The following is a 53,304-nucleotide window of genomic DNA, read 5'->3' as shown; positions in this document are numbered from 1 at the left end:
AGTTTCTGGTCGATCAACCGCACACCCTGGCCGGGCGATGCGGCGCAGGAAACCGGGCCGCTGGCCGTGCTGCAACGGGGCAAGAGCTATGTTTTGCGATTGCGCAATGAATCGCCCAATCTGCACCCGATCCACCTGCACGGGCTGGCCTTCGTGCCGCTGCGATCCAACCTGCGCACCCTGCCACCGCTGATGACGGACACGATGCTGCTGTTGAAGGATGAGGTGGCGGATATCGCACTGGTGGCGGACAACCCCGGCGACTGGGCGTTTCATTGCCATGTGATCGAACATCAGAAAACCGGGCTGACCGGGTTCATTCGCGTGGAGTGATCAATGAAAACCGTCGGCCCGACACCGGACCGACGGATAGTACGGGTCAGATCACGGGTGACGGCGCAGGATGGGGTTCAGCACGGCCACAAACACGATACCGTACAAAACGTGTCCGATCAGCGCGACCCATGTGATGCCGACAAAGTTCAGGAACGGTGGCAGACCGGCAAAGGTCGTGACACCTCCGATAGCAAACACCCACAGACCGAAACCATAGATTGCCGAGGCTACAAAGATGTGGGCCGGACCCAGAACCTTGACCCAGATTGGCTGGAAAATAAGGAACCAACCCAAAGGATAGGCAATCAGGCCGACAATGTAGAAATGCACAAAGAAGCCCAGAAAAGCGTTGCTGGGCAGGCCCAGACTGGACAGCAAACTCTGCGCCAGACCTTCGGGTGACAGGTTGGCCCAGCCGATCCCGGGACTGACAACCTGCCCCCAGAAATCGAAGGCCATGGTTGCCACAAACCCGGCAATGAACAGAAAGCCGATATTGACGAGCGAGAGTTTTGCACGTTGCATTAGATTGCCTTTTTTATGTTGTTTTCTGAGTGCTTTGACCTGCCGTAGCCTGACTGGTGCCAAAACGACTGATACCCAGATACAGGTCGTCTGTCGTGGCTTCTATAGTCTTCAAGTTAGATTGAAGTTTGTGACAGGTCGAGCTTAGACAGAGATCAGCCGACCCGCTCCAGCAAGGCCTTGGCGGCCGCCTGTTCGGCCTGGCGCTTGGAACCTGCCGTGGCTTGTGCCTCGGTTCCGTCCTGAAGGCGGGCGGCGATGGTGAAGACGGGGGCGTGGTCGGGGCCGCTGCGTTTGACCTCGACATAGCTGGGTGGTTTTTGGCCGCGCGCCTGCGCCCATTCCTGAAGCGCGGTTTTGGCGTCGCGGGCGTCGGCCTCGACCTTGTGGATGCGGTCCCCCCAGAGGGCGAGGATGACATCGCGGGCGGCCTCAAACCCCGTATCCCGATAGATGGCAGCGATCACGGCCTCCATCGCGTCGCCCAGCAGCGCTTGCTTGCGACGGCCACCGGACAGCATCTCGGACCGGCCTAGTTTCAACACCGCGCCCAGGTCAATCTGGCGGGCCACATCAGCGCAGGCTTCTTTGCGGACCAGTGCGTTGAACCGTGGGGCCAACTGACCCTCGGACGCCTTCTTGTCAGCTTCAAGCAGCGCAGTGGCCATAACAAGGCCCAGCACCCGGTCTCCCAGAAACTCCAGCCGCTGATTGTCGGGGCGGGTGGACGAAGACACCGAGCCATGGGTCAGCGCGCGCACCAGCAGTTCGGGGTTTTTGAACTCATACCCCAATCGCCGCTGGAACGCCTTTATTTCAGCCGAGAGCTTCAATTGACCGCCTTGAAGAACCGATCACCGCGCCATGTCCAGAAGAACAGCATCGAACGGCCCGCGGACGAGAACATGATCCGGTCGGCACGACCGATCAGGTTTTCGTAAGGCACGTATCCGACACCACCGGCAGATTGCGGCAGACGGCTGTCGCTGGAATTGTCACGGTTGTCACCCATGAAGAAATAATGACCCTCGGGCACGGTATAGATGCCGGTATTGTCCGATGCCTGGTTGCCGATATTCAGCACGTCATAGGACACACCGTTGGGCAGGGTTTCGATCAGGCGCGACTTTTCACAGGTACCACCGATTCCAACAGGGCCGTTTTCACAGCGGGGGCGCAGGCGCTGCGGGCCTTGCGGTTCGGCAATTTCAGTAAACACGCCGTCGGGCTGCTGAGGAACCGGAGTGCCATTGAGGATGATCTGGCCATTGCGGACCTGGATCCGGTCGCCCGGCAACCCAATCAGGCGTTTGATATAATCACGCCCGGTGACCGGATGGCGAAAGACGATGACATCGCCACGTTCGGGATCACCGCCCCAGATACGGGTATTGTCTTCGCCCTGCATCCAGCCACAGATATCTTCGGCATCCACGTTCAGGCCGACGCTGGGGATGATCAGGCTGGGGCAGGATGCGTAGGAATAGCCATAGGCCATCTTGTTGACGAAGAGGAAATCGCCGATCAGCAGCGTCTGCTTCATCGAGCCCGAGGGGATCCAGAACGGTTGAAAGAAGAGGGTGCGGAACACGCCGGCAATCAACAGCGCGTAGACGATGGTCTTGATCGTCTCCCAGACGGGATTTCCGGTTTTGGCGTCCTCGGCCATTCTGCTCGCTCCAGTTCTTTGCTTGGCTTCGCTGCTACATGCGGGGGGGATGGGGGCAAGTCAAGGCTGCGCGGGCTGATCTTGAACCGGACGCGCCTCGATCACCACAAAAGCCTGCGCCCAAGGGTGATCATCGGTCAGGGTGACGTGGATGATCGCCTCGTGCCCGTCGGGGGTCATTTCCTTGAGGCGCTCGGCGGCCCAGCCGGTCACGTGCATCACCGGTTGGCCGGTGCGCAGATTGGTGACGGCCATGTCCTTCCACGAAATGCCCATGCGCAGGCCGGTGCCGAGCGCTTTGGAACAGGCCTCTTTCGCGGCCCAGCGTTTGGCATAGGTTCCGGCCGTATCGGCGCGGCGTTCGGCCTTGCGCTGTTCGGTGTCGGTGAAGACCCGGTTGCGGAAGCGGTCGCCGAACCGGTCGAGCGTGCCCTGGATGCGGTCGATGTTTGCGAGGTCTGTGCCGATTCCGAGGATCATGACAACCGCACCGTGAGGATCATGTAACTCGCCACCCCGAAGAACCCGGCAAAGGCGAAATCGAACCAGCGGCGGGCGCGGCGGTAGGTTCGAACCAGGCGTTCGGAGGAAAACAGAAACGCATAGCCGATAAAAATCATCAACGATCCAGCATAGAGCATGGTGAAATAGCCCAGCAGCATCGAAAGGCTGGCATCGCTGGGGGCGACGATGGCATAGATCGAGCCCCAGCTGAGGATCGCCTTGGGGTTCGTCAGGTGGATGGCGGCACCTTTGGCGAAGATCGTCGGCAGCGCGCCCGTAACCGGTCTGCCCAAAGCGACCTCATCCGCGGTCATCGCGCGGCGCAGGGCCTTGAGGGCCAGCCAACCCAGATAGGCCACGCCGACATAGCGGATCACTTCGAACACCCAGACATTGGCCAGCATGATCGCCGACAGGCCAAGCGCTGCAGCAATGCCCCAGGCGGCGGACCCGGCACAGATGCCCAGCGCGAAGACCAGACCAGCGCGGCGGCCTTCGTTCATGGCGGTTCCGGCAATGCCCATCGTGGCGGGGCCCGGAGAGCCCCCGGCCATCAGCCAGGCGAACCAGATGGCGACAAAGCCGGGGGTGATCACGCGCGCGCCTCGTCCATCAGGCGACGCATTGCCTGAATGGCCGGGGTCATGCCCAGAAAAATCGCCTCGCCAATCAGGAAATGACCGATATTCAGCTCTTTTACTTCTGGGAAAGCGGCAACCGGTTTTACGGTGTCATAGGTCAGGCCATGGCCCGCATGAACCTCGAGCCCAAGCGAATGGGCGAAGGTGGACATCTGGCGCAGCGACTCAAGCTCGCGTTCGGCATCTTCCATGCGACCTTCGGCATGGGCGTCGCAATAGGCGCCGGTGTGCAGCTCGATCACTTCGGCACCAATGCGATGCGCGGCTTCGATCTGACGCTGATCGGCGGCAATGAAGATCGACACGCGGCAGCCGGCCTCACGCAGGGGCGCGATGAAATGCGCCAGCTTGTTTTCCTCGCGCGCGACTTCAAGCCCGCCTTCGGTCGTGCGCTCTTCGCGCTTTTCAGGCACGATGCAGACCGCGTGAGGCTTGTGGCGCAGGGCGATTTTCTGCATCTCGGGCGTCGCGGCCATCTCAAAATTCAGCGGCACCGACAGAACCTCCATCAACCCGTCGATATCGGCGTCCGAGATATGGCGTCGATCTTCGCGCAGATGCGCGGTGATGCCATCCGCCCCCGCTTCTTCCGCCAGTTTGGCAGCGCGCAGCGGATCTGGATAATCCCCACCCCGCGCATTGCGCACGGTGGCCACGTGATCGATGTTCACACCCAGACGCAGATGGTTCTCAGACATCACTCGATTCCTTTTGCATGTTTCTGCCCGAGCCTAGAGGCTCTGCCGAAGAAACGGCAGCCGAATCTTCGGCCAAACGCTTGATTTCCTCGAACTTCGCCTTGATCCTGGCGCGGCGGCGCTGCTGATACGTCAGGATCAGCGGCAGGCTGAGGTAATAGCAGATCACCCCCGCAACGACGCCCGGAATGATCCCACCGATCATATAGGGATAGAAGACGTCATCGTAGAACTGCGACAGCCCGTGCCAGTCGGCCACGCGATCCGTAAACAACGCCAGAAAATTGTTCTTGAGGTCCCCTATGGCGCTGGCGAATTTGCCCATCAGCCCTTGTGTGTCGCCTTCTTCGTATTCTGTCCCCAGCAGGAAATGCCCAGTCTGAAGACAGATCACCCCGATCGGAACATAGGTGAGCGGGTTGCCAAAAAACGTGCCGCTGAGCGCGGCCAGAATATTTCCCTTGATCAGCCGGGCACCGATGGCGGCGACAAGAAAATGCAACCCGTAAAACGGCGTAAAGGCCGCGAAAACACCCGCCCCTATACCGCGCGCGATCCGGTCAGGGGTATCCGGCAAGCGCCGGACGCGGTGTTTCACGTAATGGAAGGCGCGGGTCCATCCGCCACGCGGATAGACGAAATCCGATGCAATCTGGACTGGAGAGCGTCGGTCTCGGCGCTTGAATACCACCCGTGATCACCCCTTCTCAGCCAGCCGCGGTCGCGGTTTTGGTCCGGTCCCGATAACGTTCGACCGCTGCAACGTCGCTTTCCGCCTCCAGCATCAGCATGAGTGAATGAAGCTGTTCAAGGTCGCGCAGTTCGACATTGATCAGAAGGCGGTAAAAATCCGGTTTGCGGTCAACAAATTCCAGGTTCGAGATATTGGCCTTTTTCTCGCCGATCAATGTGCAAATACGCCCCAGAACCCCGGCATCGTTGCCAATGGTCAGATCCAGCGTCGCGCCATAGACGGCCGGGTGCGTGCCCGAATGCCAGTGCAGATCGACCCACCGGTCAGGTTCGCCTTCGAACTCGCTGAGCCGATCGCAATCGATGGCATGCACGACCACGCCCTTGCCCCGATAGGTGATACCGACGATACGTTCCCCCGGCAGCGGCTGACAGCAGGGGGCCCGGTCGAACTTCTGCCCCGGCTCCAGGCCAATCACCGCACGGCGCAGCGGAATGGCGTCGCCGTCGTCCTTGGCAAGTTCGGGATAGACGGCCTGAACCACCTCATGTGCGGTCAGTTCGGCGCTGCCAAGGCGGGCCAGCAGCTCGTGCCGGTCTTTCAGGCGCAGGTGTTTTGCTGCGGTATCGAGCGCCTTGTCGGTCGCCTTGCGGCCCACGTGCTCGAACCCGGAACGGGCAAGTTCCTTGCCCAGCTTGATGAATCGTTCCCGATCCACTTCGCGCAGGGCGCGGCGAATGGCGGTACGCGCCTTGCCGGTGACTGCAATCTCCAGCCACGTGACCTGTGGCGTCTGACCATCGGCGGTAATGATGTCCACGGACTGACCATTCTTGAGCCGTGTCCAGAGCGGAACGCGGATACCATCAACCTTGGCCCCGACACAGGCATGACCGATCCGGGTGTGAATGGCATAGGCAAAATCGATCGGCGTCGCGCCACGCGGCAGCTTCACCACGTCGCCCTTGGGGGTGAAACAGAACACCTGGTCCGAATACATCTCGAGCTTGACGGCCTCGAGGAAGTCTTCGTGATCTTCCTCGTTGTCGAACTGCTCTGTCAGATTGGAAATCCATTTGGCCGGGTCGACGGCGAACGGGTTCTCGGTGCGCACACCGTCGCGATAGGACCAATGCGCCGCGACCCCGGTTTCGGCCACGTCGTGCATCTGGCGGGTGCGGATCTGGACCTCGACCCGTTTGCCGTCCCGGCCGGAAACCGTGGTGTGGATCGAGCGGTAACCGTTCGATTTGGGCTGGCTGATGTAGTCCTTGAAGCGCCCCGGCACCGCGCGCCAGCGCTGGTGGATGGCCCCCAGGGTTCGATAGCAGTCTTCCTCGGTCTGGGTGATGATGCGGAACCCATAGATGTCGGACAGGCGCGAAAAGCCCTGATCCTTTTCCTGCATCTTGCGCCAGATCGAATAGGGTTTCTTGGCGCGGCCGAACACCTCGGCCTCGATCCCGGCCTTTTCCAACTCGTGCCGCATGTCGCCGGTGATGCGATGGATCACGTCGCCGGTCTCGCGTTGCAGGGTAATAAAGCGACGGATGATCGACTGGCGGCCTTCGGGATTGAGAACACGGAAAGCCAGGTCTTCCAGTTCCTCGCGCATCCACTGCATACCCATCCGGCCCGCAAGCGGTGCGTAGATGTCCATCGTCTCGCGGGCCTTGACGATCTGTTTTTCGGGACGCATCGCCTTGATCGTCCGCATGTTGTGCAAACGGTCGGCCAGCTTGACCAGAATCACGCGCAAGTCCTTGGACATGGCCATGAACAGCTTGCGGAAGTTCTCGGCCTGCTTGGTCTCGCGACTGGACAGTTGCAGATTGGTCAGCTTGGTGACGCCGTCAACCAGTTTGGCGACTTCATCCCCGAAAAGTTCAGCCACCTTGCCATAGTTGGCCTTGGTGTCTTCGATCGTGTCGTGAAGCAGCGCCGTGATTATGGTCGCATCATCCAGACGCTGTTCGGTCAGGATGGCGGCAACGGCAACGGGATGAGTGAAATAGGGCTCGCCGGAATGGCGGAACTGCCCTTCGTGCATCTGCTGGCCAAATTCATAGGCCAGCGCAATGCGGTCAGCATTCGTCTTGGGATTGTAGTTGCGGACCAGCGCAATCAGATCGTCAGCAGAAATCATCCGGTCCGCACCTTCGTCTTCAGGGCTTACCCCTGCCCTTGAGCCTCCATCAGAGCGCGCAGGAGCTTCTCTTCCGACATGTCGTCCATGGCGGGTTTGTCCGTTTCGGCACCCATCAGCAGCGCCATCTGATCTTCTTCGGGCTCATCAACCTCGATCTGGGTCTGGTTGGCCTCGATCAGGCGCTCGCGCAGTTCGTCCGCGCTTTGGGTTTCATCGGCGATCTCACGCAGAGACACGACAGGGTTCTTGTCGTTGTCGCGGTCAACGGTAATCGCTGCACCGGCGGAAATCTCACGCGCCCGATGGGCGGCGAGCATCACCAGCTCGAACCGGTTTGGAACCTTGTCTACGCAATCTTCAACCGTCACGCGGGCCATTGGGCGCTCTCCGTTTCTGAATCCATGTCAGGAAGGGGTTTATCTAAGCGCGAATCCGCGCCTTGACAAGCAGGAAATGCTGCATTTGCACGGATCACAGCGCCGTGACCGCCGCAACCTCTACCGCGGGAAGGGTCTGGATCATCTCGCAGACGGTGCGACCCATAACCGGATGACGCCAGTCGGGCACGATATCGGCCATCGGCACCAGGACAAAGGCGCGATCCTGAAGGCGCGGATGCGGCAAGATCAACTGATCCGGTGCCTCTTGCCTTTGCGCGTCGGTCGGCAGGGTCCGCCAGCGATCAAACGTGACGCGATCCGGCAGGACCTGATCTTCGAAACAGACCAGATCCAGATCCAGCGTCCGCATCCCCCAGCGCTGCACCCGTTCACGCCCGAATTCCTGTTCCACCTCGTGCAGCACCTGCAACAGCTGCGACGGAGATTTCTCCGTCGCAATCAGCGCCGCAGCATTCACATAATCCGGGCCGGCCCCGGCGGGAAAGCACGGGGTGGCAAAAAAACGACTGACGGAGCGAATCACCACATCGTGACGCGATAACGCGTCAAGCGCGTTCTGAAGTGTTACAGCGGGACCATTTCCTCTCAAATCGAGATTTGCGCCCAGCGCAACAACGGCATTTGGCATGGATTTGCTCATGTGATACCCTACATTCGACCCATTGCATACTTGCGATAATCGACAGAAGTTCTAATTATAGGCGTACCAGAGCGCGTCATTTTATCACTCACTCACTCACGTAACGCGGCACGCACTGGATTATACCGGAAGGGAACATTTATGTTTTATAAAGACGAACGGCTAGCGCTGTTCATCGACGGCTCGAATCTTTATGCTGCGGCAAAAGCACTCGGTTTCGACATTGACTACAAACTTCTGCGGCAGGAATTCATGCGCCGCGGCAAGCTTCTTCGGGCCTTCTATTATACAGCGCTGCTGGAAAACGACGAGTATTCGCCGATCCGCCCATTGGTTGACTGGCTGCATTACAACGGCTTCACCATGGTCACGAAACCGGCCAAGGAATACACCGACAGCATGGGGCGTCGGAAAGTCAAAGGAAATATGGATATCGAGCTTACCGTCGATGCCATGGAACTGGCGCCGCGCGTCGATCATATCGTGCTGTTCTCGGGTGATGGGGATTTCCGCCCGCTGATCGCCAGCCTGCAACGGCAGGGCGTGCGCGTATCGGTGGTTTCGACAATCCGCAGCCAACCGCCGATGATCTCGGACGAACTGCGCCGCCAGGCCGACAATTTCATCGAACTGGAAGATCTGCGCGATGTCATCGGTCGCCCGCCGCGTGAAATGCCGACGGAGCATCGCAGCGTCGCTGTTGCCAGCAACAGCTGACAAGGCGACAAGCCTGTCATGATGGGGAAAAAAATTGCGCGGTCAGGACATCAGTCCTGGCCGCGCTTCTTTAACAAGGTACAGGTGCTTAAACATCACCCTAGTAGCAACGATTCGTGTCAGATGAATGACGATGTCCTGTCTGGACCAAGGCCGGGAAAAGACTTACCTGTGCCACAAGGAGACAGCCTGATGAAAAAGCCGCCACTGACACTTTACCTTGCCGCCCCACGCGGGTTCTGCGCCGGTGTGGACCGTGCCATCAAAATCGTTGAGATGGCTTTGCAGAAATGGGGACCACCGGTCTATGTGCGCCACGAGATCGTGCACAACAAATTCGTGGTCGATGGCCTTCGCGCCAAAGGGGCTGTGTTTGTCGAAGAATTGCAGGAATGCCCCGATGACCGCCCGGTGATCTTTTCCGCCCACGGGGTGCCGAAATCCGTTCCCGCCGAGGCTGCCCAGCGCGAGATGATCTATGTGGACGCCACCTGTCCTCTGGTTTCCAAGGTGCATGTCGAGGCGCAGCGCCACGCGGACGCGGGGTTGCAGATGATCATGATCGGCCATAAAGGCCATCCCGAAACCGTGGGCACCATGGGGCAGCTGCCCGAGGGCGATGTGCTGCTGGTCGAGACCGTGGACGACGTTGCCACGGTGCAGGTGCGTGACCCGGATAAGCTGGCCTTTGTCACCCAAACCACCCTTTCGGTCGATGACACCAAGGATATCATCGCCGCCCTTCAGGCCCGGTTCCCGGCCATTGTCGGACCGCACAAGGAAGATATCTGTTACGCCACCACCAACCGGCAGGAAGCGGTGAAAGCCGTGGCCCCCAAGGCGGATGCCTTGCTGGTAGTGGGCGCGCCGAACTCATCGAACTCGCGCCGTCTGGTCGAGGTTGCCTCGCGCGAGGGGTGTCAGTACGCGCAGCTGGTCCAGCGCGCCACCGAGATTGACTGGCGCGCGCTCGAGGGTATCTCGACCGTGGCTGTCACCGCAGGCGCGTCGGCCCCGGAGGTTCTGGTAAACGAGGTGATCGAAGCGTTCAGCGCGCATTATGATGTCACCGTCGAGCCGGTCGAAACCGCCGTTGAAAACGTCGAGTTCAAAGTCCCCCGCGTGTTGAGGCAACCGGCGTGAACGGAGTGCCGAAAGCGCCGCTCTGTCTGGGGCTGGCGGGACTGATTCCGTTTGTCTGGGGCGCCCTGACCTATCTGAATGGCGATCTGAATGCCTGGGGCGCGCAAACCTTTGGCCCGCGTTTCGTGGGCCCTTATGTGCAACTGTTCTATGGATCAGTCATCCTCAGCTTCATGTCCGGTGTACTCTGGGGTTTTGCCACCAAGACATCGGGCAGCAAGGCGGCCCTGTGTTATCTGTTGTCGGTTCTGCCCGCGCTTTGGGCCTTTGCCATGACAGGTGGTGGGCCGGTGAATGCGGGCACCAATCTGATGTATGGGTTCGCTGGCCTGTTGTTGCTGGATGCCCTGTTTTCCTACTGGCGCCTGACACCGGTCTGGTGGATGCGGTTGCGCATCCTGCTGACCGCGGTCGTATTGGCCAGTCTTGCAGTCGGAGTCTATCTGTGACCGATGAACGTACGATCACCGCTTATACCAACAGGGTGGCGGAATATCTGAAGATCCCTCTGCCGCCCGAGCAGCTTGAGGCCCGACAGGCTTTTGCTGATGCAGTCGGCGCAGGCGGCTATGTGCTGGATTTGGGGTCCGGGCCGGGATCGGACAGCGGGTTCCTGATGCGTCAGGGGCTGAAGGTTCGCGCGCTGGATGCCACGCCGGCCTTTGTCGAACATGCGCGGGAAAACGGTGTGGATGCTCATCTGGGTACGTTCGATGACGTCACCGAGACGGCCGAATATGACGGTGTTTACGCCAGCTTTTCCCTGCTGCACGCGCCGCGCGCTGATTTCCAGCGGCATCTGAATGCGATCCACAGGGCTCTGAAACCCGGTGGACAGCTGTTTCTGGGGATGAAGCTGGGCACTGGTGAACATCGGGATGATCTGGATCGTTATTATTCCTATTACACGGAGTCCGAGATCGAGGGCGCCTTGAACAAGGTCGGTTTCACGATTGACCGCGCAGTCCATGGCATGGGCAAAGGCCTGGCCGGATCGTATGACGGATATATCCTGGTGTTCGCCCATGCCTGAATTGTTTGCCTATACAGACGGTGCCTGTTCCGGAAACCCCGGCCCCGGAGGCTGGGGCGTGCTGTTGCGCGCGATGGACGGGGACAGCGTTCTGAAAGAGCGTGAGCTGAACGGGGGTGAGGCCGAGACGACCAACAACCGGATGGAGTTGCTGGCCGCCATCAGCGCGCTTGAAGCGCTGGAGCGACCGTCGAAGATAACCGTCGTCACCGACAGTGCCTATGTGAAGAACGGCGTCACTGGCTGGATTTTCGGTTGGAAACGCAACGGCTGGAAAACCTCGAACAAGAAACCGGTCAAGAATGTCGATCTTTGGCAGCGTCTGGACGAGGCGCAGGAACGGCATGATGTGACATGGGAATGGGTCAAGGGCCACGCAGGCCACCCCGAGAATGAAAAAGCTGATGAGCTGGCCCGGGCCGGAATGGCGCCGTTCAAACCGAAAAAGGCACAGGCGTGACCGCGCTGACGCTGCTGGACTATGCCTCGGTTCTGATCTTCGCGTTGACGGGGGCACTGGTGGCCAGCCGTGCCCAGCTGGATCTGGTGGGATTTGCCTTCATGGCCTGCCTGACTGCCGTCGGGGGCGGCACTGTACGAGACCTTTTGCTGGACCGTCACCCGATCTTTTGGGTCGGGCAGCCGGATTACATCCTGATCGCAGTCGCGGCGTCGGTCCTGGTGTTCTTTACCGCACATCTGGTGGAAAGCCGCTATAACTGGCTGGTCTGGCTGGACAGTTTTGCACTGTCAGTGGCTGTTGCGGCCGGAACCGGCGCGGCATTGTCGCTGGATCAGTCCGGGGTCATTGTCGTTTTGATGGGTGTGACGACCGGATGCCTGGGCGGGCTGATGCGCGATGTGGTCTGCAACGAAGTACCGCTGGTGCTGAAACAGGGCGAGCTTTATGTGTCCTGCGCCTTTACAGGTGCCCTGACGACGGTTCTGGCTTCCCGATTGGGGACTGAGCCCGCGTTTTCTCTGGCTCTCTGCGCCTTGGTGTGCTGGGCGTTGCGTGCCGGGTCGTTGATGTTTGGCTGGCAATTGCCGGTCTACAAAAGCCGTCCGCCGCGCAACTGAGCCCGATAGTGGACGCCAAAGCGGCTGGCTGATACCCCTTTTGAAAGCACAGCCCGGAGGCCAACGTGACATTCAGACTTGCATCCATCACAGCCTGCCTGGCCCTGCTCGCCTCATGCGGCGCGTATTACACCCCTGTCAGTTTTGTTGCGCAGGGCGACCAGATCATCGCCTCGGGCACGATTGACGAGACAACGCTGTCTGCCTTTGAGGAAGTGACAGCCCAAAACCCCGAAGCCCGCACTTTGGTTCTGCAATACATTGAAGGATCGGTTGATGATGACGCCAATGTCATCTTCGCCCGCGAAGTGCACAGGGCCGGGTTCGATACCGTTGTTCCATCGAACGGTCTGGTTGCCAGCGGCGGCACCGATCTGTTCCTGGCCGGAAACCGCCGCGTGCTGCAACCGGGGGCCTGTGTCGGTGTCCACAGCTGGGCCGGGTCGGGTCTGGTGGCGACCGACTTGCCCGAGGACGATCCCGAACATGACCGATACCTGGATTACTTCAAGGATATCGGCGTGGACGAGGAGTTTTACTGGTACACTCTGTTCGCAGCCCCGGCCGACAGCATCCACTGGATGACCGCCGCCGAGGCGAACCGGTTCGATTTGACCACCAGGGGTGCTCCGGCACTTGGGTCTGCGACGGTGTGCGACGAACGGTAAGTCAACCGTTCAGCAAGCGCGCGCCGATTTCCTTGACGAATTTCGCGGCCACCATCGCCGTCATGCCATAGGGGTCGCGATGCGGGTTGAGCTCGACGATATCCGCCCCGACCAGCTGACCTTTGAACCGGTGGATCAGGTCGATAACCTCGCGCGTGCTCAGCCCACCGGGTTCATAGTGCGAGACGCCCGGGGCAAAGGCCGGGTCCAGCGCGTCCAGATCAAGGGACAGATAGACCGGGCCATCGAATGAAATCTGCAAGTCGGGGCGCCAGTTGCGCATGTCGATCACCTCGACGCCGAACTTGTTGGCCTGTTCGCGCTGATGGGCGTTCATGGTGCGGATGCCGACCTGCACCAGACGCTTGACCGGGCAGGTCTCCATCACCCGCGCAAAGGGGCAGCCATGGCCGAGCGGGCCGATATCCTGCGTGTCGTACAGATCCGGGTGGCTGTCGATATGCAGGATGTTCAGGCCTTCGTACCGATCTGCATGGGCCTTGATCAGCGGATAGGCCACGGAATGGTCGCCGCCCAGCGACAACAGGCGTGCGCCGGTTGCGATCCGCTTCGCCGCTTCGGCCTCGATCCGGTCAATCGGTTCCTGCCCGCGCATTTCGAACACATCCAGATCGCCGGTATCCCTGAATTTGGCGCTTTCACCCAGATCGGTACCATCTTCGGCGGTCAGGTTGGCGGCGCCGGAATGCAGCGCCTCGCGGATGCGTCCGGGTGCGAAGGCCGGCCCTTGCAGGAACGAGGAATGCAGATCCAAAGGAACACCCATCAGAGCGACATCACCCGGCTTCAAATCATACGGCATCATCATTCCCCTTTTTCGTTGAATGTGATCTGGACGGAGGAAGGGCGCCGGGTCAAGGGGTTAGCGGCGCAGGTAGGTCTGCCAGATCCAAATCACAAGCAAGGCGCCCAGAACCGCCCCGACAAAACCAGACAGCCACCCCATAACGGTAACAAGAAACCGCAGCAGCGCCCCTCCGATCAGGGCCCCCACGATACCGATCAACATGGTCGTCGGGATATCCGCCTCGATCCGCATCAGGCGGGTGGCCAGAAACCCTGCCGCTGCACCGATGATGATCAGGGCGACGATTGGCATGTCACTTCCTCCAGTGGGTCGGCACGATGATCAGGGCACCAACAGAGGAAATCACCGCATCCAGCCCCGGAGGACCAAAGCTGATACCGAACATGATACGGACGAAATAGAACAGGAACGCCCCGCCCACACAGATGATGATGGATTGCAAATAGCCGTTATGGGTGAAACCGGTCTGTTCGGACAGATACCCGACGATCCCGGCAATCACGACAGTGCCCATCATCACCATGAACATATGGCTTTACTCCGAAGACATCCGGGTGCCGATCGTGATTGGCCAGCCCCGCAGGAACGTTTCCTTATCCTGCGCGCCTTTGCCCGCCCTTTGCAAGCGCAGCAGTTCTATGGCGCCCTGCCCGCAAGCCACATACAGATCGTCATTCAGAACTTCGCCCGGCGCGCCCTGCCCTTCGGCCAGACGCGAAGCGAGGAGTTTTACCCGGTTGCCGTCGATCTCGGTCCAGGCCCCGGGAAAGGGCGACAGCCCGCGGACCTGCCGATCGACCTCAACCGCCGGGCGCGACCAGTCCACGCGGGCCTCGGACTTGTCGATCTTGGCGGCATAGGTGACACCAATCTCGGGCTGCGGATCAGGGGTCAGGCCGGGCAGCTTTGCCAACGCCTCAACGATCAAGGCCGCGCCCATCGCCGAGAGCCGGTCATGCAGTTTCGCAGTGGTTTCCTCGGGCCCGATATCGGTGGCCTGCCGCAACAGAACGGGGCCGGTATCAAGGCCCGCCTCCATTTGCATGATACAGACGCCAGTTTGCGCATCGCCCGCCATGATCGCGCGGTGGATCGGAGCCGCCCCGCGCCAGCGCGGCAGCAGGCTGGCATGAATGTTCAGGCAGCCATGAGCCGGCGCATCGAGGATGGGCTGGGGCAGGATCAGCCCATAAGCCACAACCACCGCCACATCCGCGTTCAGTGCCGCAAAACTGTCCTGCTCCTCGGCCGGTTTCAGCGAGGTTGGGTGACGCACGTCCAGACCCAGCGCTTGGGCACGCGCGTGGACCGGTGTCGGGCGATCCTTCTTGCCCCGCCCCGCCGGGCGCGGGGGCTGGCAATAGACGGCGGCGATCTCATGCCCGGCCTCGACCAGCGCATCCAGAACCGGCACCGAGAAGTCCGGGGTTCCCATGAAAACAACGCGCATCTTTACCCCTGTTTCTTGGCTTTGCGCAGCAGCATGTCGCGTTTGACCTTGCTGAGCCGGTCAAAATACATCCGGCCATACAGATGGTCGATCTGGTGCTGGACACTGGTGGCCTCGATGCCGACAAAATCGCGACGGTCCACCACGCCCTGCTCGTTCAGGAATTTGACAGTCACCGCGCGCGGGCGTTTTACCTTGGCCGACACGCCCGGCAGGTTCGGACTGGCTTCTTCATGTTCACGCAGTTCGATCGAGCTGTGCAGGATTTCCGGGTTCGCCAGACGCACGGCCTTGCCCCGCTCGGCCGACCCATCGACCACGGCCAGACGCAACATCACTCCGATCTGCGGCGCGGCCAGACCGACACCGGGCATGGCCTCCATCGTGTCGATCATGTCCTGCCAAATCCGGCGAATGTCATCGGTGATTTCAGTCACCTCATCCGCCTTTGTGCGCAAGCGTTTGTCAGGCCAGGGCAGACAGGTGCGGACGGTCATGCGCGCGCCCGTTCACGTTTGAGCTTTTGCATCTTGCGGGTAATCATCTGCCGTTTCAGCGGTTTGAGGTAATCGATGAACAGCTTGCCGTTCAGATGGTCGATTTCATGCTGCACGCAAGTGGCCCAAAGACCGTCGAACGTCTCCTGTCGCAGGTTTCCCTTCTCGTCCATCCAGGTGACATCGACCACCTTGGGGCGGGTCACTTCGGCATATTGATCCGGGATCGACAGGCATCCTTCTTCGTATACATTGGTTTCCTCGGAAGAGGCGATGACCTCGGGGTTGAACATGATCAGCGGGCGCGGGGTCTCGCCTTCTTCCTTGATGCAATCCAGCACGATCAACCGTTCCAGCACACCGATCTGCGGGGCGGCAAGGCCAATCCCGGGCGCGTCATACATGGTTTCCAGCATGTCGTCAGCCAGCGTGCGCAGCTCGTCCGTCAGGTCGGATACGGGCGCGCAGACCTTTTTCAGGCGGGGATCGGGATGGATCAGGATAGTGCGTTTCATGAGGCTGATTTAGGCCATCCCGCCCCGCGCCGCAACGCCCCCCTTGCACCTGCCCGATTTGCGGTTAGCTTTCGGTCGAGAAAATGGAGCAGACATGACTTTCAACGACCTGATCGACCGCCGGGGCACCAACAGTTCTAAATGGGACAAGATGGAGATGCTGTATGGCGTCTCGCCCGAGGGCGGTCTGGCCATGTGGACGGCCGATTCCGATTACCAAACGGCACCCTGCGTGATCGAGGCCGTGCGCAAGGCCGCAGATCACGGCGTGTTCGGCTATTCATGGATGCACCCGGACTATCTGGCCTCGGTTCAATGGTGGATGAAAACCCGCCACGATTGGGAAATCGACACGGATTGGATTCTGACCACCCAGGGCTTGGGCAATGCAATCGCCCTGTCGCTGGATGTCTGGACCGATCCCGGTGATGGCATCGTGATCTTTACCCCCGTTTACCATGAGTTTGCCCACAAGGTGAACAAATCCGGCCGCCGGGTCGTGGAATGCCCTTTGGTGCGGGACGGGGAAAGTTACGGCCTGGATCTGGACGACGCCCAGTCCCGGTTGGACGGGTCCGAGAAGATGCTGCTGTGGTGTTCGCCGCAAAACCCGTCGGGTCGTGTCTGGACGCCCGACGAGTTGCAGGCCGTTGCTGCGTTTGCCGAACGGAACGGTTTGATCCTGGTATCGGACGAGATTCACCACGATCTGGTCTATCCCGGCGCCAAATTTGTACCGATGGACGTGGCGGCCCCGGATGCACGCCCGTGGACCGTGACGCTGACTGCGGCGTCGAAGACCTTCAACATCGCCGGGCAGCGGACCGGCAACATGATCATTCCCGATCCCAAACTGCGCGCGGCCATGAAGCAACGGCTGCAAACATTGGATTACGATCCCGGCGCGTTGGGCGTGGCGATGATCACCGCCGCCTACAGCCCCGAAGGGGCCGAATGGGTAGATGCCCAGATCGCGCATCTGGAGGGAAACAGGCGTCTGTTCGATCAGACCATCACCGAGATTCCGGGGCTCTGGTCGATGCCCTTGCAGGCGACCTATCTGGCCTGGGTCGATTTCTCGGGCACCGGCATGGATCACGCCGAATTTGTCCGCCGATTGCGCGAGGACGCGCGGATCGCGACATCGTCAGGTCCGGGTTTCGGCACTGGAGGAGAAACGTTTGAACGGTTCAACCTCGCCACTCAACGGGCGCGGGTCGAGGAAGCTTGCCTGCGGCTGAAACGTGCTTTCGGGGATCTGCAATAAGTACGTGCCGGCCAGAGCTTGAAAGCCCTGCCCTGTTTTCACAGGTGCCGGTTGACTTGGTTGAGGCCGCTTTGGCCCGCGCGTGCCTGTCTTTAGGCTGGCACCGCTGGCTTTTGGCATCGACCAAACCCGGGCCAAATCGGAATACCGGTTGAAATTCGCCCCTAGTCGTCACGCCCCAGCAGGGCGATCGGCGCATCGGGCGCGCGGTAAAAGTCAAGCGGCGCGCTGTCATGGGCGGCCGTGCTGCGTTTGAATTCATACCGCATCTCACCGCCTTCATCCTCATCCGCGACGATGAGGCATTGATAGAGGTGGTTGGCCCCGTCAAAGATATCGACAAGCCCGCGCAGGCGCGGCGTGGTTTCCGCCTCAACCGTAAAACCGTCTTTCCACAATTTGAGTATTTTGTAGGTATTGTCGCCCATCTCCACCCGTAAACGGCTGGCTTTTTTCAATGTGGCGATTCGGGCCGCGTCCAACTCGGCGCGTATTTCCTTTGAAACATAGGTACTCATTAATCCGTTCCCCCGTGAATGACTTCTATTGTGCGGGATAAGTTGTAAAAATCCAGTGAACCACGTCACAGAAACACGATCCAGCCGAGGTTTGTTGCACAGAAATCCCGAACTCGACTGTGCGCGGATGCAGAGCATTTGCGCGGGCGCTCGCATAGGAAGATGCAAGCCCTGGCCCTATGTTTTTCGAAACGCACATGCGGAGGAAAAGACATGGGCCTGCTGGTCGACGGAAAATGGCACGATACCTGGTATGATACCAAATCCACGGGCGGTGCATTCAAGCGCAGCGCAGCGCGGTTTCGCAATTGGTTGACAGCTGACGGCGAGGCGGGGCCATCAGGCAAAGGCGGGTTCAAAGCAGAACCCGGGCGCTATCACCTTTACGTCAGCTATGCCTGCCCCTGGGCCCATCGCACGCTGATTTTTCGCGAGTTGAAAGGGCTGAGCGATCTGATCTCGGTGTCGGTCGTGCATCCGGACATGCTGAATCAGGGTTGGACCTTTGAAACAGACGCTCACGGCGCGACGGGAGATGACCTTTACGGGCTGGGTTTTGCGCACCAGATCTATACCAAAGCCGATCCAGCCTATTCGGGGCGCGTGACCGTGCCGATCCTGTGGGACAAGCGGCAGGAAACCATTGTGTCGAACGAAAGCTCGGAAATCATCCGCATGTTCAATACGGCCTTCGACGGGGTCACCGGCAATACCGATGACTATTGGCCCGAAGCGATGCGCGATGAAATCGAAGAGGTCAACGCGCGCATCTATACAGACGTCAACAACGGCGTCTACAAGTCCGGCTTTGCCACTTCGCAAGCGGCCTATGACGCCGCCGTGGGCCCGTTGTTCGACACGCTGGACTGGCTGGAAGATCGTCTGGCCCGGAACCGTTACCTGATGGGGGATCGGATTACCGAGGCTGACTGGCGGCTGTTTACGACGCTGATCCGCTTTGATCCGGTCTATCATCTGCACTTCAAATGCAACAAGCGGCGCCTGATCGATTACCCGAACCTATGGGCCTATACGCGTGAACTGCACCAATGGCCCGGCGTGGCGCCCACGGTGAACATGAACCATATCGTGCGCCACTATCACTACAGCCATGACACCATCAATCCGCACCGGATCATTCCGGTAAACCCGGTGCTGGATTACACAGAACCGCACCGCCGCGATCAGCGCCCTGCTGCGTAATGCTCGACCATCGCCGCCAGATCCTCTGGCGGTGTTTCGCTTTGCACATAAGCACAGGCGTTCGGGCTGTGGGCAAATATCGATCCATCCGAGAAGAAGGTGGTGTTGGTGACAAAGATCACCCGCGCCTGGGGGCGGCGATAGCTTGCGAAATCGGCCACAGCCAGTGCGCTGCCGGTTTCCAGAACCAGATCCAGCACGATAATTTCGAAATCCGTGCCGTACAGCGCCAGAATGGCGGCTTCCTGCGTCTCGACCAGCGTGACCTCGGCGCCCTGCCGTTCCAGATGCCTTTTCCAGACCCGACCAAGGTCGGGATTACTCTCAACAATCAGAACTTTCATTTGCAACAACCTCGGCACTTGGTATGGTGAGTGGTGCCGACCCCCATGGTCCGTGATCTCGTTATTTCCTTAACAAAGTGTTAACAGCAGCCCCACAGGCCCGTGAACAGGCGGATTTGCTTGTGTAAGAGGCGAAAATCCGCTTGAAGCGGTCAAAAAGCGGTAATTTCTCGCAGAGAGAGCAGATGAGCACATTCGATGAAAGTCTGAATCCACGCGCGGTTCGTGACCACGGCGGCGGGTTGGACAAGGCGATTGTCAAATATGGTGGGCAACGCACCGACTGGATCGACCTGTCCACCGGCATCAATCCCCATGCCTATCCTGTGTCTGGCCTGTCGGCCGGGGATTGGGCCGAATTGCCGGATCACGGGGCGTTCGAACGGCTCAGCGATGCCGCGCGCCGGTTCTGGAACGTGCCGCAGCGTGCCGCGATCCTGCCCGCGCCCGGAGCGTCGGCGATCATCGCGCGTCTGCCGGCTCTGGCCGCGACGGGTACGGTACAGATCACGCCGCCCACCTATAACGAACACGCCGCCGCCTTTTCGGCGCAGGGGTGGAAGGTACGGCAAGACGGGCCCAGCGACGCCCGCGTGATCGTACATCCAAACAACCCGGACGGGCGTATCTGGCAGGAAAGCGACGCATCGGCACCACTTACCGTGATTGACGAAAGCTTTTGCGACGTCATGCCTGACAAGTCCCTGATCCATCTGGCAGACCGCCCCGGCGTGATCGTGCTGAAGAGTTTTGGCAAATTCTGGGGGCTGGCCGGGGTAAGGCTGGGGTTTGCCATCGGACGGCCGGATATGATCAGCCGGTTGAACGATCTGACCGGCCCTTGGTCGGTATCCGGTCCGGCCTTGCGGATCGGCACACAGGCTTTGATGGACAACCGTTGGGCGGAAGCCACGCATGCGCGTCTGGCTGACGAGGCCTCAAGGCTGGATGCGCTGGTCACGAGAAAAGGGGCCAAAGTGATCGGCGGCACCAGCCTGTTCCGACTTTATCAGGTCGACAACGCCGCCCATTGGCAAGGTCGTCTGGCACGGTCCCACATCTGGAGCCGCATCTTCCCCTATTCTGAAACCTATCTGCGCCTTGGGCTCCCGCCCGAGGATGGATGGAACAGGTTGGAGGCAGCCCTGTGAGCCCTGGCCTGATGCTGGTCTGTGCCATGTGTCTGGACGCAGCACTGGGGGAACCCGACTGGCTCTGGTCGCGCATCAGGCATCCGGCGGTGATGATCGGCAACCTGATCGGCTGGCTGGATACACGCTTGAACCACGGGGCCCTGCGCCGTTCAAAAGGGGTGGGTGTGCTTGTCCTGCTGGTTGGCGGCGCAGGGGCGCTTGGCTGGGGTTTGTCTCTGCTAGGGCCGGTGGTTGAAATCCTGGTCTGCGCGATCCTGTTGGCGCAAAAATCGTTGGTCACCCATGTGCGCGCCGTGGGCGAAGGGCTGATGGCCTCGCTGTCAGAGGGGCGGGCACGGGTGGCCATGATCGTCTCACGCGATACACGGGACATGACCGAGGCACAGGTGGCACGCTCGGCCATCGAAAGCGCCGCTGAAAACCTCAGCGACGGCGTCATCGCGCCTGCTTTCTGGTTTCTGATTGCCGGGTTGCCGGGGCTGCTGGTCTACAAGGCGGTGAACACGGCCGACAGCATGATCGGGTATCGCAATGAAACGTACCGCGCGTTTGGCTGGGCTTCGGCCCGGTTCGACGACCTGATGAACCTGATCCCGGCCCGCCTGACCTGCCTGATGATCGTGGCGCTGTCGGGCCAGTGGTCGCGCTGGCGCGAAATCGTGGCAGATGCGCACCGTCACATCTCGCCCAATGCGGGCTGGCCCGAGGCCGCCATGGCCCGCGCCTTGAACGTCGCCCTGGCCGGGCCGCGCAGCTATGACGGCAAGGTGCGGGATCTGGCATGGGTCAATGGCAATGCTCAGCGCGAAATCGGAGCCTTGGACATTTTCCGCGCATGTCGCATGTTGTGGCGTGTTTGGGGGCTTGCGCTTGGGCTCGTGTCGGTGTCGGTTGGGATCGACCTGATTTACTGACGGACATTTGTCATGCGTTTTCTTTCCGGCCTGATCGCCGCCACCCTGTTTGCCCAACCTGCCCTGGCCCAATGTGGTGGCGGCTTCAATTCCTTTGTCAAAGGGCTAAAGGCCGAGGCCACGCAGCAAGGCTTTGACAAATCCACCGTGAACGCGTTTTTCAAAGGCGTGCAGCAGGACAGCGCCGTGCTGAAGGCCGATCGGGCGCAAGGGGTGTTTCAGAAACCCTTTATCGAGTTTTCCCGTCGTCTGATTTCGCAAAACCGGATCGAACGCGGGCAGGCGATGTCGCGCAAATACGACGCGGTGTTTGACCGGATCGAAAAGCAGTACGGAATCTCACGCGGGGTGTTGCTGGCCTTCTGGGCGTTCGAGACCGATTACGGATCATTTCAGGGCGACTTCAACACCCGCAATGCGCTGGTGACGTTGGCCCATGACTGCCGTCGCCCCGACCTGTTCCGCCCTCAAATCTTCGCCGCCATCGAACTTTATCAGAATGGTGATTTCGACCCGGCCCGCACAACGGGCGCATGGGCCGGCGAAATCGGTATGGTCCAGATGCTGCCGCAGGACATTCTTGAAAACGGTGTCGATGGTGACGGCGACGGGCATGTCCGCCTGAAAACCTCGGCCCCCGATGCACTGATGTCTGGCGCCAAGATGCTGTCGCATCTGGGCTGGCGCGCAGGCGAACCGTGGCTGCAAGAGGTCACGGTGCCCGCGCAGATGGACTGGTCGCTGTCCGGCCCCGGCAAGCCCCGGTCGGTGGCCGATTGGCAGGCCATGGGCGTTCAGGCACGCAGCGGGTCGCTGGCAAACCTGCCTGCCTCGCTGATCCTGCCCCAGGGGCACCAGGGCCCGGCCTTTCTGGCCTATCCGAATTTCGACGTCTATTTCGAATGGAACCAGAGCTTTGTTTATGTATTGACCGCCGCCTATTTCGGGACACGTCTGGAAGGGGCACAGATCTATGATGCCGGCAATCCCGCACAGGGTCTGAACGGTGCACAGATGAAGCAGCTGCAAAGCAAGCTTCAGGCCAAGGGGTATGACGTTGGCAAGGTCGACGGGATCCTGGGCGCTGGCACGCGGGCGGCCGTGCAGGCGGAACAGAAGCGGCTTGGCCTGCCGGCCGATGCATGGCCGACAGTGGATCTGTTAAACCGGCTTTAGGCGGCAACCACGCTTACGCGACCCATTCCCGTTGCTGCGGAACACAGGGCGCAAAGGCGTGCGTCGTCACCGTGGCACCCTCGGTTTCGATTGCCGTGTTGGGCTGTATCTCGAGCCATCCCTCGTTGTTGGCATCCAATGGCTCGGACGAAATGATGATACCGTCTTTGCAGGCCTTGTAGTGCAAGCTGGGGGCAAACCGATCCGAGGCATAACGGGCCGCAAAAACCCGTTTGCCGTCCGACCAGCAGGCGGCAAACCGAAGATAGGGTGATGCTCCGCGGCGCCTGGAAAGGGCTTCGACCCGACCGACCGCACGGGCCATTGCACCCACAGGATCGGTGTCCAGCCCTTCGCCATGAGCGATGAGAAAGATCGCCTCGCTCTCGGTTGCGCCCATACGATGCTGGTACAGATGCGCCGGGATCATGGCATCAAGCTCTTGCCGGATTCCTTCATGACCCCCGGCCTGACCGTTATGCATGAAACTCCACCTGCCGACGCCAAAGGGGTGACAGTTGTTGCGCGAGGTCGCCGTACCGGTCGAGGCCCGTACATGGGCCAGAAACAGCCGGGATTTCGTGTGATGCGCCAATTGCTTCAGATTAGCATCGGACCACGCCGGATGGGTGTCCTTGTAAAAACACGGCGTATCACGATCAGAATACCATGCCAGACCGAACCCATCCGCGTTTATCGGCGTTTTTCCGATCAGTGCATTTCGGCTTTGAATGACAAGCGATTGTTCTTGCTCAAGGACCAGTTCGTCCAGGTATCGCTGCCGCCCAACCCAAGCCAAGAATCGGCACATTGCCTGTCTCCGTCCGTCAGTGAAAATTTTCGGGACAATACCACCTTGGTTATCAGATTTTCTCCCATACATTATCTGATTTTTCGGATTTCCCCTATCAAATGCGCAGAAACTGCAAGAATCTCAGATCAATTTCACTTACTACGCACCGGATACCGATCGCCTTTTTCGTCAATCAGGATCAACCTGTCCCCGTTGCGTACGTACAAATCGCATCGGCTGAACCCATTGCGGTAAGCGATGCACACGCTGCCATCATCGGCAATCGCGTAAGTTCCAAAGGCAGAATCTCCGCTTGCATATGTATAGGAATAGGCGCCCCCGGCCGAGAATTTGGCCTGTCCGTCGTCGAAAAAGGTCAGCGTCTGCCCCGCCAAAGCATCAAGCTCTGCGGCTGTAAGGGGCGTATCCCCGGTTTTGACGGGCCAGTCGGCTGCAAAGACAGGGCCGGCGGCGATGAGGGCGGGGATCAGAAAGCGCGTCATGCGCTCAGGTTAGCGCGATAAAGCCGCAATCGTCATAAATTTGCAGTGAGCGGTCAGGCGACCATCTGTTCGGCCTTCTTCAGATCGACCGAAACCAGCTGGCTGACGCCCTGTTCCTGCATGGTGACACCGAACAGGCGATCCATGCGCGCCATCGTCACCGCATGGTGAGTGATGATCAGGAACCGCGTGTCAGTTTGGCGGCACATCTCGTCCAGCAGATCACAGAAACGCGTCACGTTTGCATCATCTAGAGGCGCATCAACCTCGTCCAGCACGCAGATCGGAGCTGGATTGGCAAGGAAGACGCCGAAAATCAGCGCGGTCGCCGTCAGGGTCTGTTCTCCGCCCGACAGCAGGCTGAGAGTCGACAGTTTCTTGCCAGGCGGCTGGCACATGATCTCAAGGCCCGCATCCAGCGGGTCGTCACTTTCGACCATCACAAGATTGGCCTCGCCACCCCCAAATAGATGCTTGAACAGCATCGCAAAGTTTGAATTCACCTGTTCAAACGCAGTCAGCAACCGCTCGCGCCCTTCGCGGTTGAGGCTAGCGATCCCGCTGCGCAGCGCCTTGATTGCCTCTTCCAGATCGGCTTTTTCGCTGCTGAGCGTATCGAATTCTTCCTGAACTTCCTTGCTGTCTTCCTCGGCCCTCAGGTTCACGGCCCCCATCGCGTCGCGCTGACGTTTGTGACGGTTCACTTCGGATTCCAGAACGTCCGCAGCTGGCATCTGGTCGGGGTTCACGTCCAGCTGGTTCAGCAATTGGTTTGGGGTCAGTTGCTGATCCTCGGCAATCCGTTCGGCCGCCGCGACAACACTTTCCTTGGCCGCGTCACAACGCGCCTCGGCCGCGGCACGGCTTTCGCGCGCTTCTGATGCCAGACGCTCGGCCTCCCGTTCGGCCAGAACGATTTCACGGTGCATAGCCTCGGCTTCGGCCAATTTGTCGGCGGCTTCGGCGCGCCGTGCTTCGGCAGCTTCGATCTGTTCGTTCAGCTCCTCACGCGCCTCGGCGATTTCGCCGGGCATGGCCATGGCCTCCGTCAGCTCTTCTTCCGAACTTTCCTTGCGCTCGGCAAGTTCGGAAATCCGCTTTTCAGCCGTTTCCAAACGGTGGCGCCACCCGCTGAGATCTTTCGCGACCTCCTGGGTGCGACGCGTGCGGGCGTCCCCCTCACGGCGCAGCTCGTCATGGGTCGAGCGGTGGGTCAGCATGGTGATCCGCGCCGCCTCGACCGTCTGCTTGATGTCTTCGACCTGCGCGCGGGCACTGTCCAGATCACCCAGACCGGCCAAAGCCGCTTCGGCCTCGCGCAGTTGCGCGCGGGCGGCCATGGCGTCGTCCTTGTGGCGGTCAACGGCGAGGGTCAGGGTTTCCAGCTTGCCCTGGGCCAGATTGCGGTCGGCCTCGGCCCGCGACAGTGCGCGCGCGGTTTCGGCCATGCGCTGATCAGCAGCACGGCGGGCCTCACGCGCGCGCCGGTCTGCTTCGGTCACGTCCGCCAATTGCTGAGACAGCGCCTCATGCGCGGCCCGGGCACCGTCAGCCTGTGCTTCGGCACGGGCAAGGTCCTGTTTCAGTGCTTCCAGCCTGTTGAGCTGCTCCAACCGCAAAGCAGCAGCACTTGGCGCGTCTTCGGCCCAGGCACGGAACCCGTCCCAGCGCCAAAGGTCGCCCGAGCGGGACACGAGCCGCTGGCCCGGCTTCAGCGATGCCTGCAACCGTCCGCCCTGATCCGCATCTACCAACCCGATCTGCGCAATGCGTCGGCTGAGACGATCGGGGCCCGATACATGAAGCGCCAGAGGCTCGGCCCCTTCAGGCAATGGCTGGTCGCTGTCATATCCAGCCACCTGCACCCAGCCGGATGGCCCGTCACCCTCGACCAGCGGCGCGCGAAGATCGTCGGCCAGAGCAGCACCCAAAGCCTTTTCATAGCCGGGTTCGACGCGCAGCAGGTCCAGCACCTGACCGCCTTCCGCCGTGTCGCGCTCCACCAGCTTGGCCAGCGCCGTGGTTTCGGCCCGGATCGCGCCCAGCTCGCCTTCTGCCTCGGACCGTCTTGCCCGGGCCTCGGCTTCGCGCGCTTGCGTTTCGTTGCGCAGTTCATCCGCCGCGGCAAGCGCCTCTTCGGCGGCTTCCACCGCTTCACGGGCTTCTTCTTCGCCCGATTGGGCGTCTTCAAACGCCTCGCTGGCGCGGATCAGGGCCGTCTTGGCCTCGTCCACGGCTTTCCGGGCTTCTTCTTCTTCACTCTCGGATCGAGCCAGTGTCTTGCGACTGTCTTCGACCAGACGCTGGGCGGACTGGTGCCGGGCGACAAGACGGGCCATATCCTCGGTTTGCTGCGACAGGTGGTCTTCGCGTTCCTGTAAGATCGAGGCTGCCTCGCGGGCGATTTCCGCCGCTTCGGCCACTTTCTCATCGTGACCTTCTGCTGCCTTGGCCAATTCGCGCGCTTCCCATTCCAGCCGTTCAATCATTTGTCCCGCATCGCGGTTCAGACCGGCTTCGCGTTCGATATCGTTGGCCAGCTGCTGAATCCGGTTGGTCAGCGTCTCGATCGTTTGACGGGCGCGGGTTTCCTGATCGGACAATTGATCGCGCTGCACCTGCTGGCGTTGCAGCACGGCGGCGGCAATGGCCTCCTCCTCGCGCAGCGGCGGCAGGGTTTCCTCGATCTCGGCACGTTTTGCGGCGGCGGCGCGGGCTTCAGCCTCGGCACGGGAGGCTTCGGTGATCCGCTCACGGAGTTTTTCTTCGGCCTGCTGGCGGGCCATGTCGGCCTCTTTCCAACGTCGATAAAGCAGCATCCCCTCGGCCTGACGCAGCTGTTCGCCAATTTCACGATAGCGGGCCGCCTGACGGGCCTGACGCGCAAGCTGGGCCAGTTGTCCGCCCAACTGCTCCAGCACGTCATCGACGCGGGTCAGGTTGGCTTCGGTGCCTTTCAGCTTGAGCTCGGCCTCATGGCGACGCTGATACAGGCCCGAGATCCCGGCGGCCTCTTCCAGAATGCGCCGACGGGCACGCGGCTTGGCGTTGATCAGTTCGGCAATGCGGTTCTGCCCGACCAAAGCGGGCGAATGCGCACCGGTCGAAGCATCCGCAAACAACATCTGCACATCGCGCGCGCGCACATCCTTGCCGTTGGTCTTGTAGGCGCTGCCCACATCGCGGGTGATGCGGCGAACGATTTCGAGTTGATCGCTGTCGTTGAACCCTGACGGTGCCAGACGTTCCGAGTTGTCCATCGTCAGGACAACTTCGGCAAAGTTGCGCGCGGGTCGCGTGGCGGCCCCGGCAAAGATCACGTCTTCCATCGCGCCACCGCGCATGGATTTGGGGCGGTTTTCGCCCATCACCCAACGCAAAGCTTCCAGAAGGTTGGATTTGCCGCAACCATTCGGGCCCACCACACCGGTCAACCCGTCCGCGATGATCAAATCGGTCGGATCAACAAAGCTTTTGAAGCCGGTCAGTTTGAGCTTGCTGAAACGCAATGGCTGCGTGTCCCATGATTCCTGTGCATTGGAAGTCTGCGCAAGGGATGGGGTCCGAGTCAACGGAGTTGCGCAGGATATGGGATATCACGCCAAGTTATCCACAACATCTTGCCGAAATACGCAAGAACGCGCGCATCTCAATATGGGGTGCATTCAAAGACCTGATACCCGTTTTCCCCACCGACGTTTTCATAAAGACCAAAGTCGATGCATTCGTAATTAGGGGTCGAGACGGCCGTCAGCAAAAGCCGCTCACCCGCATCGCGGTCACACCCCAAAACCCCAACGGTCACGGCTGCGTCCCCCAGCACGTCCAGGATCGGACATCCCGAAACCTGCGCCATCGCCAAAGCGGCGCGATCCCGGACCGGGCCCAGCCGAGGGGCGTATTGCGCGTTGATCCGCACAGCCTCGGCCAGGTCGCCGCGCACACGCACGTCGAACACACTGCCATTCACAGCCACGCGCGTGGCGGGAACGTCGCGGAAATGCGGGGTCCCGGCGGCGCAGGCGGCCAGCAGGAGCGGAGCGAGAAACCGGATCATGCCGCAGAGTTGCAGCATTTTGGTTAACAGAACCTTTCCGAACATCAGGCCCGCAGCACCTCTCCCAGCCGGCGAATACCTTCGCGGATTGTCGCCTCGTCAGAATTCGAAAAACTGAGACGGATCGTGTTTGCCCCGCTGCCATCCGGGAAGAACGCCTGCCCCGGAACAAATGCTACTTTGACGGTGTCCAGCGCACGCGCCAGCAGGTCAGAGCCAACCATCCCCTCGGGCAACGTGACCCAGATGAACATCCCCCCTTCGGGACGTGTCCAATTCACCCCGTCAGGCATATGCTGTTCCATCGCGTTCAGCATCACATCACGACGGGCGCGATAGACGTTTCGTACTTTCGGAATATGGGTGTCGAAACAGGCCTGCGCCACCTGATGCACGGCCATCTGGTTGATGGTCGCGGAATGAAGGTCCGCTGCCTGTTTCAGCAGCACCATCTGGGAAATGACTGGCTTGGACGCAACGACCCATCCCATACGCAAACCCGGCGACAGCGTTTTCGAGAAACTGCCGCAATAGATCGTCCGACAGTCCTCGATTGACCCTTTGCGGGCCTGCTCCAATGACAGTATGGGTGGGATCGGGTCCCCGTCATAGCGCAGAGCCTGATAGGCTCCGTCCTCTATCAACGCGCAATCCAGTTCCTCGGCCAGATCCAGCAAAGCCTCTCTGCCCTGCAAGTCCACGGTTTCTCCTGTCGGGTTCGCAAAATCCGCCGACAGATAGGCAAATTTCACTGCGCCTTCGCCCGCTGCGGCCTTGTATTCCTTGGCCCCCTGATTGCCATTGAGCCGGTCAAAGCGCGGCTCGTAGGCGTTGAATGCCGCCAGCGCACCCAGATAAGTGGGCCACCCGACCAGGGCCGTGTCGCCGGGGGACAGGAACAGCTTGCCCAGATAGTCCAGCGCCTGCTGCGACCCCGAGGTGATCAGGATGTTGTCGATGTCACAGGACACCCCGATTTCGCGCATGTGATGCGCCAGCCACTGCCGCAATGGGACATAGCCTTCGCTGACCGAATATTGCAGCGCCTGCGCTTGAAAATCCGGCCCCATAGCCTGCTGAAACGCCTGTGCAAACGCATCGGCGGGAAACAATGCGGGATCAGGAATCCCACCGGCAAAGGAAATGATGCCGGGTTGGTCGAGCAGCTTCAGCAATTCGCGGATCTCTGACGCTTTCATTCGCGAGGCCCGGGTGGCAAACAAAGGGTGTTGGGACATGAGGCTCCTCCGATCTCAATTCGGTGCAGCCTAAGCTCTCCCCCATTAAGGTCAATATTGCTGATCTAATTAATCAGCGGATGCGACCGGGGATTCTTGAACAGTACCGGCGTCCATGGTCAAATGAGTTGACCACTTTCGGAAGATGAGATGCCATTTCACAAAGTTCAGACGGAAAAGCTGTCGCTCGCAGTTGTTCGCCAGATCGAGCTTTTGATCCTGCGAGGCATCCTGCGCCCCGGCGAGCGCCTGCCATCCGAGCGGGAGTTGGCAGAACGCATGGGCGTTTCGCGCCCGTCCCTGCGAGATGCAATTTCTGACCTTCAGGAACAGGGGCTTTTGACTGCGAAAGCCGGATCCGGGATCTATGTGGCCGAGGTTCTGGGCTCTGCCTTTTCACCGGCACTGATCCGTCTGTTCGGCAGCCATGAAGAAGCTGTATTCGATTACCTGTCCTTTCGCCGTGACATGGAAGGGCTGGCGGCGGAACGAGCCGCGCGCCTGGGATCAGACAGCGACCTGAAGGTCGTTCAGGCGATCTTTGACAAGATGCAGGCGGCCCACAACCGAAACGCTGCGAATGACGAGGCGCAGCTGGACGCCGAATTCCACATGGCCATCATCGAAGCCAGCCACAATGTGGTGATGCTGCACATGATGCGGTCGATGTATGACCTTCTGGTGCAGGGGGTGTTCTACAACCGTCAGACCATGTTCCGTCAGCGCGCCACCCGCGAGGCTATCCTGGACCAGCACCGCGCCATCAATGCGGCGCTGCAAGAGCGTGATCCCCTGGCCGCCCGAAATGCAATCGAACGCCATTTGGATTTTGTGGAACGCTGTATGGCGGACCAGCAAAAGGCCGATCGAAACGAAGCTATTGCGCAACAAAGGCTGCAACACGAAACCGGGCGGGGCTGAGCGCGGCCCCGATTTTGCAGACTAGGCAGGGCAAGGCCGGGACTAGGCAGCGCCCGACGCGGCTGGCAGCAGATGTCGGGGGAACGGCGCGCCGCTGCCTTCCCCCAAACGGTCCTCAGCGGCCAGTGTCGTCAGCGCCGGGTCGATGAACAGCCTTGCGCCGCGATCTCTCAGATGTTTGTGCAGCATTACATGTTCGCACACCTGTTGGCCTTTTTCGTCCCGGCAAGAATAGCGCAACCCTCGCAGCGCGCGGGATTTGTACAACCCGGCACCGCCGAATGCGCTGTCGACCGGGATTAGGGGCGTATCGGCAGGAATGTGGAACTGGCGGTCAAAAACAGCGGACTTCATGACAGACCGGCGCCATTTGCGACGCCCGAACAGCGGCCTGCGCGTGCTTTGAATGCGTTGCCATACGTCCTCATCACACCAACCCGAACAACGCAGGGCGTGGATATCATCATATGCTGGTTTGGGGTTGGCGAAAACGCCCTCCCACAACGGGGCGACCCGCTGTGCTGCTGTCAGAACCGCCTGAGCATCCAGGCAGGTATTCGGACCATCCAGATCCAACACCAGCGTCAACTCCAGATCCCTGTCCTGATCCTCGAGTTTTTTGAGAACTGCATTTCTGGCCGCCGTGATACGCTCGACCCGGTTTGGCAATTTTGACGCAAGACCATCCAGTCGCAGGATATCGACATGCCTGTTTTGCACCGCATAGTCGGACAACACCTGATCCGTACCGTCCGTGTTGTCGTTCGTGGCAATGGTGACGGTGAACCGGTGCAACTGCGCAGACAGGTTTTCGATCCTGTTGATCGTGTCGATCAGAGCCGACCCGCCATTTCGGACGACGCCGACAATATTCATCGAAACTGCGTTGCCTGACACCGCTTGTCTTTCCCTGTTGTTTTCACGCCCCCATCAGGGCGCTCCTATCAACCTGATCCCCGGCAGGTCGTAGGATTCGGAGTGTTCCAAACAACAGAAACAGAAGCACGGTAAAAACAAAAGACCCGACAGCCAAAAGCTCTCGGGTCGTCTGTATCACGTGTCTGTCGGGGTCACCCGTCAGTGCAGCTTGGCATCCACATCTGCAATCGATGCATCGATCAGCTTGTTGGCCTGCGCTGCGGTCATTTGCTTTGCCAGAACCGAGCTGGCCGCCGAAACCGCAACCGAAACGGCCTGATCACGCACTTCCTTCAGTGCAGACGCTTCGGCCGAAGCGATCTGGTCCTGAGCTGCGGCCAGACGACGTTCGATCGACTTTTCCAAGTCAGCTTTCGCCTGTTCTGCTGCCAAGGCCGCGTCTTCCTTCGCTGCCGCGACAATCGCATCGGCCTGCCCCTGAACTTCACGCTGCTTGCGCTCGTACGAGGCCAGCAAACTGCGGGCTTCTTCATGCAGAGCACGGGCTTCGTCCAGTTCGGATTTGATGCCTTCGGCACGTTTGTCCAGCGCACCGCCGATCATACCGGGTACCTTGAAATAGAACAGGACCGCGATGAAGACGATGAAGCCCAGAAGGACGACAAAGTCGGTATTGCCAAGCGAGAAGAACGGGCCGCTTGCAGCCAGCGCGGGGCTGGCGGCACCAACGGTCAGGATAAGGGCAAGAGTGTTCCGCATGTCACTTATCCTTTCGTCTGTGCGTCTACTGCACTGTTGATGGCTTTGGCATCTGCCTCGCCGCCCAGTGCGGTGACCAGTTCAGCCGCCGTATCCTTGGCAACCACTTGAATGCTTTCCAGCGCACCGGCACGGATTTCGGCGATTGCCTTTTCCGATTCAGCCGCCTTGGCAGCGATTTCCGCATCCGCCTTGGCAATCGCATCATCCAGACCTGCCTGGATTTCCGCACGTGCTTCGGCAGCGATACGCTGCGCTTCGGCACGGGCATCGGCCAGCGCCTTGTTATAGGCCTCTTCGGCCTCGACCGCCTTGGCCTTCAGATCTTCGGCCGCAGCCAGGTCATTTGTAATGGTCCCCTGACGTTCAGCCAGGATTGCCGCGATGCGGGGCAGAGCCACGCGGGACAGGACCAGAAAGATGACGACCAGCGTAATGACCAGCCAGAAAATCTGGTTGGGGAACCAATCGAAGCAGAGCTGTGGCATCCCGATGGCAGAGCCATAGGAGTCGACGCACGAGCCAGCTACCTCTTTTGTAAGGGGTTCAGTCGCCATGATATCCTCCGTCGGAAACGTGTCTTTACAACAGGTGGGCCGCTATGGCTTGGACCCACCTGCGCGTAAGGATCAGGTTCCGCAGATTATACGGCGAACATCAGCAGCAGCGAGACCAGGAATGCGAAGATCCCCAGGGCTTCTGCGAACGCGATACCGATGAAGAGGGTTGCGGTCTGCGAAGCAGCCGCCGAAGGGTTGCGCAGGGCGCCGGCCAGGAAGTTGCCTGCAACGTTGCCCACCCCGATTGCGGCTGCGCCGGAACCGATTGCTGCCAGGCCTGCGCCGATGTGTGCGAGATCGCCTTCCATGATGTGTCTCCTTACGAATTGGAAGTTTCGATGTTGGGGTATCGGACCTTAGTGCGAAGGATGCAGCGCATCTTTCAGATAAACACAGGTCAGAATGGTGAATACGTAGGCCTGAATGAAGGCCACCAGGACCTCAAGACCATACATTGCAGTGATCGCCAGAACCGACACGGGCGAGATCACGGCAATCGCGGCGAAGCCTGCGAAAACCTTGATAACCGCGTGACCTGCCATGACGTTACCGGCAAGACGGATGGAGTGGCTGACAGGGCGTACGAAGTACGAGATCAGCTCGATGAGCGCCAGGATCGGGCGCAGCGCCAGAGGCGCGCTGGAGACCCAAAACAGGCCCAGGAATGCGGCGCCGTTCTTCACGAAACCCAGCACGGTCACGGTCAGGAACACAGCCAGCGCCAGCGGGATGGTCACGGCGAAATGCGACGTGGTGGTGAACGAGGTCGGGATCAGCCCCAGGAAGTTTGCGCAGACGATGAACATGAACAAAGTCATGACATAGGGGAAGTATTTCACGCCCTCCTTGCCGCAGATGTCTTCCAGCATCTTGTAGATGAAGCCATAGGCCAGCTCGGCCACCGACTGCATACGGGTCGGAACGATGGCGCGTTTCGAAGTGGGCAGCACCAGCAGAGCGATTATGGCCAGCACCGCAAAGAACAACCACAGGGTCACGTTGGTGACCGTGAACATGCCTACTGCACCGTCGCCGAACAGCGGCTTGACGATGAACTGATCCATCGGGTGGAATACCAGGCTGCTGCCTTCTGCTGCGGTGGTCTCGGTTGCCACGTTCAGTCCCTCTCGTCCTTCTCGGCAGCCGTTGCCGCCGTTTGTTTCTCTTGAGCCTCTTTCGCGCTGCGGAGCATAACCTTCACGCCCGCGACAAGGCCCAGCAATGTAAACAGCACCAGAAAGATCGGGATCGTCCCGAGCAGGCTGTCCAGCCCGTATCCGATGCCAAATCCGATCCCCAGACCGGATACCATTTCGATGACCATCCGCCAGGCAAGCTCGCCCCCGGACACGTCAGCATCCGCACGAGGTTTTGGCGCTTTGGCCTTTTTCGCCGCTTCGATCTTGGCCTCAAGCTGCGCCATACGCTGCTTTTGGTCATCATCGGTCACGGGCGTTTCCCTCGTACAATCTTGGGCATGGTGCTAAGGCGCGAAGCGCCCAGAGTCAACGACCTTGAATGCCCTCATTGACGCAGCCTAAAGCATTGAAAGTATTATGATTTTAGGAAGTCACAAGGCGTGTCATTGGTTTCGAGGGCCACCGTTGCGCCGCCAAGGCCCTGAATCCACATATTCAACCAAATGGTTGACCAATCCCGGCAGCTATGGTTGAGCGGACGCATGTCCAACGATCTCGACACTGTCTTTGCAGCCCTCGCCGACCCCACCCGCCGCGCCATTCTGGCGATGCTGCTGGAGGATGACATGGCGGTGACGGATGTGGCCGAACCGTTCGAGATGTCGCTGGCGGCGATTTCCAAACACCTGGTCATACTGACCAAGGCCGGTCTGATCAGTCAGGAAAAACGCGGGCGGGTAAAATGGTGCAAGCTGGAACCCGACGCCTTGCGCACCGCTTCGGTCTGGATGCAGGGGTTCGGACAATTCGAGCCCGTCAATCTGGACGCGTTCGAACGGTTTCTGGAAGCTGAACTGCCAAAGTCGGGCGAGGCCTAGCGCACCACAAAAACAGACATGCTGGCGTGTTTCGCCAGATAACCGGCGTGGCTGGAAAAAATATAGTCGGTGATCCGGGGCGCGTGGGTGCCGACAATGACCAGATCTGCGCCGATCTTCTCGGCCGCGCGGGTCAGATCGCTGTCCACCTCTGCGGCAACGTCGACCGAGTGGATTTTGCGCATGGAAACGTCTGATCCACTTTCTGCGGCCAACTGTTCGGTGAACTCCGCCAACTCCTTGTCGATCTCGGCCTCGGTTTCCGAGGATTCACCCATATGAGCCCCGGTAACGCTGACCAGAGTGATTTTGGCGCCCTGCCATTTTGCAACCTGCGCGGCAACATCGGCTGCTTTGCGAACTTCGGGCGGTAGATGCCGGTCAACCGGCAACATGATATGTTTGAACATGATCTCCTCCATTTGCCTGCCAAAGAGGTTATGGAAAGGCCCACAGGGGCGCCTTGATCTGGCTCAACAAATTCCACCTCTGGAATGCATCTAGGATCTGTCGGGTTTTTCCAGCGAAGACATGGCTTATTCCACGGCGCGGCGAACAGGCACCGAGGGCGGGACTTCCTCTTTCAACAACATCAGCAGGGCGATGATTGTCAGCGCCACACCACCCAGGATCAAACCGGTTGGCACGCCTTTGCCCAGCGCAATCTCCCACAGAATGACCCAGCTGGGAACCAGGTAGGTATAGGCCATGACCTTGGCCGACGGCAGCCGCAAAGAAGAAAACTGCACCAGCACGAAGCTGGCTGCCGTTGCAAATAACGAAATATAGAACAGACCGATCCAGACAATAGCCGGAAGCCCGGCCCAATCGGTTGCCATCAGGTCCGACCAGCCGAAGACGACCAACAACAGACACCCGGCGACCAGCGTACCGAAGGTGAATACCACGGCGGGCTCTCCTCGGTTCAGCTTGCGTATCATGGGCGTATAGATCGCATGGGCGACGCAGCCCCAGAAATAGATGATTTCGCCGCCACCGATTTCAAAGGCGCGGAACATTTGCCAATCGGCCCGAAAAATCACCCAAAGCGCCCCCACAGCGCCAATGGTCAGGGCCAGCGCCATGCGCGGAGTCGTGATCTGGCGCAACAAGACCCAACCGGCCATGGCAGAGACAACTGGTGTCAGGGTGAACACCGCCGCCGCACTGACAGGTGGGGCGGTTTGCAACCCATAGAACATCAGGACGAAATAGGTGGCGAACAAAGCCCCGAGCACCAGATAGCGCCAAGGGGCCTGCGCGGCGCTGCGCGGCAGGCCGGTTGTCGCCAGTGCGGCCAAACCAATCACGGCAGCCGCAATCGCAAAGCGAACCGCATTCAGGGCGGCTGGCGCGATTTCGTTGGCGATCATGGACCCCAACGAAAAGCTGCCTGCCACAAGGGCTGAAAAGGCAAGCATGGCCAGATGGCCACGCATCTGCGGGCTCATGGCTGCCAGCCTTTGGCTTCTTCCTTCAGAAAGCTCAGGAACGCCTGTACCTTGGTGGTGCGGTGCAAATCCACGTGGGTCACCAGCCACAGATTGCCGAACCATTCCGGCAGCGGATCAATCACCTCGACCAGATTGTCGTGGCGGGCAGCCTCCCAACGGGCCATGAAGCCGATGCCGGCACCGGCCAGGACGGCCTCGCGCATGCAGAAGTTGTTGGTACAGCGGAAGGTGATGCGATCGGCGGGTACCGTCGCGCGCAGCCAGCGTGTGAACGGCGCGCGGCTGGTCTCATCATCGGAACTGACGAAGTGATGGCGTGCAAAATCTTCGATTCCGGATGGCTTGCCGAACCGTTCGATGTACGAGGCGCTGGCATAAAGACCAACTTCCTCTTGTCGGAAAGGCTGGACGACATTGTCGGGTTGATCAGGGGCCGATCCGGCGCGGATCGCCACATGCGCCTCACCGTATTCCAACCGGAACAGCCGGTCGCCCGTCAGGTATCGCACGATCAGGTCCGGATGCATCTTTTGAAACGCGGTGAGCGTCGGCACCACCAACGGGGCAAGAGACCCCAGGGATGTCACGACCAATTCACCCGAGACATCGTCTCCGCGTCCCTTCATCCGGCCGACAAGCTGGTTGAACTGATCTTCGGTCGCCTGGGCCACACGCAACAGATCGTCGCCTGCTTCGGTCGGCGTATACCCACGGGCATGGCGCTGGAACAGTTTGACACCCAATCGCGCCTCGATCGCATCAATGTGACGGATCACGGTGGCGTGGTGAACACCCAGAACCTCTGCCGCGCCGCTGACCGTCCCCATGCGTGCCACCTGATAGGCGGTTCTCACTTCATCCCAATTATCCATGGCAATGTCGTCACTGTGCAATTTCCAACAATAACTGTTGATGTATCCGAGTTTTGTTCATCAACGCAACAATCATATTGGGCGCAGGACAAGATTCCCCTGACCAAAAGGACCAAAACAATGACCAAAACGATCCTTCACATCGACTCATCCGCCCGCCGCGTGAACTCGACCACGCGCGATCTGTCTGACCGTGTGGTCAAGCAACTGGGCGCAGACCGTATCATCCGCCGCGATCTGGCCACCCCCCTGCCCCTGCTGACAGAAGACTGGATCGCCGCCAATTTCACCCCCGCCGAGCAGCGCGACGATCTACAGCGCGACCGGCTGGCCCTGTCGGACGAACTCGTTTCCGAACTGCAAGAGGCCGACACCATCGTCATCGGCCTGCCGATCTACAACTTTTCGGTGCCTGCCGCATTCAAGGCCTGGGTCGACCTCGTGGCGCGCGCGGGCCTGACCTTTTCCTACACGGAAAACGGCCCCAAAGGCCTGCTGGAAGGGAAACGTGCCATTCTGGCCATCGCATCGGGCGGTGTTCCCGTCGGATCCGAAGCTGATTTCGCCACCAATTACGCGCGCCACGTTCTGGGTTTCATCGGCATTCATGACATCGACGTCATCGCCGCTGATCAGATGGCCGTGAACCCGGATGCGGCGCTGGAAAATGCCCACAAGGCGGTTGCGGAGCTTGCAGCCTGATCGCCTCTGGCCAACGAGCGTGGAAACGTCCAGTCTGCATGCGAGCAAACAGGCAGACTGGATGGGCCACATGAAGAAAATCGGCATTCTGGGCGGTGTGGGCTGGGCCTCGACCGTCGATTATTACCGGGCGATTGCCGAAGGGGCCGGGCGTTATCACGCGGAACGCGGCCATGGTTCGCCTTTGCCAATCCCACCGATGACCATCGAATCCGTTACGCAGGCCAGAACGCGCGCCCTGCGCGGTGTCGCCGGTGATGAGGCAAGCTGGGCGGATTTTGACGCGGTGTTCCGCGACGCCCTGCTGACTCTCGAACGCGCCGGGTGCGATTTTGGCATTATCGCGTCCAACACCCCCCATGCGCGGCTTCACGCGATACGGCAGGGTGTCTCGATGCCGATCCTCAACATCTTTGACGCAACCGCCGAGGCGACGGCAGGTACCGGCGCATCACGGGCTCTGGTCCTGGGAACAACCGTGACGATGCAGGCCACCAACTATGCGGATCGACTGGCCGCCGAAGGCATTACCGCGAATGAACGGTTGCCCGAACCCGAGATTTCCCAGATGCAGGCCATGATCGACAGTGATTTCTATGGTGGTGCAACCGACACGGCCCGCGCTCGTCTGCTGGCGTTTTGCGACAAGCACGCCAGCCCCGGAACCGCGATCCTGCTGGCCTGTACCGAGCTTCCACTGGCTTTTCCGAACCACCTGGACGATCCGGTGTTCGAAGCTGACGGGCATCTGTTCGTCAACCCGTCAGCCGCGCATGTTGCCGCCGCATTGAAAGAGGCGCTGATGTAATCAGGGCAACCACGTGACCGCGCAGCCGATGCGCTCGAAAAAGGCCATCATGTCGGCCCGCTTCAGGGCCACGGTGCGGTCGTTGACAAGGGGGTGCATGTAAATCACCTCGGCCTGCTGTGCCGCCGCATCCATGAAGAACCTGACATCATTCTGAACACCGTTGATCATCGCCAGCGGACTGACCGCGCCGGGGCGTATGCCGAGATTCTGAAACAGCCGGTCCGCCGAGCCGAAGGACAGGTTGCCTATGCCCAACTCGGCCCCCAAAGCCTTGAGATCAATCTCGCGACTTTGTTCCAAGGTCACCAGATAGTTGCGCTTTTTCTTGTCGCGCAGGTACAGGTTCTTGACCCTCAGCGCGTTCTCTCCCGGTGTCATGAACTGGTCTTCGACCGCCTTTGCATCCTCGACCGTACGCAATGGCACATGGGTATGCAGGCGATAGGTCAGCCCCCAATCTTCCATCTGCGCCAGCAATGCGTCCGAACTCAGCGGCAACGTGTCCTGATAGGTGGATGAAGCGTCCATGAAGCCCTCGCTTTTTGGGGATTGCTCATCGCGCAACAAAGCTTGGAATTCAAGCGCGGGACATACAATTGCCAGGGTGACACCCGCCCGAATGAAAATCGCGCGCATCACTGGCGCAGTCAGTGTCTGGCGTGCCGAACCTGGCCTTGACCCCGCCAACCACACTGCCCGAGATCAAGGACGGTGCTGTCCTTGCCCCGCGCGATTCAGCCTGATTTCACGCAAGACGGTGATGAAACAAACTGGAACAGGGTGTTGGAACGGTGCTAGCGTACCGCCATGAAAGTGACCCGAGACACCCCGAACCAACTGATCATCGCCAATACGCCCTGGTTCATCGGTATCACGCTGGTCATTTTCATTCTGGCCTTTGTCGGCCCCGGTATTTTTCTGATGAGCACGGGCGGCGAAGGCATCTGGTTCGGCCTGATCTTCGCCCTTGGCGGAGGAGGTCTTGGGTTTGGTACGTTTTGCGTTTTCGTAAGACGGGTTCAGATCATTCTGGATCGGAACAAGGACAGTATCCTGATCCGCCGCCAATCGGTTTTTGGTTACGAAGCGGTTGAACACAAACTGTCCAACCTGTCCCACGCAGAAATCGAAAGCACGACATCCCGAAGCAAAAACGGCACCTCGACGCTGTATCGCCCGGTCCTTGTTCTTGAGAAAGGCATGAGCGCGGGCCGCCATCCCATTGTCGAAGCGTTTTCCAGCGGCTCCGGCTCTCGCCGGTTGGCCGAGGCGGTGAATGACTGGCTTCCATCTAAGCCCGGCCAAGACCGTCGCGCAGTCGGGACGAATTAAGAGGTCAGGCCGCGTTCCAGCCACAATCGTTCTTCGGCTGAGACCAGCCGGGACATGCAGGAGTCATATCGCGCCATGTCCTGCTCGGTCAGCTTGCCTTCCCACTTGTTGCTTGTGCCCGAAGAGAAGAACTGCGCAAAGTCGTGAAAACCGCTGGTGAATCCGGGGGTTTGCTCCAGACGTATGGCATTGTTTTTCATCGATCCGAAACTGCCGGCCCCGGCTATGTCCTTGACCAGAACCGGGTTAATTTCGATGTCCATGATCCGTGCAAGGCGCGCGACCTGTCCCGGAAGATCCCGGCTGAGCTCGGCATAGTGCAGAAAATGGATGTTTGGCAGGTCGCGATACATCCAAAAGGAATGGAAGTGATGAATGATCGATCTGAGGGTCAGGTCATCTGTGCCCTTGGACGACGCGGGCCGGTTCAAAAACATGTCGAAAGCTTCCGACAGATCGTCGGGGAACAGGTAATCAAGCCAGTCATGCTTCATATTCTCGACATGGCGGCGCATTGAAAAATGAACGTCAACCGGGTGGCGGTGAACAACCAGATATTGCGCATTTGGCGAGAACAAGATGCCATCAAGCGGGGTATGTGTCTTGATACAGCGCCGATGGCTTTGCGCGCTCAGTTCATCCGCCTGCGCCACCCGGTCGCGAAAGCTGCAATCAAGCCACGGTGAAACCCTGTTGTCGTACACACTGGGGTCGGCCGTTTCGGTGATGAGCATGCGCACCAGTGTTTGCGTCCAAGTGGTGCCGCATTTGGGCGGTGTGCACACAAAGACGTCGCTGGGCCGGATCTCGAATCCGGACCATATATCGGTGTTGGTCACTTCGCCGACATAGTCGGTCGTCTTTCGCGGCAGACCATTCTTCATCGCCCCCTCCCTCAGCTTCAATCACGCAGAATAGCCCGCAATGTGACACTCACATAGCTTATCTTGACTCACACGGCCCAGAGGCGTAGATGATCGCCAAACATCCGGAAGCCTTTCGATCTTCCGGTCCCTTGAGTCGTTCAGGGATCGCCCCCCACCAGCGAGTTTCGCCCGTGGGGGCGTTTGTGCATTGACCCGTCTGCCCTTATCTAAGGGGCGCCAAATCAGAACCGGCTAAGGAGGCCGCAGGCATGTTTGAAAATCTATCCGAACGCCTCTCTGGCGTCTTCGACCGGTTGACCAAACAGGGCGCCCTGTCCGAGGAAGACGTCAAAACCGCCCTGCGTGAGGTCCGCGTTGCCCTACTTGAGGCCGACGTCTCGCTGCCGGTTGCAAGGGAATTCGTCAAGAAAGTTCAAAGCCAGGCCACCGGTCAGGCAGTCACCAAGTCGATCACCCCCGGTCAGCAGGTCGTCAAGATCGTGCATGACGCTTTGGTTGACACCCTGCGTGGCGAGGAAGACCCCGGCGCGCTGAAGATCGACAACCCGCCCGCACCGATCCTGATGGTCGGCTTGCAGGGTTCGGGTAAGACGACGACCACCGGCAAGCTGGCGAAACGTCTGAAAGAGAAAGAGGGCAAAAAGGTCCTGATGGCCTCGCTGGACGTCTACCGCCCGGCGGCGATGGATCAGCTGGCGGTTCTGGGCACCCAGATCGGAGTGGACACCCTGCCGATCGTTCCCGGCCAGAAACCTGTCGATATTGCCAAGCGCGCCAAACAGCAGGCGACGCTGGGTGGCTACGACGTGTACATGCTCGACACCGCGGGTCGTCTGCACATCGACGAAGTCCTGATGGATGAGGTCGAACAGGTCCGCAACGCCGTTGACCCGCGCGAGACGCTGCTGGTGGTTGACGGCCTGACCGGGCAGGTCGCCGTCGAGGTCGCTGAAGAGTTCGACGCCAAGGTCGGCATCTCGGGCGTGGTTCTGACGCGGATGGACGGCGACGGGCGCGGTGGTGCGGCGCTGTCGATGCGCGCAGTCACCGGCAAGCCGATCCGCTTTGTCGGTCTGGGCGAGAAGATGGACGCGCTCGAAACCTTCGAGCCGGACCGGATCGCCGGTCGGATTCTGGGCATGGGTGACATCGTTGCCCTGGTCGAAAAGGCCCAGGAAACGATGGAGATGGAACAGACTGAGCGCATGATGAAGCGCATGGTCAAGGGTCAGTTCAACATGAACGACCTGAAAATGCAGCTGGAGCAGATGATCCAGATGGGCGGCATGCAGGGCATGATGGGCATGATGCCGGGCATGGGCAAGATGGCCAAGCAGATGGATCAGGCCGGTCTGGACGACAGGATTCTGCGTCAGCAAATCGCCATGATCCAGTCGATGACCAAGCGCGAACGCGCCAACCCGCAGATCCTTCAAGCCAGCCGCAAGAAACGCATCGCGGCGGGGTCCGGGATGGAGGTCAGCGACCTCAACAAGCTGCTCAAGATGCACCGGCAGATGTCGGACATGATGAAGAAGATGGGCAAGATGGGCAAAGGCAAGATGCTGAAACAGGCCATGAAAGGCATGTTCGGCAAAGGCGGCCCCAGCCCCGAGGAGATGGCCGCAGGCATGGACCCCAAGGCGCTGGAGCAGGCGGCCAAGGCCATGGGTGGCAAAATGCCCGGTCTGGGCGGCGGCATGGGTCTGCCTCCGGGCCTGAGCGGGTTCGGAAAGAAAAAGTGACCCCCGCACGCTGTACCCAGCCCCCGTCCGGAAAGGCGGCGATGGCAGCAGCGCAATATCGCGCAGCCCTGCCGGTCATTCAGACCCGGCGGCTGGTACTGCGCGTGCCCACACTGGACGACCTGCCGGTGTGGACGTCGATCTGCAAAGGCAGCTTTGGTGACACCGCGCAAGCCGCGTGGACCGAGTTTTCCTATTATACCGCGGGCTGGCTTCTGCATGGTCACGGCCTGTTCACGGTCACGCTCAAAGGAAATGATCAGGCCATTGGCTTCGTCGTTCTGGGCTTGGAATGGGACGATCACGAACCGGAACTTGGCTATATGTTCGGCGCTGAACACCGGATGCAGGGCTATGCCACCGAAGCTTGCGCCGCCGTGCGTGATTTCGGATTTGACCTGCTGGGATCGGGGCAGTTCGTAAGCTATGTTTCGCAATCCAACGCCCGTTCGAACGCGCTTGCCCAACGACTGGGCGCAGCGCGTGATGCCGATGCAGAAAGCGCCTTTGGGCCAACCCAGCATGTCTGGCGCTACCGCGAGGTGCAGGCATGACATTCGCGTTGCCGATCCCGACGCTGGAAACCGAACGCCTGATCCTGCGCGCGCCGTCCGAGGCCGATGTCGATGCGGACACTGCCTTCTTTGCAAGCGATGCGGCCAAGTTCGTCGGCGGCCCTCTGCGGAAGGATGAGGTTTGGCGGGTGGTCGCCTCGCTGCTGGGGCACTGGGCTTTGCGCGGCTATGGGTATTGGAGCGTCGATGAAAAAGACACCGGCACCTATGTCGGGCGGATCGGGCTTTGGTTTCCCGAAGGCTGGCCGGAACCCGAAGTTGGCTGGACCCTGTTGAACCACGCCACCGGCAAGGGCTATGCGACCGAGGCCGCGCTGACCGCACGCGCCTACGCCTATGATGTATTGGGCTGGGAAACCGCGATCTCACTGATCGACCTGGACAATCACGCCAGCAAGGCCGTGGCCAAGCGTCTGGGCGCGCAGTTCGAGTATCACTATGACCACCCCAAGTACGGAAAATCCGAAATCTGGCGGCACCCGGCGCCCTCGGATCTGGTGAATGGCGGAATGGAGGCATACGCATGACCTCTTTCACCATTCCCACCATTGAAACCGAACGCCTGATCCTGCGCGCGCCGCATCTGGATGACCTGCCCGCAATGACCGCATTCTTCGCGACCGAGCGCAGCCATATGGTGGGCGGCCCGAAGGATTCGTTCGAATGCTGGAACTCTCTGTCGAACCGGCTGGGTCATTGGGCGTTGCGGGGTTATGGCCTGTGGCACCTGACCGAAAAGGCCGGCGGCACATTCGTCGGCTGGGCCGGAATGATCTACGTACCGGGCTGGGCCGAACCGGAACTGGGTTGGACCCTGATGGAAGAAGCCGAAGGCAAGGGGCTGGCCTTTGAAGCTGCATCGGCTGCGCGTGATCATGCCGCCCGGCATCAGGGCCTGAACGGTGTGATCTCTTACATCGCCCATGCAAATGATCGTTCGCGCGCTTTGGCTGAACGGCTTGGTGCAACGCTGGAGCTTGAGAATGCCGAACTTCTGGGCAAGCACGCTCAGATCTGGCGCCATCCGCAGATTGACTTGACCACCGAAAGGACCGGCCAATGACCAACCCCGTGACACAGGCTGCCACGCTGTTGAAAGAGCATCGCGAAAGCATCGACAGGCTGGATGCGATCCTCGTCTACACGCTTGGCGAGCGGTTCAAGCACACGCAGGCCGTTGGCAAGCTCAAGGCCGAACACGACCTTCCCCCGTCCGATCCCTCGCGCGAAGCTGCGCAGATCGCACGGTTAGAAGACCTGGCGAATGAGGCCGATCTGGACCCCGATTTCGCCAAGGCTTTCCTGAATTTCATCATTCAGGAAGTCATCCGACACCACCGGAAGCATCAAGAGTGAACCTCCGGTTCAACAAACACCAGAACTAACCGGCACCCACGCCGGCTCAAACAAAGACACGCCTCTGGCGTGATGCCATTCAAAGGAGATACCACCATGGCAATGAAAATTCGTCTCGCCCGCGGCGGCTCGAAAAAACGTCCTTTCTATCGCATCGTTGCGGCTGACAGCCGTATGCCGCGCGATGGCCGTTTCATCGAGAAACTGGGCACCTACAACCCGCTGCTGCCGAAAGACAGTGAAGAGCGCGTGAAAATGAACATGGAGCGCATCCAGTACTGGCTGGATCAGGGCGCACAGCCCACCGACCGTATCGCACGCATGCTGGAAGCGGCCGGTGCCCGTGACAAGGCCGAGCGCAACAACCCCAACAAGGGAACTCCGGGCAAGAAAGCCCAGGAGCGCGCCGAAGAGAAAGCCGCCAAGGCCGCTGAAGCAGCCGAAGCCGCTGCTGCTCCGGCAGAAGAAGCCACAGCAGAAGAATAAGCAGGCGCACGCGTGCGGGATCACTCCTTTACAGACGATTTTCGCACGCAGTTCGACCTGTTGTTGCGGCTCCGGCGGGATGTGCGCCGGTTCCGCACCGATGCGATTGACGAGGCAGTGCTGGCGCGCTGCCTCGACGCATTTCGACTGGCCCCTTCAGTGGGGCTCAGCGAACCCTGGCGCGTGATCCGCGTCGAAAGCGAAGCGGCAAAGGCCGCAGCGCTGAAGAATTTTCGCACCGCCAATGACCACGCTTTGGCGGGCTACTCGGGGGACAAGGCGCAGCTATACAGCAGTCTGAAGCTTTCCGGGATGCAGGAAGCGCCTGTGCAACTGGCCGTCTTCTGCGACGACAGCACCGAAAAAGGGCTGGGACTTGGCGCCGGCACGATGCCCGAGATGCGGCGCTACTCTGTCGTGTCGGCGATCACTTTGTTCTGGCTTGCACTTCGGGTCGAAGGGCTGGGGCTGGGCTGGGTTTCCATTCTGGATCCCGACCAGATGAAGCGCGATCTGAATGCTCCTGAAACCTGGCGCCTGATCGGCTATTTCTGTGTCGGTCGGCCGGAACAGATGTCGGATACACCTGAACTGGAACAGGTCGGCTGGGAAACCCGGGCGCAGGGCCTGACGATCGAAACAAGGTAGGGCCTCATGTTCGGATTGATACGACTTCCCATTCTGCTGTTGATCGCCTTTATTGTGGGCGTGTTCTTCGAGCGCAACAACCAGCGTGAAGCCTGCAACGGGCTTGGCGAATGGAGAAACGGGATATGTTTGACGACTGGGGCAGGCAATGAGTGATCTGATCTGCGTCGGCAGCATTGCGGGGGCTTACGGTGTGCGAGGCGAGGTGAGGCTGAAAAGCTATTGCGCCGTTCCCGAAGATATCGAGACCTATTCGCCGCTGACCGATGAAGCGGGCAAAGAGCGTTATCCGGTGGTACTGACGCGCACCATCAAGAACGGATTCGCGGCCCGCCTTGGTGGCGTTGAAACCAAGGAACAGGCGGATGCCCTGAATGGGTTGCGCCTTTATGCAAGGCGCGATCAGCTGCCGTCGCTGCCCGATGATGAATTCTACCACAACGATCTGATCGGGCTGGATGTCTATGACACCGGAGGCACCTTGCTGGGCAAGGTCAAATCGGTGCAGAACCACGGCGCCGCGGACTTGTTGGAATTGCACGGGCCGGGCCTGAAAACCACGGTTTTGCTGCCTTTCACGATGCAAGTTGTACCCACGGTGGATCTGGAACAAGGCCGTATCGTGGCCGACCCGCCCGAAGGCCTGATCTGATGCGTCGGGTCCTGCTGCATCTGGGCCTGCACAAGACAGGCATGACCGCAGCACAGTCCTTCCTCCATGAAAACCGGAAACTGATCTGGCCGCGCTTCGCGTTGGTACTGCCCTACAAAACGCGCAACAGCGGCTTGAGCGAGAGCGCCACGCGTCACTCGCTTTACCGGCTGGATTCCACATTGGCGGGTTTTGGAAGCCACCTGCACGCGTTTCTGGACGATCTGGATTTCGGCGCACGCCGGGGGTTGATCCTGAGCGAAGAGAATTTCGCAGGCTTGCGCCCCAGCAGAAACAAGCGAGAAGGATACGGTGCTGCACCGGAACTGGCGGAAACTCTGGTCAGCGTCGTGCGGCGTCGGTTTCTGGGTCATGAAACCGACATCACGATCTACATATCCTTGCGCGCCCGCGATCAATGGCTGCGGAGCCTGTGGGCACACGACTTGCAGAAATCACGCATGGTGCAGGATTTGGACGCCTTTTCCTCCGAACTTGCCCATTTGCCATCCCTTAAGGAAACTGCTGATGCGGTCCGGAATCGGCTGCCATCCGTTACGGTCAGAACAGAGTGGATGGAAGCGTTGCAGAACCACCGCCTTGGTGCAGGTGCGCCGTTGGCCGAATTTTTGAACCTGCCACCCGAGCTTTCGTCACAGCTTGTCGGGCCTGCACATGGCACGCCAACATTTTCAGACGATGTGCTACAGGAAATCCTGGCGCTGAACCGATCCTCGCTGGACGACGCCGCCATGATCACCCAGAAGAAAGCTCTGATTCAATCCGCACAGAACGAACTGGCCCGCCAGACATGACAGAGAAACCCAGCAGATCCCACGGCCGCAAGGCGATCCGTCCTTCCCTGAAACCACGCGAGCTGATGACGCCGAGCCCTGATCTGCACGGGGTCTGGAAAGCCAAGATCATCACTTTGTTCCCGTCCGCCTTCCCCGGTGTTCTGGGCGAAAGCCTGACAGGTAAGGCCTTGCAGGAAGGGCTTTGGCAACTGGAAACAGTGGATCTGCGACAGTTCGGAATAGGCAAACATCGCAATGTTGATGACACCCCGGCCGGGGGTGGCGCGGGCATGGTTCTGCGGGCCGATGTTCTGGGTGACGCGATCGAACATGCGATGGCAGGCATTCAAGGAAACTGGCCGCTGATCTACCTCAGCCCGCGCGGGCGTCGCATGGACCAGCGCATGATGCAGAATCTTGCCCGTTGTGACGGCATGACCCTTCTGTGCGGTCGTTTTGAAGGCGTGGACGAGCGCGTTTTGGAACATTACGGCGTTCAAGAGGTGTCGTTGGGTGATTTCGTCATGACCGGCGGCGAAATCGCGGCACAAGCCCTGATCGATGCCACGGTACGGCTGATTCCCGGAGTGCTTGGAAATCAGGCTTCGACAGAAGAGGAAAGTTTTGCCTCGGGTTTGCTGGAACACCCCCAGTATACCCGCCCCGCAGATTGGAAAGGGCGCCCGATCCCCGAGGTTCTGATGTCGGGCCATCATGGCCGGATCGCGGAATGGCGGCATAAAATGGCAGAAGACATCACGCGCGAACGGCGTCCTGATATCTGGGCGGAATATGTCAAAGCCACATCGGAAACCCAGGACTAGACCCGCTCGTTGTGGCCGGGATGCCTCAGTTTCGATGTTTGTCAGAATGCCATTTGAAGTTGAACACACCTAAATTTATTCACTTCCATGCCCCATTGGTTTTTGGGTAATAAGAAGTGAAATAGAAGGCATTATGAAAAAGCTATTGCTTGGCACGTTACTGGTTGTCTCCGCCTGTACCACCAAACCGCTTGGGATGTCCGTTCCGACGCAAGCCGGTCACAATCTGCACTCTGCGAAGGTTGCCGTTGATTCCTGCTCTCAGGAAGCTGACGAGGGCGGCAACAGCGCCGTAATTGGCGGTTATGCAACCAATATCCTGCTTTGGGGCATCATCATCGGGCCTGCGGTCACCGCGCCATTTCAGGACGAGCTGCGCCAACAGGGCGAAATCGATCAGGTTGATCGCTGCCTGCGCGCACGCGGTTTCGAGCGGCGCGAACTGACCGCGGGTGAATCGTTCTGGGTGCGCAACGCCTTTGGTGATGAACGCGAACGGCGGCTGGACCACCTGGTCGGGGGCGGCACTATCGAAACCTACGGAACAGCCAAAAACTAGCGGCGCGCTTTCCAGCTGGCCCAAGTTTCTGGGGTGCCGTTGAACGTGTTGATGTCCACCCTGCCCTGAACCCCCGGCACCAGCCCGGTGCCGGTGTATTGCCAAAACCGCCAGACTGTGCGGGGATAGACCTGACGCGGATGGCCTGCGACGGATCGCAACCAGAACTCGGTTTTGGGCAAACGCCCGATATCCGTATCTGCAAAGAAATCCACTGTCGTATAGACGATGGGACGCCGGCCATAATGCCGTTCGAGAATGTCCAGAAAGCGCTGCGCTTCGGCGCGGACGGTTCTGCCATCGGGCCGCAACGTGCAGGTCTTGGAATGCGGCGTCCACTCCATGTCAAGAACATGCGGCAGATCTGCCCCTTTCGGGACGTTCTGAATGAACCAACGCGCCTGTTCCTGGGCCGATCGGCAGAAATAATAGTAATGATAAGCCCCCCACGGCACGCCCGCTGCCTGAGCACCGCGCCTGTGGTCGTCGAACAATGGATCCGCCACATCGCCGCCTTCGGTTGCTTTCAGAAATGCAAAGCTTACGCCCGAAGCTTTGGCCGTACGCCAGTCTATCGGTCCCTGCCAGCGCGAGACGTCAAGCCCGTGGATCGGATACAAGCCAGGGTGACGGCCTTCCCACTCATGCGGATCGGCGTCCCCAAAATCAGGATAGATTACGGACGGTGCCGTCCTGTCCACGCCCGGCGTGGGCTCCACGACCTGCGGTTTCGGGCCGCCGCGTCCGCACGACACAAGCAAAGCGGCTGCAATCGTCAGCGTAAGTGCAATTCGCATCATTGGGTCCTGTCTGAAATTTCCGCTCTTTCAATTTTCTTCAGAATGCCTGATCTGACCGCTGTGGCAACGGTGTGATTTTCGAAAGGCGGATTCCCACTGCCTGCCACACGATTTGTCCTTGATCCCGGCACACAATACCCTTAAACGACCGCAATCCGGTGCCGCATTCTGCGACTCCGGTGTTTTGGTTTGATTGGTGGCTTGAAGCCCGGCTTTCTTCGGCGGGGATGTGTCAGATCAGACCAGACCAAAGGAACATTCGATCTGACCTCTGGCGGGCTGCGTGCAGGACCCGGTGAAGACCAAGAGCTCTCAGGCCGTGCCCAAACTTCGTGGACCAACCACGAGCAGATAGGAGAACCTGCGATGGACCTGATCGCACAGCTTGAGGCGGAACAGATTGCCGCCCTGGGGAAAGACATCCCCGACTTCAAAGCCGGTGACACCATCCGTGTCGGCTATAAGGTGACCGAAGGGTCGCGCACCCGTGTGCAGAACTACGAAGGCGTCTGCATCGCGCGCAACAACGGCAATGGCATTGCCGGGTCGTTCACCGTTCGCAAGATTTCGTTTGGCGAAGGCGTGGAGCGTGTGTTCCCGCTGTATTCGACCAACATCGACAGCATCACCGTTGTCCGCCGTGGCCGCGTTCGTCGCGCCAAACTGTACTATCTGCGCACCCGCCGCGGTAAATCCGCGCGTATCGCAGAAGTCACCAACTACAAGCCCAAGGCTGGCGCCGAAGCGTAAGGAACGGAAAGATGAAAAAAGACATCCATCCCGATTATCACGTCATCGACGTCAAAATGACCGATGGCACCGTGGTTCAGATGAAATCCACCTGGGGCGCCGAAGGCGACCAGCTGGCTCTGGAAATCGACCCCTCCGTGCACCCTGCATGGACTGGTGGTTCGTCGCGCCTGATGGACGCCGGCGGCCGCGTGTCGAAATTCAAAAAGAAATACGAAGGTCTGGGTTTCTAAGTCTGACCGGTTTCGATTTCGAAAGGCCGTCCCTTGGGGGCGGCCTTTTTGTTGGAAGCTTCCATGTGTCTTATGGACGCGAAACCGGACTAACCGAACAAGATGCGTTTTGGCAAAGGCCCAGGGATGCTACACTCCAGTTGACCAACGCTCAGCTTCCACGGAGATCCGGACATGCCCCAGTACAATGACATGATCGAGCTTTCAGTCGATGATATGGATCTGATTGAAACGGCTTTGCGCGACTCGATCGCTTCGTTGTCACATGTTGCTTCGGATGAACCAGAGGACAGCAGGACCGACCGGGAAGACACGTTGAGGCGCATTCACGAACTTCTGGGCAAGCTACACGATCAGAAGGTCTTCTTTCGCCCGCAGAAAGGGGTTTACCTCGGCGGTTAGGGGCTTGGTTGTCGCGGATTGCGGGTCAATTCCGCCGCACTGTGTACAGGGGGAACCGGCCCGCGCAACAACATCAGCGCCAGTGTCATTCCGGCCAGTGCCGCAATCGCGGCAACTAACATGGCATTGTCAAAGGCGTTGTCCTGCACATCCCGCAGGGCCTTCGCCAATGTGTCTCCCGCAGTCGGATCCATCCCCGATATCAATTGCTGTATCTGGTTCGGCGTTCCGTGTGTCAGCGCATGGGCCAGATTCTCGCGCTGGGTTGACCCGGCAGGCAACGCGTCGATCACCTCGGACAGACCTCGGCGTCTGGTAATCGCTTCAGCCAGACCGCCCACCACGGCACCAAGGGTTGCTCCGAAGTAGAGACAGGCGTTGATGACCCCAGAACCCTGCCCCACATGCTGCTCGGGCAGCAGGCGCAGACCCAGACGTGGCAACAGCGAAAAGCAGATGCCCAACCCGACACCGACGATCAGCAGCTTCCACCAGATTTCGGAAAACTGCGTTGTGTTCGTTGTTGCCATCAGCAGCAGGAACCCGCAGGCCATCGCCCCCAGGCCAATGGCGATCGGCCATTGAAAGCTGTAGGGGGCAAGAAAGCGGGGTGCGGTGGCCGATATCAAAAACATGCTGAGGCTGAGCGGCATGATCGCCAGCCCCGCACCGATGGACGAATACCCAAAGGCATCGGGCGATTGGACGAATGTATTGAAATAGACGAAGAAGCAGAACAGCGTGAAGCCAGTAAAGAACATCCCCGCCGCAGCCATCAGATAACGCGGATGGCGAAAGTACCGAAGCTCGATCAAAGGATCGTCGCTGCGGCGGGATACGATGACAAGGGCAATTGTCGACACGGCCGCCACGACCAGGGGCACCAGTGTCAAAGGCGAAGTCCACCCGCCGCTTTCCCCGTTGCTGAGCGCAAAGGACAATGGCCCGAGGAAAAACAGAATGGCAACGGCCCCCGCATAATCGAACTTTGCCCCGGCAAGGCGGGTATCGGGAACGTATTTCCGTTTGCTGACATGCAGCCCGATGGCAAAGGCCACAGCCAGCAGAACCAGGTCGGCTGCAAAGACGGCGCGCCAGCTGACATAGTGGCCGAAAGCGCCACCGACGATGGGCCCGACACCGATCGCCAGACCGACAATCGCCCCCCAGACGCCGGTAACGCTGGCGCGCTGCTCTTCAGGCGTGGCCGCCGTCAACAGTGACAGGGACGTGCCGAACAAAGCAGCCGCGCCCGCGCCTTGCGCGCCGCGCCCGATAAGCAGCATCGCCCCATCCTGCGCCAACAGGGCAAAGGCAGACCCGATTGCAAAGACGATCATGCCAAAAAAGAACACGCCCATCTTGCCGGTAATGTCACCCAGCCGGCTGACGATGCAGACAAGTGTGGCGCTGGTCACGGAATACGTGGCCATCACCCATTGCAAACCTGACGGGGTCAAATCGAACTCGGCCCTGAGATTGGGCAATATGGTGGACACAGCGGTGGTGTTGAACCCCACGACCATCATGCAGATGGCCGTCATGGCCAGCACCACGCGGGCGCGGGACTGCGGAGATACACTTGCCGAGCTCTCATCGGCCATAAAACACCCACTGACCAAGAATGTTAAATACAATCATCATCAGTTTAACGATTTCTGGCCCTGCGCATAGAGTTGCGTCAGATCCAGTAAGACAGCGCAACGGGCAGCACCAGCACAGTACCGAGCGTCGAGACAAGAATGAACCCCGCCACATCCGGCCCGTATTCCGGAACATGCTGGTCGATAAACAGATAAGTCGCCACGGAAGAAGGCATCAGGCAACACAGGATCAGCGCACCCCGCTCGGTTCCCGTGAAACCAAACAACCAGATCAGAACACTGGCAATTGCAACCGCCATCGCCAGATGCAGGGCCGTTAGCAGAACCGCGCGACCCAGGCTTTTCACACGCAGCGTCGCGAGCGTATGCCCCAGGGTCAGCAGCATGAGCGGGATGGACAATCCACCCAAGATGTCAAAGGACTTTGCGACCGGTTGCGGCAGGCTCTGCCCCGTTGCCATCAGGATCAGGGCGAGGCCCACGGCATATATAATCGGGGACGTCGCCAGTTTCTTGGGCGAGAATTCTCCGGCCGGGATCCACATGCCGACGGTGAAGATGCTGATCAGCACAACCACCACGAACGCCATGGTATAGGCCATACCTGCATCGCCCAGCGCCAGCAAAGTGATTGGCAGGCCGATGTTGCCGACATTCCCGTGCATCAACGGCGTCAGAAAGGCCCTCACCGGCAAGCGAAGAGCCTTGAGCCCGACATACCCCAACACCCCGAAACCGGCCACCGCAAGGGCAGCGGCGGTCATCATGTCAAGAAACGTGCCCACGGCCAGTTTGGTGCTCGACAGATGAGAAATGATCAATGTCGGATAGCCGACTTTTGAGACGATCCCGCCAATGACCTTGTTGTCGAAAGGCGCCTGAATCACGGCAAGAACATAGCCAATACCAGCACAGATCAGGACAGGCAGAACCACGTTCAAAACATTCAGGAACAGGTGCTCCAAGCAAAAAACTCCTTGCCGAAACCGTTTGTCGACAGTGAATCAGTGCCATTACAATGGCAAGCGCCCTGTGTAACCCGTGCACGGCGTTGGGTTTTCCCGATTGGAGTCTGATATTGCCCGAAAGCGCCGCTTGAGGTTCTTTCCTTCGCCGCCGACACAACATATAGTGGCTGACAACAACGTGTAGTGAAGCACGGCGGGACTTGGGAATACAAGCATGGCACATATCATTGTGGTCGGGAACGAAAAGGGTGGCGCAGGCAAATCGACCGTGTCGATGCATGTGGCGACCGCGCTGGCCCGATTGGGGCACAAGGTCAGCACGTTGGATCTGGATCTGCGTCAGCGCAGTCTGGGA

General features: G+C 59.8%; 70 protein-coding genes (2 of these 70 running past the window's edge). 33 read left to right on the top strand and 37 right to left on the bottom strand.

The genetic code is table 11. The features are described 5' to 3' along the window. Positions 1-333, top strand: partial view of a multicopper oxidase family protein gene (locus GS605_RS17885; protein ID WP_171724855.1) — the 3' portion only. Its footprint begins 1,050 nt before the window's first position; 333 of the gene's 1,383 nt are visible here — the last part of the coding sequence; its start codon lies off the left edge, out of view; its stop codon occupies positions 331-333. Between the two features lie 51 nt (positions 334-384). On the opposite strand, the gene GS605_RS17880 is transcribed toward GS605_RS17885, so the two are convergent. The 10 genes from GS605_RS17880 to folK all read right to left on the bottom strand — a co-directional run bounded on the left by GS605_RS17880 (position 385) and on the right by folK (position 8,257). Further along, positions 385-861, bottom strand: a complete 477-nt coding sequence (locus tag GS605_RS17880; protein WP_171637561.1) for a hypothetical protein — start codon at positions 859-861, stop codon at positions 385-387. Between the two features lie 155 nt (positions 862-1,016). Continuing rightward, positions 1,017-1,694 carry a ribonuclease III gene (rnc, locus tag GS605_RS17875; protein ID WP_171637563.1) on the bottom strand — a complete coding sequence of 226 codons (678 nt, stop codon included), beginning with the start codon at positions 1,692-1,694 and terminating at the stop codon, positions 1,017-1,019. Then, positions 1,691-2,530: a signal peptidase I gene (lepB, locus tag GS605_RS17870; protein ID WP_171229134.1), complete on the bottom strand. Its 840-nt coding sequence runs from the start codon at positions 2,528-2,530 to the stop codon at positions 1,691-1,693. Before lepB ends, rnc begins: the two co-directional genes overlap by 4 nt. A gap of 60 nt (positions 2,531-2,590) precedes the next feature. Further along, entirely contained in the window at positions 2,591-3,010 is a 420-nt protein-coding gene (gene acpS / locus GS605_RS17865) for a holo-ACP synthase (protein WP_171637565.1), read from the bottom strand. Then, the gene (locus GS605_RS17860; RefSeq protein ID WP_171724854.1) at positions 3,007-3,630 is read right to left on the bottom strand and encodes a LysE family transporter; all 624 of its coding nucleotides are present in this window, start codon (positions 3,628-3,630) and stop codon (positions 3,007-3,009) included. Before GS605_RS17860 ends, acpS begins: the two co-directional genes overlap by 4 nt. Next, on the bottom strand, positions 3,627-4,373 hold the full coding sequence (locus GS605_RS17855) for a pyridoxine 5'-phosphate synthase (protein ID WP_171637569.1): 747 nt from the start codon (positions 4,371-4,373) through the stop codon (positions 3,627-3,629). Before GS605_RS17855 ends, GS605_RS17860 begins: the two co-directional genes overlap by 4 nt. After that, entirely contained in the window at positions 4,366-5,064 is a 699-nt protein-coding gene (locus tag GS605_RS17850; RefSeq protein WP_171724853.1) for a DUF2062 domain-containing protein, read from the bottom strand. The genes GS605_RS17855 and GS605_RS17850 overlap by 8 nt, the downstream gene beginning before the upstream one ends. A gap of 16 nt (positions 5,065-5,080) precedes the next feature. Then, entirely contained in the window at positions 5,081-7,213 is a 2,133-nt protein-coding gene (locus tag GS605_RS17845; RefSeq protein WP_171637571.1) for a bifunctional (p)ppGpp synthetase/guanosine-3',5'-bis(diphosphate) 3'-pyrophosphohydrolase, read from the bottom strand. A gap of 26 nt (positions 7,214-7,239) precedes the next feature. Continuing rightward, positions 7,240-7,593, bottom strand: coding sequence for a DNA-directed RNA polymerase subunit omega (gene rpoZ, locus GS605_RS17840; RefSeq protein WP_117869873.1), 354 nt, complete (start codon positions 7,591-7,593; stop codon positions 7,240-7,242). A gap of 94 nt (positions 7,594-7,687) precedes the next feature. Beyond that, on the bottom strand, positions 7,688-8,257 hold the full coding sequence (gene folK / locus GS605_RS17835) for a 2-amino-4-hydroxy-6-hydroxymethyldihydropteridine diphosphokinase (RefSeq protein ID WP_171724852.1): 570 nt from the start codon (positions 8,255-8,257) through the stop codon (positions 7,688-7,690). A 141-nt stretch (positions 8,258-8,398) separates the two neighbouring features. On the opposite strand from folK, the gene GS605_RS17830 reads away from it, so the two are divergent. The 7 genes from GS605_RS17830 to GS605_RS17800 all read left to right on the top strand — a co-directional run bounded on the left by GS605_RS17830 (position 8,399) and on the right by GS605_RS17800 (position 12,898). Then, positions 8,399-8,974, top strand: a complete 576-nt coding sequence (locus tag GS605_RS17830) for an NYN domain-containing protein (RefSeq protein ID WP_117869875.1) — start codon at positions 8,399-8,401, stop codon at positions 8,972-8,974. 192 nt (positions 8,975-9,166) lie between these two features. Further along, positions 9,167-10,117 (top strand): 4-hydroxy-3-methylbut-2-enyl diphosphate reductase, encoded by a 951-nt coding sequence (ispH, locus tag GS605_RS17825; RefSeq protein WP_152457074.1) that lies wholly within the window; start codon positions 9,167-9,169, stop codon positions 10,115-10,117. Beyond that, positions 10,114-10,566, top strand: a complete 453-nt coding sequence (locus GS605_RS17820) for a DUF3429 domain-containing protein (RefSeq protein WP_171642257.1) — start codon at positions 10,114-10,116, stop codon at positions 10,564-10,566. The genes ispH and GS605_RS17820 overlap by 4 nt, the downstream gene beginning before the upstream one ends. Beyond that, entirely contained in the window at positions 10,563-11,150 is a 588-nt protein-coding gene (locus GS605_RS17815) for a methyltransferase domain-containing protein (protein WP_171724851.1), read from the top strand. The genes GS605_RS17820 and GS605_RS17815 overlap by 4 nt, the downstream gene beginning before the upstream one ends. Next, positions 11,143-11,610 (top strand): ribonuclease HI, encoded by a 468-nt coding sequence (rnhA, locus tag GS605_RS17810; RefSeq protein WP_152457071.1) that lies wholly within the window; start codon positions 11,143-11,145, stop codon positions 11,608-11,610. Before GS605_RS17815 ends, rnhA begins: the two co-directional genes overlap by 8 nt. Then, positions 11,607-12,230, top strand: coding sequence for a TRIC cation channel family protein (locus tag GS605_RS17805; RefSeq protein WP_171724850.1), 624 nt, complete (start codon positions 11,607-11,609; stop codon positions 12,228-12,230). The genes rnhA and GS605_RS17805 overlap by 4 nt, the downstream gene beginning before the upstream one ends. Positions 12,231-12,295: 65 nt before the next feature. Then, positions 12,296-12,898, top strand: a complete 603-nt coding sequence (locus GS605_RS17800) for an alpha/beta hydrolase (protein ID WP_171724849.1) — start codon at positions 12,296-12,298, stop codon at positions 12,896-12,898. Between the two features lies 1 nt (position 12,899). On the opposite strand, the gene speB is transcribed toward GS605_RS17800, so the two are convergent. The 6 genes from speB to def (GS605_RS17770) are packed head-to-tail and all read right to left on the bottom strand — an operon-like array spanning position 12,900 to position 16,189. After that, positions 12,900-13,721: an agmatinase gene (speB, locus tag GS605_RS17795; protein WP_171724848.1), complete on the bottom strand. Its 822-nt coding sequence runs from the start codon at positions 13,719-13,721 to the stop codon at positions 12,900-12,902. Between the two features lie 60 nt (positions 13,722-13,781). Continuing rightward, the gene (locus tag GS605_RS17790; RefSeq protein WP_171637580.1) at positions 13,782-14,018 is read right to left on the bottom strand and encodes a GlsB/YeaQ/YmgE family stress response membrane protein; all 237 of its coding nucleotides are present in this window, start codon (positions 14,016-14,018) and stop codon (positions 13,782-13,784) included. A 1-nt stretch (position 14,019) separates the two neighbouring features. After that, positions 14,020-14,256 (bottom strand): hypothetical protein, encoded by a 237-nt coding sequence (locus GS605_RS17785; protein WP_170344822.1) that lies wholly within the window; start codon positions 14,254-14,256, stop codon positions 14,020-14,022. Positions 14,257-14,262: 6 nt separating this feature from the next. Beyond that, positions 14,263-15,177: a methionyl-tRNA formyltransferase gene (gene fmt, locus GS605_RS17780; protein WP_171724847.1), complete on the bottom strand. Its 915-nt coding sequence runs from the start codon at positions 15,175-15,177 to the stop codon at positions 14,263-14,265. A 2-nt stretch (positions 15,178-15,179) separates the two neighbouring features. Next, positions 15,180-15,674, bottom strand: coding sequence for a peptide deformylase (gene def, locus GS605_RS17775; protein ID WP_171724846.1), 495 nt, complete (start codon positions 15,672-15,674; stop codon positions 15,180-15,182). Next, complete coding sequence (gene def / locus GS605_RS17770; RefSeq protein ID WP_171637587.1) at positions 15,671-16,189, bottom strand: peptide deformylase; 519 nt, start codon at positions 16,187-16,189, stop codon at positions 15,671-15,673. The genes def (GS605_RS17775) and def (GS605_RS17770) overlap by 4 nt, the downstream gene beginning before the upstream one ends. Positions 16,190-16,283: 94 nt before the next feature. On the opposite strand from def (GS605_RS17770), the gene GS605_RS17765 reads away from it, so the two are divergent. Beyond that, positions 16,284-17,456 carry a MalY/PatB family protein gene (locus GS605_RS17765; RefSeq protein ID WP_171724845.1) on the top strand — a complete coding sequence of 391 codons (1,173 nt, stop codon included), beginning with the start codon at positions 16,284-16,286 and terminating at the stop codon, positions 17,454-17,456. Positions 17,457-17,620: 164 nt separating this feature from the next. Here GS605_RS17765 and GS605_RS17760 read toward each other — a convergent pair whose 3' ends face one another. Continuing rightward, positions 17,621-17,974 carry a hypothetical protein gene (locus tag GS605_RS17760; protein WP_171169191.1) on the bottom strand — a complete coding sequence of 118 codons (354 nt, stop codon included), beginning with the start codon at positions 17,972-17,974 and terminating at the stop codon, positions 17,621-17,623. Between the two features lie 213 nt (positions 17,975-18,187). Between GS605_RS17760 and GS605_RS17755 the strand changes: the two genes are divergently transcribed. Beyond that, positions 18,188-19,177, top strand: coding sequence for a glutathione S-transferase family protein (locus GS605_RS17755; RefSeq protein WP_171724844.1), 990 nt, complete (start codon positions 18,188-18,190; stop codon positions 19,175-19,177). Here GS605_RS17755 and GS605_RS17750 read toward each other — a convergent pair. After that, a complete protein-coding gene (locus GS605_RS17750) occupies positions 19,159-19,521 on the bottom strand; it encodes a response regulator transcription factor (RefSeq protein ID WP_117869888.1) in 363 nt (120 codons plus the stop codon). The genes GS605_RS17755 and GS605_RS17750 overlap by 19 nt on opposite strands. A 185-nt stretch (positions 19,522-19,706) precedes the next feature. Between GS605_RS17750 and cobD the strand changes: the two genes are divergently transcribed. Genes cobD through GS605_RS17735 form a run of 3 tightly spaced genes read left to right on the top strand, consistent with a single transcriptional unit; the run spans position 19,707 to position 22,765 of the window. Next, a complete protein-coding gene (gene cobD / locus GS605_RS17745; protein WP_171724843.1) occupies positions 19,707-20,672 on the top strand; it encodes a threonine-phosphate decarboxylase CobD in 966 nt (321 codons plus the stop codon). Next, positions 20,669-21,589, top strand: a complete 921-nt coding sequence (gene cbiB / locus GS605_RS17740) for an adenosylcobinamide-phosphate synthase CbiB (protein ID WP_171724842.1) — start codon at positions 20,669-20,671, stop codon at positions 21,587-21,589. Before cobD ends, cbiB begins: the two co-directional genes overlap by 4 nt. 12 nt (positions 21,590-21,601) lie before the next feature. Continuing rightward, positions 21,602-22,765, top strand: coding sequence for a lytic murein transglycosylase (locus GS605_RS17735; RefSeq protein WP_171637596.1), 1,164 nt, complete (start codon positions 21,602-21,604; stop codon positions 22,763-22,765). A gap of 13 nt (positions 22,766-22,778) precedes the next feature. Here the strand turns inward: GS605_RS17735 and GS605_RS17730 are convergent, their stop codons facing one another. From GS605_RS17730 to GS605_RS17710, 5 genes are all read right to left on the bottom strand, one after another. Further along, positions 22,779-23,576: a class II glutamine amidotransferase gene (locus GS605_RS17730; RefSeq protein ID WP_171724841.1), complete on the bottom strand. Its 798-nt coding sequence runs from the start codon at positions 23,574-23,576 to the stop codon at positions 22,779-22,781. 134 nt (positions 23,577-23,710) lie between these two features. Beyond that, positions 23,711-24,061, bottom strand: a complete 351-nt coding sequence (locus tag GS605_RS17725; RefSeq protein ID WP_171637600.1) for a hypothetical protein — start codon at positions 24,059-24,061, stop codon at positions 23,711-23,713. A 53-nt stretch (positions 24,062-24,114) separates the two neighbouring features. Next, positions 24,115-27,570 carry a chromosome segregation SMC family protein gene (locus tag GS605_RS17720; protein ID WP_171724840.1) on the bottom strand — a complete coding sequence of 1,152 codons (3,456 nt, stop codon included), beginning with the start codon at positions 27,568-27,570 and terminating at the stop codon, positions 24,115-24,117. Positions 27,571-27,710: 140 nt separating this feature from the next. After that, the gene (locus GS605_RS17715; protein ID WP_245218195.1) at positions 27,711-28,163 is read right to left on the bottom strand and encodes a hypothetical protein; all 453 of its coding nucleotides are present in this window, start codon (positions 28,161-28,163) and stop codon (positions 27,711-27,713) included. Next, complete coding sequence (locus GS605_RS17710; protein ID WP_171724839.1) at positions 28,163-29,356, bottom strand: PLP-dependent aminotransferase family protein; 1,194 nt, start codon at positions 29,354-29,356, stop codon at positions 28,163-28,165. The genes GS605_RS17715 and GS605_RS17710 overlap by 1 nt, the downstream gene beginning before the upstream one ends. A gap of 150 nt (positions 29,357-29,506) precedes the next feature. On the opposite strand from GS605_RS17710, the gene GS605_RS17705 reads away from it, so the two are divergent. Next, the gene (locus tag GS605_RS17705; protein ID WP_152457051.1) at positions 29,507-30,277 is read left to right on the top strand and encodes a FadR/GntR family transcriptional regulator; all 771 of its coding nucleotides are present in this window, start codon (positions 29,507-29,509) and stop codon (positions 30,275-30,277) included. 42 nt (positions 30,278-30,319) lie between these two features. Here GS605_RS17705 and GS605_RS17700 read toward each other — a convergent pair whose 3' ends face one another. The 6 genes from GS605_RS17700 to GS605_RS17675 form a co-directional block, all read right to left on the bottom strand. Further along, the gene (locus tag GS605_RS17700; RefSeq protein ID WP_171724838.1) at positions 30,320-31,153 is read right to left on the bottom strand and encodes a hypothetical protein; all 834 of its coding nucleotides are present in this window, start codon (positions 31,151-31,153) and stop codon (positions 30,320-30,322) included. A 201-nt stretch (positions 31,154-31,354) separates the two neighbouring features. Then, positions 31,355-31,915: a F0F1 ATP synthase subunit B gene (locus GS605_RS17695; RefSeq protein WP_152457049.1), complete on the bottom strand. Its 561-nt coding sequence runs from the start codon at positions 31,913-31,915 to the stop codon at positions 31,355-31,357. Positions 31,916-31,920: 5 nt separating this feature from the next. Further along, positions 31,921-32,472 (bottom strand): F0F1 ATP synthase subunit B', encoded by a 552-nt coding sequence (locus GS605_RS17690; protein ID WP_171120301.1) that lies wholly within the window; start codon positions 32,470-32,472, stop codon positions 31,921-31,923. Positions 32,473-32,558: 86 nt separating this feature from the next. Then, positions 32,559-32,783: a F0F1 ATP synthase subunit C gene (locus tag GS605_RS17685; protein ID WP_005981269.1), complete on the bottom strand. Its 225-nt coding sequence runs from the start codon at positions 32,781-32,783 to the stop codon at positions 32,559-32,561. 48 nt (positions 32,784-32,831) lie between these two features. Next, positions 32,832-33,590, bottom strand: a complete 759-nt coding sequence (locus GS605_RS17680) for a F0F1 ATP synthase subunit A (RefSeq protein ID WP_171637610.1) — start codon at positions 33,588-33,590, stop codon at positions 32,832-32,834. A gap of 2 nt (positions 33,591-33,592) precedes the next feature. Continuing rightward, positions 33,593-33,925, bottom strand: coding sequence for an AtpZ/AtpI family protein (locus GS605_RS17675; protein WP_171637611.1), 333 nt, complete (start codon positions 33,923-33,925; stop codon positions 33,593-33,595). Positions 33,926-34,156: 231 nt separating this feature from the next. Here GS605_RS17675 and GS605_RS17670 point away from each other — a divergent pair, with 231 nt between their 5' ends. Continuing rightward, on the top strand, positions 34,157-34,492 hold the full coding sequence (locus tag GS605_RS17670; RefSeq protein WP_171724837.1) for a metalloregulator ArsR/SmtB family transcription factor: 336 nt from the start codon (positions 34,157-34,159) through the stop codon (positions 34,490-34,492). Here the strand turns inward: GS605_RS17670 and GS605_RS17665 are convergent. The 3 genes from GS605_RS17665 to GS605_RS17655 form a co-directional block, all read right to left on the bottom strand. Then, positions 34,489-34,902, bottom strand: coding sequence for a universal stress protein (locus tag GS605_RS17665; RefSeq protein ID WP_171724836.1), 414 nt, complete (start codon positions 34,900-34,902; stop codon positions 34,489-34,491). The two genes, GS605_RS17670 and GS605_RS17665, sit on opposite strands and share 4 nt — an antisense overlap. Before the next feature lie 126 nt (positions 34,903-35,028). Further along, positions 35,029-35,943 (bottom strand): DMT family transporter, encoded by a 915-nt coding sequence (locus GS605_RS17660; RefSeq protein WP_171724835.1) that lies wholly within the window; start codon positions 35,941-35,943, stop codon positions 35,029-35,031. Beyond that, positions 35,940-36,818 (bottom strand): LysR family transcriptional regulator, encoded by an 879-nt coding sequence (locus GS605_RS17655; RefSeq protein ID WP_152457042.1) that lies wholly within the window; start codon positions 36,816-36,818, stop codon positions 35,940-35,942. Before GS605_RS17655 ends, GS605_RS17660 begins: the two co-directional genes overlap by 4 nt. A gap of 120 nt (positions 36,819-36,938) precedes the next feature. Between GS605_RS17655 and GS605_RS17650 the strand changes: the two genes are divergently transcribed. Together GS605_RS17650 and GS605_RS17645 are read left to right on the top strand one after the other, a co-directional pair. Next, on the top strand, positions 36,939-37,520 hold the full coding sequence (locus GS605_RS17650; protein WP_171724834.1) for an FMN-dependent NADH-azoreductase: 582 nt from the start codon (positions 36,939-36,941) through the stop codon (positions 37,518-37,520). A gap of 70 nt (positions 37,521-37,590) precedes the next feature. Continuing rightward, complete coding sequence (locus GS605_RS17645) at positions 37,591-38,328, top strand: aspartate/glutamate racemase family protein (protein ID WP_171724833.1); 738 nt, start codon at positions 37,591-37,593, stop codon at positions 38,326-38,328. Here GS605_RS17645 and GS605_RS17640 read toward each other — a convergent pair whose 3' ends face one another. After that, positions 38,329-38,859 carry a prolyl-tRNA synthetase associated domain-containing protein gene (locus GS605_RS17640; protein ID WP_171724832.1) on the bottom strand — a complete coding sequence of 177 codons (531 nt, stop codon included), beginning with the start codon at positions 38,857-38,859 and terminating at the stop codon, positions 38,329-38,331. 279 nt (positions 38,860-39,138) lie between these two features. Here GS605_RS17640 and GS605_RS17635 point away from each other — a divergent pair, with 279 nt between their 5' ends. Further along, on the top strand, positions 39,139-39,663 hold the full coding sequence (locus GS605_RS17635; RefSeq protein ID WP_171724831.1) for a hypothetical protein: 525 nt from the start codon (positions 39,139-39,141) through the stop codon (positions 39,661-39,663). Here the strand turns inward: GS605_RS17635 and GS605_RS17630 are convergent. After that, positions 39,660-40,547, bottom strand: a complete 888-nt coding sequence (locus tag GS605_RS17630) for a sulfotransferase domain-containing protein (protein WP_171724830.1) — start codon at positions 40,545-40,547, stop codon at positions 39,660-39,662. The genes GS605_RS17635 and GS605_RS17630 overlap by 4 nt on opposite strands. Before the next feature lie 251 nt (positions 40,548-40,798). Between GS605_RS17630 and ffh the strand changes: the two genes are divergently transcribed. The 11 genes from ffh to GS605_RS17575 all read left to right on the top strand — a co-directional run bounded on the left by ffh (position 40,799) and on the right by GS605_RS17575 (position 48,192). Next, positions 40,799-42,295, top strand: coding sequence for a signal recognition particle protein (ffh, locus tag GS605_RS17625; protein ID WP_171120316.1), 1,497 nt, complete (start codon positions 40,799-40,801; stop codon positions 42,293-42,295). Positions 42,296-42,336: 41 nt separating this feature from the next. Further along, positions 42,337-42,849, top strand: coding sequence for a GNAT family N-acetyltransferase (locus tag GS605_RS17620; protein ID WP_171724829.1), 513 nt, complete (start codon positions 42,337-42,339; stop codon positions 42,847-42,849). Continuing rightward, a complete protein-coding gene (locus GS605_RS17615; RefSeq protein ID WP_171724828.1) occupies positions 42,846-43,397 on the top strand; it encodes a GNAT family N-acetyltransferase in 552 nt (183 codons plus the stop codon). Before GS605_RS17620 ends, GS605_RS17615 begins: the two co-directional genes overlap by 4 nt. Beyond that, positions 43,394-43,933, top strand: a complete 540-nt coding sequence (locus GS605_RS17610; protein ID WP_171724827.1) for a GNAT family N-acetyltransferase — start codon at positions 43,394-43,396, stop codon at positions 43,931-43,933. The genes GS605_RS17615 and GS605_RS17610 overlap by 4 nt, the downstream gene beginning before the upstream one ends. Then, on the top strand, positions 43,930-44,226 hold the full coding sequence (locus tag GS605_RS17605) for a chorismate mutase (RefSeq protein ID WP_170344783.1): 297 nt from the start codon (positions 43,930-43,932) through the stop codon (positions 44,224-44,226). Before GS605_RS17610 ends, GS605_RS17605 begins: the two co-directional genes overlap by 4 nt. Positions 44,227-44,322: 96 nt before the next feature. Then, positions 44,323-44,712: a 30S ribosomal protein S16 gene (rpsP, locus tag GS605_RS17600; protein ID WP_171724826.1), complete on the top strand. Its 390-nt coding sequence runs from the start codon at positions 44,323-44,325 to the stop codon at positions 44,710-44,712. Positions 44,713-44,724: 12 nt separating this feature from the next. Beyond that, complete coding sequence (bluB, locus tag GS605_RS17595; protein WP_171724825.1) at positions 44,725-45,360, top strand: 5,6-dimethylbenzimidazole synthase; 636 nt, start codon at positions 44,725-44,727, stop codon at positions 45,358-45,360. Between the two features lie 148 nt (positions 45,361-45,508). Next, a complete protein-coding gene (rimM, locus tag GS605_RS17590; RefSeq protein ID WP_171724824.1) occupies positions 45,509-46,012 on the top strand; it encodes a ribosome maturation factor RimM in 504 nt (167 codons plus the stop codon). Then, complete coding sequence (locus tag GS605_RS17585; protein ID WP_171724823.1) at positions 46,012-46,827, top strand: hypothetical protein; 816 nt, start codon at positions 46,012-46,014, stop codon at positions 46,825-46,827. The genes rimM and GS605_RS17585 overlap by 1 nt, the downstream gene beginning before the upstream one ends. Beyond that, on the top strand, positions 46,824-47,633 hold the full coding sequence (gene trmD, locus GS605_RS17580; RefSeq protein ID WP_171724822.1) for a tRNA (guanosine(37)-N1)-methyltransferase TrmD: 810 nt from the start codon (positions 46,824-46,826) through the stop codon (positions 47,631-47,633). The genes GS605_RS17585 and trmD overlap by 4 nt, the downstream gene beginning before the upstream one ends. 133 nt (positions 47,634-47,766) lie before the next feature. Continuing rightward, positions 47,767-48,192 (top strand): hypothetical protein, encoded by a 426-nt coding sequence (locus GS605_RS17575; protein WP_171637639.1) that lies wholly within the window; start codon positions 47,767-47,769, stop codon positions 48,190-48,192. Here the strand turns inward: GS605_RS17575 and GS605_RS17570 are convergent. After that, on the bottom strand, positions 48,189-48,989 hold the full coding sequence (locus tag GS605_RS17570; RefSeq protein WP_171724821.1) for a GH25 family lysozyme: 801 nt from the start codon (positions 48,987-48,989) through the stop codon (positions 48,189-48,191). The genes GS605_RS17575 and GS605_RS17570 overlap by 4 nt on opposite strands. 369 nt (positions 48,990-49,358) lie before the next feature. On the opposite strand from GS605_RS17570, the gene rplS reads away from it, so the two are divergent. The 3 genes from rplS (at position 49,359) to GS605_RS17555 (ending at position 50,377) form a co-directional block, all read left to right on the top strand. After that, positions 49,359-49,742 (top strand): 50S ribosomal protein L19, encoded by a 384-nt coding sequence (rplS, locus tag GS605_RS17565; protein WP_152457026.1) that lies wholly within the window; start codon positions 49,359-49,361, stop codon positions 49,740-49,742. Positions 49,743-49,753: 11 nt separating this feature from the next. Further along, positions 49,754-49,975: a 50S ribosomal protein L31 gene (gene rpmE, locus GS605_RS17560; RefSeq protein ID WP_050605278.1), complete on the top strand. Its 222-nt coding sequence runs from the start codon at positions 49,754-49,756 to the stop codon at positions 49,973-49,975. Positions 49,976-50,149: 174 nt separating this feature from the next. Continuing rightward, entirely contained in the window at positions 50,150-50,377 is a 228-nt protein-coding gene (locus GS605_RS17555; protein ID WP_171637644.1) for a hypothetical protein, read from the top strand. Here the strand turns inward: GS605_RS17555 and GS605_RS17550 are convergent. Both GS605_RS17550 and GS605_RS17545 read right to left on the bottom strand, forming a co-directional pair. After that, complete coding sequence (locus tag GS605_RS17550) at positions 50,374-51,981, bottom strand: MFS transporter (protein WP_171724820.1); 1,608 nt, start codon at positions 51,979-51,981, stop codon at positions 50,374-50,376. The two genes, GS605_RS17555 and GS605_RS17550, sit on opposite strands and share 4 nt — an antisense overlap. 77 nt (positions 51,982-52,058) lie before the next feature. After that, positions 52,059-52,946 carry an AEC family transporter gene (locus GS605_RS17545; protein ID WP_171724819.1) on the bottom strand — a complete coding sequence of 296 codons (888 nt, stop codon included), beginning with the start codon at positions 52,944-52,946 and terminating at the stop codon, positions 52,059-52,061. Positions 52,947-53,163: 217 nt separating this feature from the next. Between GS605_RS17545 and GS605_RS17540 the strand changes: the two genes are divergently transcribed. Then, positions 53,164-53,304 carry the beginning of a division plane positioning ATPase MipZ gene (locus GS605_RS17540; protein WP_152457022.1) on the top strand. 669 nt of this gene lie beyond the right edge of the window, so 141 of the gene's 810 nt are visible here — the first part of the coding sequence; it begins with the start codon at positions 53,164-53,166; its stop codon lies beyond the right edge, outside the window.

The organism is Ruegeria sp. HKCCD7559, assembly GCF_013110575.1.
GTDB lineage: Bacteria > Pseudomonadota > Alphaproteobacteria > Rhodobacterales > Rhodobacteraceae > Ruegeria.
The sequence above is the reverse complement of the archived record's forward strand: the minus strand, read 5'-3'. Positions and strand labels throughout refer to the sequence as shown.

Excerpts from the sequence above, each read along its gene's own strand:
- GS605_RS17790 (WP_171637580.1), bottom strand. The coding sequence starts at position 14,018 with ATGCCAATCGTCGCCCTGATCATCATCGGTGCAGCGGCAGGGTTTCTG.
- rplS (WP_152457026.1), top strand. The coding sequence starts at position 49,359 with ATGGACCTGATCGCACAGCTTGAGGCGGAACAGATTGCCGCCCTGGGG.
- rimM (WP_171724824.1), top strand. The coding sequence starts at position 45,509 with ATGAGTGATCTGATCTGCGTCGGCAGCATTGCGGGGGCTTACGGTGTG.
- folK (WP_171724852.1), bottom strand. The coding sequence starts at position 8,257 with ATGAGCAAATCCATGCCAAATGCCGTTGTTGCGCTGGGCGCAAATCTC.
- GS605_RS17610 (WP_171724827.1), top strand. The coding sequence starts at position 43,394 with ATGACCTCTTTCACCATTCCCACCATTGAAACCGAACGCCTGATCCTG.
- GS605_RS17725 (WP_171637600.1), bottom strand. The coding sequence starts at position 24,061 with ATGACGCGCTTTCTGATCCCCGCCCTCATCGCCGCCGGCCCTGTCTTT.
- GS605_RS17635 (WP_171724831.1), top strand. The coding sequence starts at position 39,139 with ATGAAAGTGACCCGAGACACCCCGAACCAACTGATCATCGCCAATACG.
- GS605_RS17605 (WP_170344783.1), top strand. The coding sequence starts at position 43,930 with ATGACCAACCCCGTGACACAGGCTGCCACGCTGTTGAAAGAGCATCGC.
- ffh (WP_171120316.1), top strand. The coding sequence starts at position 40,799 with ATGTTTGAAAATCTATCCGAACGCCTCTCTGGCGTCTTCGACCGGTTG.
- GS605_RS17880 (WP_171637561.1), bottom strand. The coding sequence starts at position 861 with ATGCAACGTGCAAAACTCTCGCTCGTCAATATCGGCTTTCTGTTCATT.
- GS605_RS17575 (WP_171637639.1), top strand. The coding sequence starts at position 47,767 with ATGAAAAAGCTATTGCTTGGCACGTTACTGGTTGTCTCCGCCTGTACC.
- GS605_RS17650 (WP_171724834.1), top strand. The coding sequence starts at position 36,939 with ATGACCAAAACGATCCTTCACATCGACTCATCCGCCCGCCGCGTGAAC.
- GS605_RS17615 (WP_171724828.1), top strand. The coding sequence starts at position 42,846 with ATGACATTCGCGTTGCCGATCCCGACGCTGGAAACCGAACGCCTGATC.
- rpoZ (WP_117869873.1), bottom strand. The coding sequence starts at position 7,593 with ATGGCCCGCGTGACGGTTGAAGATTGCGTAGACAAGGTTCCAAACCGG.
- GS605_RS17670 (WP_171724837.1), top strand. The coding sequence starts at position 34,157 with ATGTCCAACGATCTCGACACTGTCTTTGCAGCCCTCGCCGACCCCACC.
- speB (WP_171724848.1), bottom strand. The coding sequence starts at position 13,721 with ATGCCGTATGATTTGAAGCCGGGTGATGTCGCTCTGATGGGTGTTCCT.
- GS605_RS17570 (WP_171724821.1), bottom strand. The coding sequence starts at position 48,989 with ATGCGAATTGCACTTACGCTGACGATTGCAGCCGCTTTGCTTGTGTCG.
- acpS (WP_171637565.1), bottom strand. The coding sequence starts at position 3,010 with ATGATCCTCGGAATCGGCACAGACCTCGCAAACATCGACCGCATCCAG.
- GS605_RS17785 (WP_170344822.1), bottom strand. The coding sequence starts at position 14,256 with ATGTTCATGGTGATGATGGGCACTGTCGTGATTGCCGGGATCGTCGGG.
- trmD (WP_171724822.1), top strand. The coding sequence starts at position 46,824 with ATGACAGAGAAACCCAGCAGATCCCACGGCCGCAAGGCGATCCGTCCT.
- GS605_RS17620 (WP_171724829.1), top strand. The coding sequence starts at position 42,337 with ATGGCAGCAGCGCAATATCGCGCAGCCCTGCCGGTCATTCAGACCCGG.
- GS605_RS17660 (WP_171724835.1), bottom strand. The coding sequence starts at position 35,943 with ATGAGCCCGCAGATGCGTGGCCATCTGGCCATGCTTGCCTTTTCAGCC.
- GS605_RS17710 (WP_171724839.1), bottom strand. The coding sequence starts at position 29,356 with ATGTCCCAACACCCTTTGTTTGCCACCCGGGCCTCGCGAATGAAAGCG.
- GS605_RS17715 (WP_245218195.1), bottom strand. The coding sequence starts at position 28,163 with ATGTTCGGAAAGGTTCTGTTAACCAAAATGCTGCAACTCTGCGGCATG.
- def (WP_171724846.1), bottom strand. The coding sequence starts at position 15,674 with ATGACCGTCCGCACCTGTCTGCCCTGGCCTGACAAACGCTTGCGCACA.
- GS605_RS17630 (WP_171724830.1), bottom strand. The coding sequence starts at position 40,547 with ATGAAGAATGGTCTGCCGCGAAAGACGACCGACTATGTCGGCGAAGTG.
- def (WP_171637587.1), bottom strand. The coding sequence starts at position 16,189 with ATGAAACGCACTATCCTGATCCATCCCGATCCCCGCCTGAAAAAGGTC.
- GS605_RS17690 (WP_171120301.1), bottom strand. The coding sequence starts at position 32,472 with ATGGCGACTGAACCCCTTACAAAAGAGGTAGCTGGCTCGTGCGTCGAC.
- GS605_RS17855 (WP_171637569.1), bottom strand. The coding sequence starts at position 4,373 with ATGTCTGAGAACCATCTGCGTCTGGGTGTGAACATCGATCACGTGGCC.
- GS605_RS17700 (WP_171724838.1), bottom strand. The coding sequence starts at position 31,153 with ATGAATATTGTCGGCGTCGTCCGAAATGGCGGGTCGGCTCTGATCGAC.
- GS605_RS17845 (WP_171637571.1), bottom strand. The coding sequence starts at position 7,213 with ATGATTTCTGCTGACGATCTGATTGCGCTGGTCCGCAACTACAATCCC.
- GS605_RS17640 (WP_171724832.1), bottom strand. The coding sequence starts at position 38,859 with ATGGACGCTTCATCCACCTATCAGGACACGTTGCCGCTGAGTTCGGAC.
- GS605_RS17550 (WP_171724820.1), bottom strand. The coding sequence starts at position 51,981 with ATGGCCGATGAGAGCTCGGCAAGTGTATCTCCGCAGTCCCGCGCCCGC.
- GS605_RS17750 (WP_117869888.1), bottom strand. The coding sequence starts at position 19,521 with ATGAAAGTTCTGATTGTTGAGAGTAATCCCGACCTTGGTCGGGTCTGG.
- GS605_RS17645 (WP_171724833.1), top strand. The coding sequence starts at position 37,591 with ATGAAGAAAATCGGCATTCTGGGCGGTGTGGGCTGGGCCTCGACCGTC.
- GS605_RS17695 (WP_152457049.1), bottom strand. The coding sequence starts at position 31,915 with ATGCGGAACACTCTTGCCCTTATCCTGACCGTTGGTGCCGCCAGCCCC.
- GS605_RS17685 (WP_005981269.1), bottom strand. The coding sequence starts at position 32,783 with ATGGAAGGCGATCTCGCACACATCGGCGCAGGCCTGGCAGCAATCGGT.
- cobD (WP_171724843.1), top strand. The coding sequence starts at position 19,707 with ATGAGCACATTCGATGAAAGTCTGAATCCACGCGCGGTTCGTGACCAC.
- rnhA (WP_152457071.1), top strand. The coding sequence starts at position 11,143 with ATGCCTGAATTGTTTGCCTATACAGACGGTGCCTGTTCCGGAAACCCC.
- GS605_RS17830 (WP_117869875.1), top strand. The coding sequence starts at position 8,399 with ATGTTTTATAAAGACGAACGGCTAGCGCTGTTCATCGACGGCTCGAAT.
- GS605_RS17665 (WP_171724836.1), bottom strand. The coding sequence starts at position 34,902 with ATGTTCAAACATATCATGTTGCCGGTTGACCGGCATCTACCGCCCGAA.
- rpsP (WP_171724826.1), top strand. The coding sequence starts at position 44,323 with ATGGCAATGAAAATTCGTCTCGCCCGCGGCGGCTCGAAAAAACGTCCT.
- fmt (WP_171724847.1), bottom strand. The coding sequence starts at position 15,177 with ATGCGCGTTGTTTTCATGGGAACCCCGGACTTCTCGGTGCCGGTTCTG.
- GS605_RS17760 (WP_171169191.1), bottom strand. The coding sequence starts at position 17,974 with ATGAGTACCTATGTTTCAAAGGAAATACGCGCCGAGTTGGACGCGGCC.
- GS605_RS17735 (WP_171637596.1), top strand. The coding sequence starts at position 21,602 with ATGCGTTTTCTTTCCGGCCTGATCGCCGCCACCCTGTTTGCCCAACCT.
- rpmE (WP_050605278.1), top strand. The coding sequence starts at position 49,754 with ATGAAAAAAGACATCCATCCCGATTATCACGTCATCGACGTCAAAATG.
- GS605_RS17730 (WP_171724841.1), bottom strand. The coding sequence starts at position 23,576 with ATGTGCCGATTCTTGGCTTGGGTTGGGCGGCAGCGATACCTGGACGAA.
- GS605_RS17555 (WP_171637644.1), top strand. The coding sequence starts at position 50,150 with ATGCCCCAGTACAATGACATGATCGAGCTTTCAGTCGATGATATGGAT.
- GS605_RS17755 (WP_171724844.1), top strand. The coding sequence starts at position 18,188 with ATGGGCCTGCTGGTCGACGGAAAATGGCACGATACCTGGTATGATACC.
- GS605_RS17765 (WP_171724845.1), top strand. The coding sequence starts at position 16,284 with ATGACTTTCAACGACCTGATCGACCGCCGGGGCACCAACAGTTCTAAA.
- GS605_RS17705 (WP_152457051.1), top strand. The coding sequence starts at position 29,507 with ATGCCATTTCACAAAGTTCAGACGGAAAAGCTGTCGCTCGCAGTTGTT.
- lepB (WP_171229134.1), bottom strand. The coding sequence starts at position 2,530 with ATGGCCGAGGACGCCAAAACCGGAAATCCCGTCTGGGAGACGATCAAG.
- GS605_RS17585 (WP_171724823.1), top strand. The coding sequence starts at position 46,012 with ATGCGTCGGGTCCTGCTGCATCTGGGCCTGCACAAGACAGGCATGACC.
- ispH (WP_152457074.1), top strand. The coding sequence starts at position 9,167 with ATGAAAAAGCCGCCACTGACACTTTACCTTGCCGCCCCACGCGGGTTC.
- GS605_RS17655 (WP_152457042.1), bottom strand. The coding sequence starts at position 36,818 with ATGGATAATTGGGATGAAGTGAGAACCGCCTATCAGGTGGCACGCATG.